At 39.8% G+C, this 57,671-nt stretch carries 56 protein-coding genes and 2 pseudogenes (1 of these 58 running past the window's edge); 18 read left to right on the top strand and 40 right to left on the bottom strand.

Annotated elements, in window-relative coordinates:
- A protein-coding gene (locus AC1DIV_RS17100; RefSeq protein ID WP_323596819.1) for a VOC family protein crosses the window boundary here: on the bottom strand, positions 1-357 show its 5' portion. 24 nt of this gene lie to the left of the window's left edge; only the first 357 of its 381 coding nucleotides appear in the window; the start codon lies at positions 355-357; its stop codon lies off the left edge, out of view.
- Positions 358-1,198: 841 nt separating this feature from the next.
- On the opposite strand from AC1DIV_RS17100, the gene AC1DIV_RS17095 reads away from it, so the two are divergent.
- The 4 genes from AC1DIV_RS17095 (at position 1,199) to AC1DIV_RS17080 (ending at position 3,627) form a co-directional block, all read left to right on the top strand.
- Complete coding sequence (locus AC1DIV_RS17095) at positions 1,199-1,666, top strand: DinB family protein (RefSeq protein ID WP_065421185.1); 468 nt, start codon at positions 1,199-1,201, stop codon at positions 1,664-1,666.
- A gap of 58 nt (positions 1,667-1,724) precedes the next feature.
- Positions 1,725-2,138, top strand: a complete 414-nt coding sequence (locus AC1DIV_RS17090; protein ID WP_264897196.1) for a VOC family protein — start codon at positions 1,725-1,727, stop codon at positions 2,136-2,138.
- 283 nt (positions 2,139-2,421) lie between these two features.
- The gene (locus AC1DIV_RS17085; RefSeq protein WP_340876430.1) at positions 2,422-2,922 is read left to right on the top strand and encodes a VOC family protein; all 501 of its coding nucleotides are present in this window, start codon (positions 2,422-2,424) and stop codon (positions 2,920-2,922) included.
- 153 nt (positions 2,923-3,075) lie between these two features.
- Positions 3,076-3,627 (top strand): DUF402 domain-containing protein, encoded by a 552-nt coding sequence (locus AC1DIV_RS17080; RefSeq protein ID WP_340878522.1) that lies wholly within the window; start codon positions 3,076-3,078, stop codon positions 3,625-3,627.
- 85 nt (positions 3,628-3,712) lie between these two features.
- Here the strand turns inward: AC1DIV_RS17080 and AC1DIV_RS17075 are convergent, their stop codons facing one another.
- Entirely contained in the window at positions 3,713-4,363 is a 651-nt protein-coding gene (locus AC1DIV_RS17075) for a lysozyme family protein (RefSeq protein ID WP_063593530.1), read from the bottom strand.
- A gap of 156 nt (positions 4,364-4,519) precedes the next feature.
- Between AC1DIV_RS17075 and AC1DIV_RS17070 the strand changes: the two genes are divergently transcribed.
- Complete coding sequence (locus AC1DIV_RS17070) at positions 4,520-4,675, top strand: DUF4021 domain-containing protein (RefSeq protein WP_082609346.1); 156 nt, start codon at positions 4,520-4,522, stop codon at positions 4,673-4,675.
- 190 nt (positions 4,676-4,865) lie between these two features.
- Here the strand turns inward: AC1DIV_RS17070 and AC1DIV_RS17065 are convergent, their stop codons facing one another.
- From AC1DIV_RS17065 to AC1DIV_RS17045, 5 genes are all read right to left on the bottom strand, one after another.
- A complete protein-coding gene (locus AC1DIV_RS17065) occupies positions 4,866-5,651 on the bottom strand; it encodes a glucose 1-dehydrogenase (protein ID WP_340876427.1) in 786 nt (261 codons plus the stop codon).
- Between the two features lie 48 nt (positions 5,652-5,699).
- A complete protein-coding gene (locus tag AC1DIV_RS17060) occupies positions 5,700-6,452 on the bottom strand; it encodes an SDR family NAD(P)-dependent oxidoreductase (protein ID WP_340876425.1) in 753 nt (250 codons plus the stop codon).
- Between the two features lie 34 nt (positions 6,453-6,486).
- Entirely contained in the window at positions 6,487-7,275 is a 789-nt protein-coding gene (locus AC1DIV_RS17055; RefSeq protein WP_048686399.1) for an SDR family NAD(P)-dependent oxidoreductase, read from the bottom strand.
- A gap of 113 nt (positions 7,276-7,388) precedes the next feature.
- Positions 7,389-8,039 (bottom strand): GntR family transcriptional regulator, encoded by a 651-nt coding sequence (locus AC1DIV_RS17050; RefSeq protein WP_252270022.1) that lies wholly within the window; start codon positions 8,037-8,039, stop codon positions 7,389-7,391.
- Between the two features lie 160 nt (positions 8,040-8,199).
- Complete coding sequence (locus tag AC1DIV_RS17045) at positions 8,200-8,997, bottom strand: DUF2935 domain-containing protein (protein WP_340876424.1); 798 nt, start codon at positions 8,995-8,997, stop codon at positions 8,200-8,202.
- 332 nt (positions 8,998-9,329) lie between these two features.
- On the opposite strand from AC1DIV_RS17045, the gene AC1DIV_RS17040 reads away from it, so the two are divergent.
- The gene (locus tag AC1DIV_RS17040) at positions 9,330-9,968 is read left to right on the top strand and encodes a formylglycine-generating enzyme family protein (protein ID WP_340878521.1); all 639 of its coding nucleotides are present in this window, start codon (positions 9,330-9,332) and stop codon (positions 9,966-9,968) included.
- A 157-nt stretch (positions 9,969-10,125) separates the two neighbouring features.
- Here the strand turns inward: AC1DIV_RS17040 and AC1DIV_RS17035 are convergent, their stop codons facing one another.
- On the bottom strand, positions 10,126-10,386 hold the full coding sequence (locus AC1DIV_RS17035; RefSeq protein WP_251539486.1) for a hypothetical protein: 261 nt from the start codon (positions 10,384-10,386) through the stop codon (positions 10,126-10,128).
- Between the two features lie 174 nt (positions 10,387-10,560).
- Between AC1DIV_RS17035 and AC1DIV_RS17030 the strand changes: the two genes are divergently transcribed.
- Positions 10,561-11,274, top strand: a complete 714-nt coding sequence (locus AC1DIV_RS17030) for a class I SAM-dependent methyltransferase (protein ID WP_340876422.1) — start codon at positions 10,561-10,563, stop codon at positions 11,272-11,274.
- 104 nt (positions 11,275-11,378) lie between these two features.
- Here the strand turns inward: AC1DIV_RS17030 and AC1DIV_RS17025 are convergent, their stop codons facing one another.
- The gene (locus AC1DIV_RS17025; RefSeq protein ID WP_340876421.1) at positions 11,379-12,005 is read right to left on the bottom strand and encodes a GGDEF domain-containing protein; all 627 of its coding nucleotides are present in this window, start codon (positions 12,003-12,005) and stop codon (positions 11,379-11,381) included.
- A 260-nt stretch (positions 12,006-12,265) separates the two neighbouring features.
- Positions 12,266-14,065: a S9 family peptidase gene (locus tag AC1DIV_RS17020; protein ID WP_340878520.1), complete on the bottom strand. Its 1,800-nt coding sequence runs from the start codon at positions 14,063-14,065 to the stop codon at positions 12,266-12,268.
- Between the two features lie 524 nt (positions 14,066-14,589).
- On the opposite strand from AC1DIV_RS17020, the pseudogene AC1DIV_RS17015 reads away from it, so the two are divergent.
- A pseudogene (locus AC1DIV_RS17015) lies at positions 14,590-15,661 on the top strand (IS1182 family transposase); the annotation flags it as partial.
- Between the two features lie 117 nt (positions 15,662-15,778).
- On the opposite strand, the gene AC1DIV_RS17010 reads toward AC1DIV_RS17015, so the two are convergent.
- The 10 genes from AC1DIV_RS17010 to AC1DIV_RS16965 form a co-directional block, all read right to left on the bottom strand.
- Positions 15,779-16,789, bottom strand: coding sequence for a C40 family peptidase (locus AC1DIV_RS17010; RefSeq protein WP_445670122.1), 1,011 nt, complete (start codon positions 16,787-16,789; stop codon positions 15,779-15,781).
- Positions 16,790-16,805: 16 nt separating this feature from the next.
- Positions 16,806-17,888: a dipeptide epimerase gene (locus AC1DIV_RS17005; protein WP_340876418.1), complete on the bottom strand. Its 1,083-nt coding sequence runs from the start codon at positions 17,886-17,888 to the stop codon at positions 16,806-16,808.
- Positions 17,889-17,903: 15 nt separating this feature from the next.
- Complete coding sequence (locus AC1DIV_RS17000; protein WP_340876417.1) at positions 17,904-19,064, bottom strand: DUF819 family protein; 1,161 nt, start codon at positions 19,062-19,064, stop codon at positions 17,904-17,906.
- Between the two features lie 161 nt (positions 19,065-19,225).
- Positions 19,226-19,543 carry a DUF3870 domain-containing protein gene (locus AC1DIV_RS16995; protein ID WP_034312026.1) on the bottom strand — a complete coding sequence of 106 codons (318 nt, stop codon included), beginning with the start codon at positions 19,541-19,543 and terminating at the stop codon, positions 19,226-19,228.
- 321 nt (positions 19,544-19,864) lie between these two features.
- A complete protein-coding gene (locus tag AC1DIV_RS16990; RefSeq protein ID WP_340876415.1) occupies positions 19,865-20,731 on the bottom strand; it encodes a carbon-nitrogen hydrolase family protein in 867 nt (288 codons plus the stop codon).
- A gap of 52 nt (positions 20,732-20,783) precedes the next feature.
- Positions 20,784-22,268 (bottom strand): sodium:solute symporter family protein, encoded by a 1,485-nt coding sequence (locus AC1DIV_RS16985; protein ID WP_340876414.1) that lies wholly within the window; start codon positions 22,266-22,268, stop codon positions 20,784-20,786.
- On the bottom strand, positions 22,265-22,465 hold the full coding sequence (locus tag AC1DIV_RS16980; RefSeq protein ID WP_053534973.1) for a DUF3311 domain-containing protein: 201 nt from the start codon (positions 22,463-22,465) through the stop codon (positions 22,265-22,267). Before AC1DIV_RS16980 ends, AC1DIV_RS16985 begins: the two co-directional genes overlap by 4 nt.
- A gap of 134 nt (positions 22,466-22,599) precedes the next feature.
- Complete coding sequence (locus AC1DIV_RS16975) at positions 22,600-23,832, bottom strand: Zn-dependent hydrolase (RefSeq protein WP_340876413.1); 1,233 nt, start codon at positions 23,830-23,832, stop codon at positions 22,600-22,602.
- A gap of 102 nt (positions 23,833-23,934) precedes the next feature.
- Positions 23,935-25,554: an amidohydrolase gene (locus tag AC1DIV_RS16970; protein WP_340876412.1), complete on the bottom strand. Its 1,620-nt coding sequence runs from the start codon at positions 25,552-25,554 to the stop codon at positions 23,935-23,937.
- 297 nt (positions 25,555-25,851) lie between these two features.
- Complete coding sequence (locus AC1DIV_RS16965; RefSeq protein WP_340876411.1) at positions 25,852-26,736, bottom strand: hypothetical protein; 885 nt, start codon at positions 26,734-26,736, stop codon at positions 25,852-25,854.
- Positions 26,737-26,925: 189 nt separating this feature from the next.
- Here AC1DIV_RS16965 and AC1DIV_RS16960 point away from each other — a divergent pair, with 189 nt between their 5' ends.
- Positions 26,926-27,657: a hypothetical protein gene (locus AC1DIV_RS16960; RefSeq protein ID WP_340876409.1), complete on the top strand. Its 732-nt coding sequence runs from the start codon at positions 26,926-26,928 to the stop codon at positions 27,655-27,657.
- 97 nt (positions 27,658-27,754) lie between these two features.
- Here the strand turns inward: AC1DIV_RS16960 and AC1DIV_RS16955 are convergent, their stop codons facing one another.
- The 10 genes from AC1DIV_RS16955 to AC1DIV_RS16910 all read right to left on the bottom strand — a co-directional run bounded on the left by AC1DIV_RS16955 (position 27,755) and on the right by AC1DIV_RS16910 (position 40,148).
- Positions 27,755-29,032, bottom strand: coding sequence for an MFS transporter (locus AC1DIV_RS16955; protein WP_340876408.1), 1,278 nt, complete (start codon positions 29,030-29,032; stop codon positions 27,755-27,757).
- Between the two features lie 55 nt (positions 29,033-29,087).
- Positions 29,088-30,563 carry an aldehyde dehydrogenase family protein gene (locus AC1DIV_RS16950; protein WP_340876407.1) on the bottom strand — a complete coding sequence of 492 codons (1,476 nt, stop codon included), beginning with the start codon at positions 30,561-30,563 and terminating at the stop codon, positions 29,088-29,090.
- 55 nt (positions 30,564-30,618) lie between these two features.
- Positions 30,619-31,761: an acyl-CoA dehydrogenase family protein gene (locus tag AC1DIV_RS16945; RefSeq protein WP_340876405.1), complete on the bottom strand. Its 1,143-nt coding sequence runs from the start codon at positions 31,759-31,761 to the stop codon at positions 30,619-30,621.
- Positions 31,762-31,776: 15 nt separating this feature from the next.
- Positions 31,777-32,976, bottom strand: coding sequence for an acyl-CoA dehydrogenase family protein (locus AC1DIV_RS16940; protein ID WP_340876404.1), 1,200 nt, complete (start codon positions 32,974-32,976; stop codon positions 31,777-31,779).
- Positions 32,977-33,014: 38 nt separating this feature from the next.
- Positions 33,015-33,431 carry a Zn-ribbon domain-containing OB-fold protein gene (locus AC1DIV_RS16935; RefSeq protein ID WP_323596782.1) on the bottom strand — a complete coding sequence of 139 codons (417 nt, stop codon included), beginning with the start codon at positions 33,429-33,431 and terminating at the stop codon, positions 33,015-33,017.
- A gap of 11 nt (positions 33,432-33,442) precedes the next feature.
- Positions 33,443-34,606, bottom strand: a complete 1,164-nt coding sequence (locus AC1DIV_RS16930) for a thiolase C-terminal domain-containing protein (protein WP_340876403.1) — start codon at positions 34,604-34,606, stop codon at positions 33,443-33,445.
- 32 nt (positions 34,607-34,638) lie between these two features.
- Positions 34,639-35,055, bottom strand: a complete 417-nt coding sequence (locus AC1DIV_RS16925; RefSeq protein ID WP_340876402.1) for a MaoC/PaaZ C-terminal domain-containing protein — start codon at positions 35,053-35,055, stop codon at positions 34,639-34,641.
- A gap of 60 nt (positions 35,056-35,115) precedes the next feature.
- Positions 35,116-35,580 carry a MaoC family dehydratase N-terminal domain-containing protein gene (locus tag AC1DIV_RS16920; RefSeq protein ID WP_323596779.1) on the bottom strand — a complete coding sequence of 155 codons (465 nt, stop codon included), beginning with the start codon at positions 35,578-35,580 and terminating at the stop codon, positions 35,116-35,118.
- A gap of 7 nt (positions 35,581-35,587) precedes the next feature.
- The gene (locus AC1DIV_RS16915) at positions 35,588-37,771 is read right to left on the bottom strand and encodes an acetate--CoA ligase family protein (protein WP_340876401.1); all 2,184 of its coding nucleotides are present in this window, start codon (positions 37,769-37,771) and stop codon (positions 35,588-35,590) included.
- A 304-nt stretch (positions 37,772-38,075) separates the two neighbouring features.
- Positions 38,076-40,148: a helix-turn-helix domain-containing protein gene (locus AC1DIV_RS16910; RefSeq protein ID WP_340876399.1), complete on the bottom strand. Its 2,073-nt coding sequence runs from the start codon at positions 40,146-40,148 to the stop codon at positions 38,076-38,078.
- Positions 40,149-40,630: 482 nt separating this feature from the next.
- On the opposite strand from AC1DIV_RS16910, the gene rocF reads away from it, so the two are divergent.
- Entirely contained in the window at positions 40,631-41,581 is a 951-nt protein-coding gene (gene rocF, locus AC1DIV_RS16905; protein WP_340876397.1) for an arginase, read from the top strand.
- Positions 41,582-41,949: 368 nt separating this feature from the next.
- Positions 41,950-43,386, top strand: coding sequence for an amino acid permease (locus AC1DIV_RS16900; RefSeq protein WP_477576947.1), 1,437 nt, complete (start codon positions 41,950-41,952; stop codon positions 43,384-43,386).
- Between the two features lie 260 nt (positions 43,387-43,646).
- On the opposite strand, the gene AC1DIV_RS16895 is transcribed toward AC1DIV_RS16900, so the two are convergent.
- The gene (locus AC1DIV_RS16895; RefSeq protein ID WP_157830982.1) at positions 43,647-43,925 is read right to left on the bottom strand and encodes a hypothetical protein; all 279 of its coding nucleotides are present in this window, start codon (positions 43,923-43,925) and stop codon (positions 43,647-43,649) included.
- A gap of 382 nt (positions 43,926-44,307) precedes the next feature.
- On the opposite strand from AC1DIV_RS16895, the gene AC1DIV_RS16890 reads away from it, so the two are divergent.
- Positions 44,308-45,639 (top strand): oligosaccharide flippase family protein, encoded by a 1,332-nt coding sequence (locus tag AC1DIV_RS16890; protein WP_340876396.1) that lies wholly within the window; start codon positions 44,308-44,310, stop codon positions 45,637-45,639.
- A 180-nt stretch (positions 45,640-45,819) separates the two neighbouring features.
- Positions 45,820-46,011, top strand: coding sequence for a DUF3934 family protein (locus tag AC1DIV_RS16885; RefSeq protein WP_202310887.1), 192 nt, complete (start codon positions 45,820-45,822; stop codon positions 46,009-46,011).
- A gap of 215 nt (positions 46,012-46,226) precedes the next feature.
- Here AC1DIV_RS16885 and AC1DIV_RS16880 read toward each other — a convergent pair whose 3' ends face one another.
- Positions 46,227-46,592: a DUF948 domain-containing protein gene (locus tag AC1DIV_RS16880; RefSeq protein WP_048686441.1), complete on the bottom strand. Its 366-nt coding sequence runs from the start codon at positions 46,590-46,592 to the stop codon at positions 46,227-46,229.
- Positions 46,593-46,686: 94 nt separating this feature from the next.
- Positions 46,687-47,076 carry a DUF948 domain-containing protein gene (locus tag AC1DIV_RS16875; RefSeq protein WP_072272964.1) on the bottom strand — a complete coding sequence of 130 codons (390 nt, stop codon included), beginning with the start codon at positions 47,074-47,076 and terminating at the stop codon, positions 46,687-46,689.
- A gap of 169 nt (positions 47,077-47,245) precedes the next feature.
- On the opposite strand from AC1DIV_RS16875, the gene AC1DIV_RS16870 reads away from it, so the two are divergent.
- Positions 47,246-47,575, top strand: coding sequence for a four-helix bundle copper-binding protein (locus AC1DIV_RS16870; RefSeq protein ID WP_340876393.1), 330 nt, complete (start codon positions 47,246-47,248; stop codon positions 47,573-47,575).
- A gap of 211 nt (positions 47,576-47,786) precedes the next feature.
- Entirely contained in the window at positions 47,787-48,098 is a 312-nt protein-coding gene (locus AC1DIV_RS16865) for a hypothetical protein (RefSeq protein WP_034312065.1), read from the top strand.
- A 97-nt stretch (positions 48,099-48,195) separates the two neighbouring features.
- Here AC1DIV_RS16865 and AC1DIV_RS16860 read toward each other — a convergent pair whose 3' ends face one another.
- Both AC1DIV_RS16860 and AC1DIV_RS16855 read right to left on the bottom strand, forming a co-directional pair.
- On the bottom strand, positions 48,196-48,411 hold the full coding sequence (locus AC1DIV_RS16860; RefSeq protein ID WP_340876391.1) for a hypothetical protein: 216 nt from the start codon (positions 48,409-48,411) through the stop codon (positions 48,196-48,198).
- Between the two features lie 76 nt (positions 48,412-48,487).
- Positions 48,488-49,159, bottom strand: a complete 672-nt coding sequence (locus AC1DIV_RS16855; protein ID WP_318292694.1) for a hypothetical protein — start codon at positions 49,157-49,159, stop codon at positions 48,488-48,490.
- 311 nt (positions 49,160-49,470) lie between these two features.
- Here AC1DIV_RS16855 and AC1DIV_RS16850 point away from each other — a divergent pair, with 311 nt between their 5' ends.
- Complete coding sequence (locus tag AC1DIV_RS16850; protein ID WP_340878519.1) at positions 49,471-49,680, top strand: YqaE/Pmp3 family membrane protein; 210 nt, start codon at positions 49,471-49,473, stop codon at positions 49,678-49,680.
- Between the two features lie 60 nt (positions 49,681-49,740).
- On the opposite strand, the gene AC1DIV_RS16845 is transcribed toward AC1DIV_RS16850, so the two are convergent.
- The gene (locus AC1DIV_RS16845; protein ID WP_340876389.1) at positions 49,741-52,311 is read right to left on the bottom strand and encodes a helicase-related protein; all 2,571 of its coding nucleotides are present in this window, start codon (positions 52,309-52,311) and stop codon (positions 49,741-49,743) included.
- A gap of 528 nt (positions 52,312-52,839) precedes the next feature.
- Here AC1DIV_RS16845 and AC1DIV_RS16840 point away from each other — a divergent pair.
- Positions 52,840-53,799 carry a sensor domain-containing diguanylate cyclase gene (locus AC1DIV_RS16840; protein WP_340876388.1) on the top strand — a complete coding sequence of 320 codons (960 nt, stop codon included), beginning with the start codon at positions 52,840-52,842 and terminating at the stop codon, positions 53,797-53,799.
- 277 nt (positions 53,800-54,076) lie between these two features.
- Here AC1DIV_RS16840 and AC1DIV_RS16835 read toward each other — a convergent pair whose 3' ends face one another.
- Both AC1DIV_RS16835 and AC1DIV_RS16830 read right to left on the bottom strand, forming a co-directional pair.
- Positions 54,077-54,256 (bottom strand): hypothetical protein, encoded by a 180-nt coding sequence (locus AC1DIV_RS16835; protein WP_048686455.1) that lies wholly within the window; start codon positions 54,254-54,256, stop codon positions 54,077-54,079.
- Positions 54,257-55,000: a type II toxin-antitoxin system SpoIISA family toxin gene (locus AC1DIV_RS16830; RefSeq protein WP_226990501.1), complete on the bottom strand. Its 744-nt coding sequence runs from the start codon at positions 54,998-55,000 to the stop codon at positions 54,257-54,259.
- 440 nt (positions 55,001-55,440) lie between these two features.
- On the opposite strand from AC1DIV_RS16830, the gene AC1DIV_RS16825 reads away from it, so the two are divergent.
- Positions 55,441-56,355: an MBL fold metallo-hydrolase gene (locus tag AC1DIV_RS16825; RefSeq protein ID WP_445670162.1), complete on the top strand. Its 915-nt coding sequence runs from the start codon at positions 55,441-55,443 to the stop codon at positions 56,353-56,355.
- Between the two features lie 93 nt (positions 56,356-56,448).
- Here AC1DIV_RS16825 and AC1DIV_RS16820 read toward each other — a convergent pair.
- Positions 56,449-57,260, bottom strand: a pseudogene (locus AC1DIV_RS16820) (transposase); the annotation flags it as partial.
- 296 nt (positions 57,261-57,556) lie between these two features.
- On the bottom strand, positions 57,557-57,671 hold a 115-nt coding region (locus AC1DIV_RS16815), incomplete at its 5' end, for an IS3 family transposase (protein WP_477576969.1).

The following is a 57,671-nucleotide window of genomic DNA, read 5'->3' as shown; positions in this document are numbered from 1 at the left end:
GTAATTATCTTCATTATCAGCAAAATTGAAGACTCTTCCAGATGGCATATTTACAAGTTCTCCCACTTTGATATTCTTCTCCGAAAAGTCTTTATATAATTCATCAAGATTATCCGAGTAAAACATTAATGAAGGTGTAGCAAGATTTAATTCAGGCTGCATTTTAGCAATGAATTCCTTATTATGCAGGATGATGCTCGTTTGTGCATCCTTTGTTGGGGCTACTTCAATCCATCTTAGCCCTTGGCCGTTATCTTCTTCAGAAATTTTGCTAAATCCGAATTTTTCCGTCCAAAATTTCAATGACTCATCTTGGTTATTAACATATAACATAATTTGACCGACTTTATTGATCATTGGCTTCTCTCCCTTTCTGCTTGTTCCGTTATTAATTGAATCGTTTATGTATAAGCATCATGCTGGTTGGAAAAATATAACTGATTAAATCGTATAATAAATGAAAGATTTAATCAATATTTATAAAAATTGAATTTTCCCTCTTTTGGGAAGATTTTTGAAAACCAACACAATTGTTTAAGGAAAGCAGATATCTCTTACGAATTTCGCTTAATTGTTTCTTCTACATATTCCAAGAAATCTGTTTGTGCCGGACTCCCTTCCAGATGTTGAGCTACCACAGTCAATGGCACTATAACTCTATCTCTCTTTTTGGAGTAAAGAACCGTCTCCGTTTTAATGCCCCTATTCACTTCATCAAGTGCAGAAGAAAAATGATATACAGAATCATATTCATACCATTTATAATCTTGATATATATTCCTTTTTATAACTTCTCCAATATACGCACCTATCCTTACCACAAAATTATCAAAATGATTCTTTAAAGTTCCCTACCCATTTGAGTAGTGCTTAATCATTTCGTATAAGCATCTATATAACGAATGCTTTCAATAGTAAAAACTAAATTTCTCTTTGTTAGGTTCTCTTGATCCCAATTGTCATCTGACACATCCTGATACATTAATTTCGCAATGCCTTTTTTAATCATTTTTTATTAATATAGTTTTATTTAAGGAACCGAACATATGACATTTCCCCTTTTTACTTTATCTATTGGTTAATGGAATTGCTCCATTGTTTAGTAAAAAAGCTATGCAATCTTTATATTCAGGAATTTGCAGGACTTTTCGATTTTTCACAGAACTTCTATACAGAGTATTGATCAAAGGAGAGTGAAATGGTGGTTCTTTCGAAAGAGGGTTTGTTAAATATATTGGAAGGCAACAGGAGATTGACGTTGCGGGTGGTTGAAGCTTTCCCTGAAAAGGAATTATTCCATTATACACCGGCCGGGAAGCTTCGCCCTTTCGCAGAGATGGTTAAAGAAGTCATGAACATTGAGACTGGATATATGCGTGGAATTGCACTGGGTATTTGGGAGTTTCCAGATTCCTTTGCCGTAATTTCCACCAAAGAAGAACTCGTATCAGCATGCGAAGCAGTAAGGGATGAGACGAGGAAATTGTGGGAGGAAATGACCGAGGAAACGCTTGGAGTGGTTGAAAAAGATCCTTTTTTCGGTCCCTCACAAAGCCACTTTGATAGACTTCAATATGCCCTGGAAAATGAGATCCACCATAGGGGACAGGGTTATATTTATCTTAGAACCCTTGGAATTGAACCACCGGAATTTTTCGTAAGGTAATCATGCATTAAGTAATAAATTGGGCGCAATGTAAAATAAGAAAATAGGAGTGAGATACATGTCAGTTGATGCATATCTTAATTTTAATGGGAATTGTCGACAAGCAGTAGAGTTCTACGCAGAGGTTTTTGGAACGGAACAACCAAATATCATGACCTTTGGGGAAACACCACCTAATCCGGAATTTCCCCTTCCAGAAGAAGCGAGAGATTTAGTCATGCATACAAGGCTTACTATTAATGGTAGTAATATCATGTTTTCAGATACTTTTCCTGGTATGCCTTTTGTAGAAGGAAATAATATCAGCCTTGCATATGTCGGTAATGATGTGGAGGAAATTAAATCGATCTTTAACAAACTAAGTGAAGGCGGCACGGTTGGTCTAGAGCTGCAGGAAACATTCTGGAGTAAAATTTACGGTCAGTTAACCGATAAATTCGGAATCCAATGGCAATTTAACTTCGAAAGCTGAGAAACCAAATTTGGATATAGGACTTTTCACGGTTGAAAAGTTTCTATATCCTTTTGTATTTCCATCACCTTGAGTCAAGGATATCGTAACAAGCAAAGGAAAAAGGGGATTAGTTAAATGATTGGTTGGAATACACAAAACACAACCTAACTATACATCATTATCTTGGTTCATCATAATTGGTGTATAGTAAAAGGGTACTTTCAAGGTATTTAATCTTATCGAATCCATTCTCATTTCCATGATCATATAGCAAGGATCAAAACAAAAGAGGAGAAAAATGATGAAAAACAAAATTCAAAAAATCACAACTAACCTTTGGTTTGATTCACAAGCCGAAGAGGCGGCAAAGTTCTACACATCCATCTTCGAAAATTCTAAGATCGGAACAATCACTAGCTATGGAAATGAAGGAAATCAAATCCATGGAAAGACAGTGGGTTCAGTGATGACCGTGGAATTTGAATTGGAAGGACAAACATTCGTAGCATTAAATGGCGGTCCGCAATTCAAATTCACAGAGGCAATATCATTTATCATCCATTGCGAGGATCAAAAAGAATTGGACTATTATTGGGGGAAACTCTCGGAAGGCGGAGATGAAAAGGCTCAAGTGTGCGGTTGGCTGAAAGATCAATTTGGCGTGTCATGGCAAATCATCCCAGAAAATCTAACCGAGATGGTAAACGACTCCAATCCTGAAAAATCGGAAAGAATGATGAAAGCGCTGCTCCAAATGAAGAAAATTGACATTAAAACTTTAGAGCATGCGTATCAAGGATAAGTTCCAATAAACAACATTCTGGTAGTGAACGATTTTGAAGTAGTTAAAGCCTATTTTCTCGGTACTTGTGAAATTAGGTTTTGATATTTACCAATGTAGAAAAGAAACAAATGGCATAATGATCTAGATGGTTTTTAAGGGAGAAATAGAATGATGGACAAAATATTCACAACTGCACTTCAACGTGGCGATGAAATAATTGAAAGAAAAATCCGCTATGACTCTTTAGTTGTAGAACATACCTGTTTGCTGTTAAACGCACAAAATCAGCATGTCGTGCTTTTTCATGAAATCATGGATGCGTTCACGATGAAAGCGGGTCCTATAGAATTAAACATTAACATTGGAAGTTATACGATTGCTTATTATTGGAAGGACCGCCCTTATAATTTATACATTTGGAGAGATAATGAAGGCAATTATTTAGGTTCCTATTTTAATATTGTAAAAAATACATATATGGCTGATAAGTTGTTATCCTTTGAAGATTTGATCATTGATATCATGGTGCTTCCGGATGGGTCACATTTTATTTTGGACGTGGAAGAGTTACCTGTGCCCTTAGAGCATTTTGAGAGTGGTTCTGTTAAACAAGCCTTAAACTCTTTACTTGATTCCATTGATATCCTTCTTTCACAAATCATTGAGGAATCCGGGAAACTCTATAAACATTACGACCTCCTTACATGGTTGAACAATAAATGACAATGGTTTTGATTCTTTGAACTCCGCAAAAGAGTGGCATTACCATGAAAAAAAGCCTACTTCATTCAGTAGGCTTTTTGTTCCCTCACTCACCATCAGCTTGAGCCGATATACTGTTGCCAAGCTCCTCAATGTTCTTAGATACCTTTGCACTGTATGAGTAGTCACCGTAACAATATGGGTACCGAAAATTATCCTTGTCCCCGCCGCAATCATAGAGCTTGGGGTTCTTTTCGACCTGAAGCATGGAGAACTTCTTCGCAAGCTCTTCATTATGCTTGCCCCCTTCATTCGCCACGAAATCAATATAACCAATTCCCATGTTATATGCTTGAATGATCGTGGCAAAATCCACGCCCTTTTCATTGCCATATTCATTGATCCTCTTAAAATGTTTCACCCCATACTTAATGCTTTCCGTTGGATCTGTGATTGTATTTGGATCAAGACCCGCTGACTCAGATGCCTGCATTGGGTCACCGCCCCGTCCTCGGCTTTCCTGCTGCATCAAAGCAATCAATGTCGAAGTATGCTCCTCAAGTCCGTATTTAGCCAACTCCCCTTGAAGAAGTGAGCTATACTTTTTTACGTTCGCGAAAGAATCAAGCGTATTTACTGATGTGGAAACATTTTCGGAATAGGGGGTTTTCATGATCTCCTTAATGAGCAAAAATGCAAAAACCAGGATAAATATGACAAAAACTTTCTTTGATTTCTTACGTTTCTTCTTCTTCACATTCTCTCTCCGATATCTCTAAGTTAATATATATATATCTTAACAAATAGTAAGACTAATAACTATTTAGAATACCCAATTAATTGTTTTGCAAATGAGATTACCATGCATATTTTATCGAACAATGAGACACCCTATTGGTTGGAGGTGATATGTATGGACAAGAAGAATGAAAAAGAAGAAATCCTTGATGATAAAAAGAAAAAATATAGAAACGAGTTTGGGGCAGATCCGGATGAACAAGAAATGAACGGTCTGTATGGTATGTTGGAAACTGAATATGAAGATAAGCTTCATGATAAAGAAAAGTAACGATTGGCTTCTTAAATGTTTGTTAAGCGCCTTAATATGGCGTTTTTTTTTATGAGTTCCATTACTATTCTAATGGTTCGCATTTCGTTTCATATGTATTGATTTTTAAAGTTTGAATTCATTTGGTCATTAACTAAAAGTATTCGATTAAAAAGGAAGTGACCTAATACTGTCACTCCCTTTATCACGTTTAGTATTGTGAAGATTGTCCGCCATCAATCGGAATGACTGCCCCGTTGATGAACTCCGCTTCCCCTGATAATAGGAAGGCGACTAAACGGCCGACCTCTTCAGGTTTACCAAAGCGTTTCTTAGGATTCACACTGATGAAATCCGCCATTGCTTCTTCCCAATTTTCCCCGCCTATTTGCCTGAATGAACCTTCTACCATTGCCGTTAAGATAACTCCTGGTGCAATGGCATTAATGCTGATTCCATATTGACCATATTCTATGGCAGCTGTTTTCGTTAAGCCTGCAACAGCATGCTTACTCGCAACGTACGCACTTTGGTTAAGCACAGCACGAATTCCACCAACGGAAGCCACGTTCACCACTGCCCCTGATCCTTGTTCTTTCATGATTGGCAGAATGTATTTCATACCATAGAATACACCATTGATATTGATGTCCGTTACTTTGTTGAAAACTTTGCTATCGTATTCAGCCATAGGGGCTTGTTTACCTTCAATACCCGCATTATTATAGAATGCATCGATTCTGCCATACTTGCTGACTGTTTTGTCTACATAGTTCTTTACTGCTTCTTCATCCGATACATCTGCAGTGACCAGAAGCACGTCCGCTTTTGGTGCAATTTCCAAGATTAATTTTTTTGTCACTTCCAAAGATGCATCGTTTAAATCAACTAATGAAAGTTTAGCCCCTTCTTTAGCCAATTCCAATGAGGCTGCTTGTCCTAAGCCTGAGCCTGCCCCAGTAATGATTACAACTTTGCCATCGAATCGTTCGCTCATTTGTCAAAACTCCCTTTTTAAGTTTTCTCGAAAATCCTTTGATTATAATTATCCTTTAAAGCTTAAGAATCCATCATCAACAGGGATGACCTGTCCATTAATGGCGTCCGCTTTTTCAGAGAACAAGAACGTTACAACTTCAGCAACTTTTTCTGGCTGAATCAATTTTTTCCTCATATGAAGCTGAGCCAAACTGTCCAGGAACTCTGGATCTTCACCAATGATCGGCGTTTCGATAAAACCTGGTGCAACGCCGACGACACGAATCCCATATTGCGCAAGTTCAATTGCACCGGATTTAGTCATGGCGATGACTGCAGCTTTTGCGGCATGGTAATTAAAGCTGCCAATTGAAACCATCGTCCCATATATAGAAGCAGTATTAACGATTGTTGCCCCAGTTACACCAAGCTCCACCATCTTCCTTGCTGCATAATACATGCCATAATATACGCCGTGTTGGTCAACATCAACAACTCTGTGGTATGATTCTGGATCCATTTCCAAAAATGGTTTTACTAGCCCAATTCCAGCGTTGTTGAATATGCCGTTGATGGTGCCATGATTGGCAATTGCTGCTTTGACCATCGCTTCCACTTCTTCCGCTTTAGCTACGTCCACTTTCACAAAAGATGCCGTGCCTCCCTTTTGTTGAATAGATTCAGCAGTTTCCTTAGCGGCAACATCATTATAATCAGCCGCTACGACAATAGCTCCCTGTTCAGCTAATTTATATGCCGTTTCCTTACCAATTCCGCTGCCCGCTCCTGTAATTATTATGACTTTTCCTTTTAAACTCATGTATGGGTCCCCCTTTAATAAAGTTTTTTGCTTATCAGATTAAAATGGCCCCTCCGTCGATTACAAGTTCTTGACCAGTAATGTGGCTGGAAAGATCGGATACTAGATACATCATTAGATTTGCGATTTCCTGAGGCTCAGCATACCGGCCATCCGGAGTCGTTGCTTCCAACTGTTTTCTAGCCGTTTCTGCTGCCGCGGAATCACCTTGGCCAAATCCGCTTTCAATCGACCGCATCATAGCCGTGTTGACGACACCTGGGCAGACCGCATTCACCCTGACACCATGTGGAGCAACTTCGACACCAGCTGTTTTCGTCATTCCAAGAACCGCATGTTTACTTGCGCCATACGCCACCATGTTTGGCGTTGCCAGTAAACCCGCTCCAGAAGCTGTATTCACGACTGCCCCGCTTTTTTGTTCAATCATATGGGGCAATACATGTTTTAAGCCCAAGAAAACGCCGCGTACATTTATTGACATCAATTGATCGAAAACCTCAGTAGGATAATCGATAAGAGGCATTATTTTGCCTTCCCACCCGGCATTATTCAAGAAAATATCGATTTTGCCATAGGAATCTATCGTTTTTTGAACATAATTTTTAATGTCGTCTTCCTTTGTAACATCGGCCTTTACGAATTTCGCTTCGCCGCCGTTTTCTTTGATTTTATTTACCGTTAGCAAGCCAGCCTCTTCGGAAAGGTCTACAACAACCACTTTGGCTCCATTTTCTGAAAGTGTAATAGACGCTGCCCGGCCGATACCCCCGCCGCCGCCGGTAACAATTGCTACTTTTTCTGTAAAATCGAATGCTTGCATAATATTCTCCCTTTCTCCCTTTAATCTTGGTGATGATATTCTTGTTTGAATACGATTACATCATAACATTAATTTTGTCGATTGTCGACAATTTAGTTTTAGAGTCAAAGACTCTACATCACTCCACGACTCAAGGCTTCATGAATTTCATTTTTTGCTTTAACGAAATCATCTTCTAGAATGGCCTCAACGGACATTTTTAATCTGTAATGGAAGTTTTCCATCGTTTCCGTATTCCATTGACTTTGGGCAAAAACCATGAGAATATGACTGGCTTCTTCAAAAAACCTTGATAATGCTTTATTATTAGCGATTGAAAAAATATAGCGAAATATCTGTGTTGCCCTTTTCTGATACTCGATTACATTCCTATTTTCACACTCATCTGTTGCACTTTCCAAATGCCTTTGTAATGATTGTTTATATTCTGCGTGCCACTTCCCTTGGGAAAAATCAATGCCCATCTGGATCAGCCCGATCGTAACATCATTATATTCAATGATTTCCTTTTGTGAAAATGGCTTGACGATCGTTCCCCGCCGCGGCATCCTCTCAACAATACCGTCAACCTGCAATAGATAAAGGGCTTCCCGTACGGGGGCACGGCTAGTGTTCAATTCTTTGGAAATGTCTTCTTCGACGATTTTCTCTCCAGCTTCTATTTCACCTTCAATGATTTTTTTTAAAATGTGTTTAGCGATTTGTTGTGGTAACGATTCTCCAAAATAAATGCCATCTGTCAAATTGGAAGAATTTCCAAACATCTTTCAGCACTCCTATACTTCTATAATTAATTTTAGTTCTTCTAGTATAACATAAGGATAGGAATTAACTTCCTTTATAAATCACATCCATTAATGGTAATCAACAAAAAAAAGCACATATAAAGAGCCCATTTAAGAAAGGGCTCCATGAGGTGCTTTTTTATTCGACTAGCCTCGGTTTCGCTGGATCGCAGTTTGGCTTTTCCATGTCTGTCGATTCAGCGAGTTTCGTTAAATAATAACATTCTTCGCGCCACATATGATCGGCCATTAATGGCGAAAGAGTTCCAAGAGCCTGCGCACTGAGGTCAAGCTCCTCCAATTCAAACAGGAAGTGCTGGAAGAATTTAATTTCCAATGTGACGTCCGCATTCATTTTTTCCAATGCTGGGAATGTTGACAGATTGGTTCGTAAAAATCCAGCCATTTCAACAGCTTTTAAATAAAAATCATTAAAATGTTTTTTATATTGCTCACTTTTCTCTTTTAATCTTTTTTCAACATCATCCATATTGGATGATATTGCACCTGCATGTCCTGCTGCATCTAGCAGCCAAAGCAAATGATGATGAAGTTCATGAAAAACCGGCGGCATTTGATTTGCATTGAAATATTTCAATAATCTTAAATATTCTTCTAATTCGTTCACCATATGATTAATGAATGAAGGTGAAAGATGTATCTTAATTTTACCTACCAGATGCTCTTTTATAAGACATAGCTTAAACTCCCGAAATCTTAATGTCTCTTGTTCTGCTGTGGCAGTAAGTTGCGAAATCTCTTCCGAATTGGCTTTACCAAGGAGAGTATCAAAAATTTGAATGAATTCTGAGGCAATTTCAATGTATTCCACTTCGACCGGAGCTAAAGACTCATGAATGAACCTGCCATGGTCTCCTAAGATTTGCAGCCAAAACTGATGCTCGAATCTTGCTGTTTTCTCCAAAAACTCGTTCATTTGCTCTCCCCCATAATTTAAGTATAAGAAACTCACTTATAATTTGTATTCTTAAACCTACAAACATATTAATATAAATTATATGGGGCGTAATCAATCTAAAATTGATTCATTAACCGCATGATTGTACTTCGACCGAGACAAAATCCTGCCACATCCCCAGTGAGTCAAACGTGTTCATCCTTCTCCCAAAACGTTCATTTGTGTTCTAAATTAAATCTCTGGCAGTATAACTAAAAAACCAGTGTTCTTCGAGTGGTGAAATTTGCAAATCAGGTCGATAGGAGGAAGGTAGATTGTTAAAGGAATTAATGAGTTACATTGATTATCCAATGGTGAAAGTTCCAGGGGGAGAAATAGACTTAAGGGACGATAGAATTAAAAGCGAATGGAAAGCTGAAATCAGACCGTTTCTTCTTGCCCGTTATCCTGTTACTGCGGATTTCTACTATACTATTACAAATAAATCACTTAATTCTTTTAATCAGGATTTAAAACCTGTTGTGAATATTTCTTGGTATGATACCATTTCTTTTTGTAATCTACTTTCACAGAAAGCTGGACTGGGAGAGTCTTATTCTATCAATGGTGAAAACATTGTTTGTGATTGGGAATCAAACGGTTTTCGACTTCCTACAGAAGCAGAGTGGCAATATGCATGTAAAGCCGGGACTGCTGGTTATAGGTACGGAGAGCTGAATAACATAGCCTGGTATAAAGGAAATTCAGGGGGCAAAATCCATGAAATAGGAACAAAAGAACCGAACCCATGGGGGCTGCATGATATGCTAGGAAATGTTTGGGAATGGTGCTGGGATATATATGATGAACAAGTGTACGGCACCTATCGTATTTTCCGGGGAGGTAGCTGGGCTGAGGATGCCAGGGGTTGCGGCGCTACATGTCGTCGGCGCAGCCATCCTACATTTTGCATAGACGACCTAGGATTCCGTCTTGCACGGTCTTTTTAACTTCGGCAAACAAGCCAAATTCATTCAAAGCTCACTGCTTTATCTTAGTTGTACTTCCATACATATTTTTTCCGGTTATTTTAGGAATCCACCCAATGGGTACAAAATAAAAAAACCTGATGATTCTTCAGGTTTTTTAATATTTTCATCATTCGCATTACCAGAGAAATGCGAGAAAGACTAAAGATGCAATTGCGCCAAAGGCAAATCCATTTGCGGCACCCCATCCATATCCTGCATTAAAGCCTCCATAACCAAAACCCCCAAGGTTTCCGCCACCGTTAAATGGACGAATATATACACGGTTCGGCGTTACCCGGTGTATGATTCCCCGATGTACGGTTCCTCTGCTTGTACGAATTTCAACCGGTCTTCCAACACCTTGCCTGCATTTATGATAATAATTATGATATCCCATATTACACTCCCCTTGTTAGTCGATTCTACATCGTATGCATTCGGGGACTAGCCTGCATGGTTTAAAAACCCACCATTCCTTTAAAAGTCTTTCCCATATTCCATGTCAATGTTAAATCACTCTTTAAAACCAAAGCATAAAATACATTTATACATTTGCAAAGGAGATAATTCCATGAACCATTCATACCAAGACGCACTAGCCATAATTGGAATCGAAGGGGCACACCCTGGTGGATTTGAACTGACTAAGCAACTCTTAAAAAATGAAAAAATCGATCATACGTCAAAAATCCTTGATGCCGGATGCGGGGCAGGGCAAACCTCAGCTTTCTTGGCAAAAACGTTCCTTTGCCAAGTATCAGCGCTTGATCATCACCCTGAAATGGTGAAACATGCAAAAAAAAGATTTCAACAAGCTAACTTAAGCATCGACCTATATGAGCATTCAATAGAAGAACTGCCTTTTGACGATAATTCTTTTGATTTGATCATAGCCGAATCAACGACTGCATTCACTGATATACAAAAATCACTCAGTGAATTTTACAGGGTCCTCAAACTAAAAGGAATTTTGTTATCCATTGATATGACAGCGGAAACCAGCCTTGATTCTGCCTCAAAAAAGGAAATCATGAACTTTTATCATTTAAGAGAATTATTGATGCAATCCGAATGGTTAAATTTCTTCCGACAAAACGGATTTTCAAATGTAAAAATCTTGAGATCGAGTACCGTCTTAGAGGAATTAATGAATTCTTCAGCTCCAAATAGCCCCCTTCAGCCTTTGAATGAATCTTTGGAACGAGTCATGGACGAACATTACCGCCTCATTTTTTCTTACGGAAACAGCCTCGGTTATAGAGTATACAGAGCTAGTAAAAAGTAATCTCCAGCTTTTGTTTTTATACACGGATTACTGAATATAGCAATTATGAACACAATGAAAAAACCTAGAACAAGTTCAAGGTTTAAAGGAATGATAATATAGTCTTAGGCTATGATCCGTACACAATTTCGGCCATTCTTCTTTGCGGCATATAAGGCTTGGTCGGCCAGTGGCATCAATGTTTGGATGGAATGGCCTCGATCTCCAGCTTCAATTAATGCATGAGTCACACCGAAACTGCAGGTAACGGAAATCTTCTCTCCATTAACCTCTGCAATACTTTCAGAAACCTTTACCCTTATAACATCGGCCAACTCATATGCAGTGGATAAAGCGGTATTCGGCAAACACACGATAAATTCTTCACCACCATAGCGCCCCAATAGATCTCCTTCCCGAATATATTCTTTTGCAGTATTTGCAACAAGCATTATGACCGCATCCCCTGCTTCATGTCCAAAAGTATCATTAACATTTTTAAAATGATCGATATCAAACATGATGATTGAAACACTGCCGCCTTCCCTGCTTAGAGCATCGAATAAAATTTCCGATTTTTTGATGAAAAATGTTCTATTTAGTATTTGGGTTAATCCGTCCAAGCTGGCAAGTTGTTTCAATTTTTCCAGCATGAGCACTCTTTCAGTTACGTCGGCGAAGGTAATGATCTGTCCGATAGGCAGGTTGCTTTTGTTGAACACGGGTGAAAAACCAATATGGTAATGTACCATATCACCATTTATGCTGCATGTAAAATCACTGTCTTGCTTAAGGTCGATTATTTCTCCGTTTAACCAAAAAATACTTTTTTCGTATATTATATAGCACTTTATGACTAGGTGACTAGCGTTTATTCGGGGAATTCTGAATTTTAAATGACTGATTTATATGCCGTATTAGGAAGCTATTGACTAACTCCCAAAACTTAAAAACCCCTGCTTCATCACTTTGAACGTGAGCGGCAGGGGTTCTTCACTTGTAAAAATACGTATTATACCTTCTCTGTTACTGCTGTGAATCGCTTTAAGAAGGAGAGTATTTTTTGATAGACGGCAATTTCATTTTCTTTTTTGGAAAATCCATGTCCTTCATTTTCTAGAAGCATATAATCGACATCTCTTCCTTTATCCTTCAACGCTTGAACGATTTGATCCGATTCCTCTTTGACGACACGGGGATCATTTGCCCCTTGAATGACAAGCATTGGCCTTATCATGGATTCTAGATAGGTAATAGGCGAAAACTCGATTAGTTTTTCTTTATCTTTTTCCGGGTTTCCTACCCATTGGTCCATGACTGGCTTCCAGTCTTCAGGTACAGAATTGATAAATGAGAATAGGTTGGATGGGCCGAAGATATCGACAACCGCCTTAAAATAATCCGCATGTCGCCCGTGCAGCAGAAGGGCCATGTAGCCTCCGAAGCTTCCGCCCATCAAAAGAATGTTGCCTTTTTGTGCATGCCCTTGGTCTATCAGCCAATCAAGGCCGGCTACATTATCAAGTCGCGGTCCATTTCCCCAATCTCCCTCTACCATTTTCATGAATTCCAAACCATAACCAGTAGAACCGCGGAAGTTTGGCGCGAAAATACTGTAACCGTTATTCAGGAAAAATTGAAATGAAGCTCTAAAAAACTTCCGTTCTGCCGCTTGAGGTCCTCCATGAGGCCAAAAAATGACTTCACCATTGTCATTTTCCTTTTTTGCCCTAAAAAATAACGATTCGATCTCCCGGCCATCAAAGGAAGGGTATGTAATGATGTCCGGTTCAACCAATTCATTAGAATCGACGCCAGGAACAGTATATTTAGTTAATGATACCCACTCATCACCTGTATTTTTATAGATATTATGAGGCTTGGTTGCACTCATGCCAAATAAGTAAAGATTGCCTGATGCAGCAACTTCAAGTTTATTAATGACACTGCATGGCACGGGGATATTTCTCCAATTTTCATTTTGCAGATTGATTTCATATAATTGATCCTCTACACCCTTTTGACTGGTTATATATAATAATTGATTCTCTTTACTATAAGTAATGGCAGTAAAACTCTCATTCTTCAATTCTTTAACTTTACAGAATTTGTTTGTTTCAAGGTTGTATGAAGCCAAATAGGTAAAGTCCGAATCATAATCAGTCAATAAATATATCATCGAATCCGAAACAAAAACCCCATCATTCACTGTGTGTTGTTTCTCTGTCGGCGGAGTGAGCAGGATATCTTCGTTCCCTTTTTTTGCATAGAGAAGAGTATATGTATTAGCAAAGTGTTTATAGTAAAGTAAGGTTTCTTCATCAGGGCTGAAGCCAAATAAATAGGTCGCTGCATCTTTCCCCTCCAGTACCAGCCTTTCCTGTCCTGATTCTAAATCCAAACAATAGGAATTTAGAAAGGAAGGATTTCCTCTGGATGTCGTGTAATAGAGCTTTTTACTGTCATTCGATAATTTTGGCATGAAATTACGTGTATTTTCATGATTAACGATTTCCTTCATTGTCCCTCCATTCAAAGGAACTCCGTAAAACTGGGTATTTTCATTACCGTCTTGATCGAAACCAGCAATGATAAACCGGCTCTTCTTATCATATATAAGCCCTTGGCAGCTTTGATCGATGGATGTTAGAGGATAAGGAAAGGAGTTTGGCAAATCCATTCCCCATAAATTATACTTGCCGCTCAAATTGGTACTGAAAACCAGATGTTTTTCATCTGGACTTACAGCAAAATCAGCAATGGAAAACGTTCGTAAAAATTGCTCAACATCAGGTTTTGGAAAAGTGATCATCATTGGCAACCCCTTACTTTTATAATATTAAGAAATGTCTGTAAATAATTATACCATATTTTTCCTCATCATGGAATTCGCAACCTAAGGAAGTAGTGAAGTCAAGTTTCACTCACCAAAAAATGGATAATAATCATCCCTGAATATTTAGTGTCATTTAATCTTAACTAAACACTCTATAGGCCACCGGAACATCTTATTCAAAACGATTCCTCTTTAAAGACATTGGAGCATATTCTGAGAGAAGATCTGTCTACAGTTTTTTTTGCTTGTACAAATTTGGACGTTGATTGGAACGTAGGGCACTCGCTTTTCGCGGGCGGTCGGGGAGCCTCCTCGGCTTTCGCCTGCGGGGTCTCCCCTAGACGCGCTTTTCCCGCAGGAGTCTCGAACACCCGCTCCAATCAACTTTGCTTTAACTTTTAGATAGGACACTTTTGCCTAGGGGCATTTTTGTTTTAAAAGTATTAAAACTTGAGGTGATGAGGATGCTTTCTAAACATGATTCTATTCAGTGAGATCAACTGTTGCCGGCGAACCATTTGGTTCGTAAATGGAGGCTTCCATTGAGTTCACTTTATGACTTGGTGAAAGATATGTATTCAGAGGTAGGACGCTCAAGTATTGATTCAGTTATTTTAGTTAAACTGACATTCGTTCAATTTTCCTTCGGTATTCGTTCCAAGCGTAAAACGATTGAAGAAGCTGAAACCAATATGGCTTACCGTTGGTTCTTAGGCTATGGTTTCCATGATAAAGTACCTCCTACTCCACGTTCGGGGAAAATTATGAGCGACGCTTTAAAGATACAGACCTGTTTGAACATATTTTCTATCGCATCTAAATGACAGTTGCTGATAGAAAGTTAATAAGTGCTGAACACGTTTTCGTCGATTCCACACATGTGAAAGCCAATGCGAATAAGCGCAAATTTGAAAAGAAAATCGTACGTAAAGAAACACGAGCATATCAAGGACTTCTTCAAGATGAAATAAATCAAGATCGTGAAAACCATGGTAAGAAGCCTTTTCCACCAGATAAATTTAATAAGTAAAAAACCGCTACTATGTGAAAGATGAACGAACAAAACAGTTTGCCTATTCATTCCACGCGGCCGCAGACCGCAACGGTTTTGGGAACGATTGTAACACCTGGTAATACACATGACAGTCATATTTTGGAGCCACTTGTTGAGTTAAGTGATTGAGAAAGGTGGAAAAATCGGAAGCAGTTGCCGCAGATGCAGCTTATCAAACACCAGCGATTACAAGCTACCTATTTAACAAAGAAATCACACCTGCTTTACCCTATACACGTCCTCGTACAAAAGAAGGATTCTTTCGCAAACATGACTATGTTTACGATGAACACTTTGATTGTTACCTTTGCCCTTCGGGCAAAACTTTAAAGTACTCAACAACAAATAAAGAGGGCTATCGCGAGTACAAATCGCCAAAACAAATTTGTGCAACATGCTCATTTTTATCACTGTGTACAGAAAGTAAAGACCATCAAAAAGTAGTGACACGGCATATCTGGCAAGCACATGTGGAAGAAGCAGATCATCTGCGTCATCATCAAGAGGTAAAATCTCTTATCCTTTGGTCAAAATTTCAAAGGGAATTTTAAAAGGGGTTCGGAATTTTTTAATTCCAACCCCTTTTGTCTACAAACTGAAGCATAAGAGCACTGGGCTCTTATGCTTTTTAAGCATCAATCGATATATCTTCTTGCTCCGGCATATTCCTCTCCGTATCCCGATGTTTTTATTTCATCTATCCTTACATGTGTTGAGCTGTTAGGTGAATGGATCATTTTGCCGTCACCAATATACATTCCGACATGATGGACCTTTCCTTTCCCTTTATCATGGGCAAAAAATAGTAAGTCACCTGGTTGTAGATTTTCTTTTTCAACCTTTTTGCCATGCTGAGCCTGAATGGAAGAGTCCCTTGGGATCGTTATTCCATTAGCATGGTACATCGTATACGTAAATCCAGAACAGTCAAATCCAAAACCGGACATTCCAGCCCATAGGTAAGGTAGCTCCAAAAAAGCTTTTCCTGATTCAACGATGTCCTTACCGGTTGGGGCTGGTATTTGATTTTCATTTTGATAGACTGACACGTCTTGCTTTTCCATCCATTTTGCCCCATTACCCGGTGTCATCACCTTCACTTTATCTTTTTTCACCTGCAATAGCGGAAGGCGGGTATTGAAGCTGACTTCCATGAATTTGGACCGAGGTTTCGAATCCGAATAAAGCCAGGTCTTTGGGGCATTTACAAGGGCAAATCCTCGTTTAAATTGCTTCTCAAAAGAATGTCCGTCTTTTAATTGTGCCTTTGGCATCCATCCTGGGTAACCAATATCATTGCGGGGTGTAGGTTGATTTGCAACGGCTACTTTCACCCATTCACCCCGTTCTTCAAGAATCGTCACTTTAGAACCATATAAAGCTTGTGTTTCCAGGTTACCTACAAGCCACAGCTTGTCTTCATATTTCATCGAGCCGATCCATTCATTCAAATCAGCGGGATTCGATGCAGAAGGGGCATCGATTTCCCTTAATAATCCCGGCTCAGTCCAAAGAGTGGCCACGTTCACATCAACATAGGCAATTCTCTGCTTCTCCCTGGAACTAGCTTCACTGGGACTGAATACTAAAATACCAAAAGCAAATAAAGATAAAACAAAAACGGTTAACCTTTTCAAATTATTCACCCTTTCGAAATTGTTTTTATTGAGTAAAAGAGGATTTCCTCTTGACTCCCAGTCCAGGTTTATCGGAAATGAGAAGTTGATCTTTCATAAATTGAATGCCTTCAAATGGCTCATTCTTAATCCATAATGGGGCATCTAAATCAATCTTCGTAATATTTGGATGGGCGGTTGCCAGATGAGCTGCGGCCGCTACACTAACGGATGATTCCATCATACTCCCGATCATGCATTCCACCCCGGCTGCTTCTGCCATATCGGCGATTTGGAGTGCACGTCGAATTCCGCCAGTTTTCATTAATTTGATATTAAGGAAATCAACAGCATGTTCATTCAGGAGTCTCATGGCATCACGTGGGGAAAACAAACTTTCATCGGCCATGATCGGCATTTGGACAGAGCGTTTTATTTCTTTCAATCCTTCGATATCATGGGCTTGCACGGGCTGTTCTACCAAATCAACGTTCAGCTTTCTTTCTTCGATTTCATGAATGATGGAAATCGCTTGTTTTGTTGTCCACCCTTGATTTGCGTCAAGCCTGATCATAACCTGTTCGCCAACAGCAGCACGAATGCAGGCAACGCGCTCCACGTCATTCTTCCAATCCTTCCCCAGTTTTATCTTCATCGTAGAGAATCCGCTTTCGATAAGGGTCAGTGCCGCCTTTGCCATTTCTTCAGGTTCATCAACGCTTATTGTCATATCATTTTTCAGGACATTAGATTTACCGCCAAGATATTGATATAATGGGAGCTGCCATCGTTTGCTGACTGCGTCGTACAAAGCGATTTCAACAGCAGCTTTTGCACTTGTGTTACCTACACAGGATCGTTGGATCAGCTGAGACAATGCATTGATATTCTCGATGTTGCGGCCAATTAGATGTGGTGTGATTACTTCTTCAATGACCGTCATGATCCCTTTTGTAGAATCACCTGTGATGGCAACCGTAGGGGCTGCAGCCCCCAAACCTTCCGTTCCATCCTCCAATTTTACGGAAACCATGATGTTTTCAATTTCCATTGCAGTGCGTAATGCAGTCTTGAATGGCTTGATAAGTGGCAAGGTTTCCACTGATACTTGTAAACTTTCAATCTTCATATTAACAACCCTTCCTTAAAAGCTTGAGAGTATATATGATGTAAGAATTCCAAAATAGGTGCCCAGAAGACTGCCAAGTACTGCCATCAATATCCCGACCGGTATTAGCGCCCTGTTGAATGCACCTGCCAATATGGGGGCTGATGCCACGCCCCCTATGTTGGCCAAAGAGGCAACTCCCATTGTAAATAGATCCAACTTAAAGATTTTGGCCAAAATGACCATGATCAATCCATGAAAGAATAGAATCATAAAGCCGGAAATAATATACACAGGTGCTTGAAACAGCTGTGAAAAATCGGCATGGGAAGCAATTAAACCAATGACGATATAAAGCATGACTTTGGAAATTTCCATGGAACCGGCAATACGTCCAACCTTCGTGACAGCCAGAATTAATCCTACGGTCGAAGCGATGATGATCGTCCAAGTGGTTCCATTCACAGCGGCACCGAGTACCGGCAGTCTCTCCCCAATTTTGGTTGCACCTGCTGAAACAATTAAAGCCAGCGCCAAGAAACCGATCAATTCCACGAATCCAAATTCCGTCTTGGCGGTTTCACCCGCTTCAAGCTCGGAAGTCATTTGATCAATGAAAGATGTATCCGCTTTTGTCCAAATATTGAATTTACCAGCAAGAGGCACCAGCCAAAATAAGAACATGACCCAAATGGAATAATTGACTGTATCCATGATCAACGCATAGCCAAAAATATTTTCAGGCACATCGAGTATTCCTTGCAAGATCACCATATTGGCAGAGCCCCCTGTCCAGCTTGCGCTCAAAGCCGAGAATGCCTTCCAAGTTCCTTCCGCATAAAAGCCGTTCATTAAAACGTAATTAAGAGTGAACCCTCCAATAATGCTGAATGAAGCCGCAAAAAAAGTTAAAAGCATCTTTGGTCCAAGCCTGATGATTTTCCGCATATCGCATTGCAAAAGCATAAGCATCAACATGGCAGGCAGCAGGAGCCCCCGTAAGGTGCTATATGCACTTTCGACTGACTCACTATCTGAAAAGACCCCGAATGTTTTCATCAGAGCCGCTCCAATATAAATAAGGACAATACCAGGAACATACTTGAAGAACTTTCCTCCTATCTTTTTTTCCACAACCGCAATCACGGCAGTAAATGCCAATAAAAAGCTGACAAACATCACACCATCTTGAATCATATTCCATACCACCTTAAATTTTATAACATAAGGTAATTTCCATTTTTTTCACACTCATCTATTAATTATTGCATGGCACTAAATAGAAAAATCCAGCTGCCAAAGAGCGCGTACGCACTCTTTAACAGCTGGATTTCAATTGCGACTGACAAAAGAAGCAGCTATAACTTATAAAGTTGCTGATATTTGATGCTGGCATTTCTTAGGGCGACGGTCAGTGCTTTCTGAGATGAACCAAAATACCGTTGCTCAATTTCCGTCTCCAATTCATCGGGCCGAAGAATGGATTTACCAACTAACATGGATTGAATGAAGCGTGATGTAATCGATATCGTGGTCGAGCATTCCGCATCCACTATTTCATGCGTATCACGATCAATGACGAACCCGATGAAAAAGCAGTTGAATTGCTGTGTAATTGGATTATTGGACGGTGCCTTTGATTCGCCAACTATATATACTGTATTCTGTTGAAACATGATTGTTGTGCCTCCTGCCATTACAGACATCATAACAGGTATAAATAGGGTGACTATCTATATTTACAATATGAAATGGTTATATATATTTTAATATATATAGCAAGCATTTGACAATATATTTTGTATATTAAGTCAATTTCCGATTCCTTCGGCCAGAGAATAGATAAGTTCTATAACTAATACACCAATCAAACTGAAAAATCACGAAGAATAACCAGGTATTGTAAAAGAACTCGTTTCAGGGGTCATTTTTTTTTAACCTACCCCCGCACTTTATTGGACCTACATTCGGACGACAATGGTTCGGGATCCAACACATCATTTCATCCCTTCGTATGGCTCATATTTCGCATACATACCTTTTCGGCGATTACGATCCTTGAAGGTGGTTGCTGCACCACTTTTTCGATTCTCATAAAGTTCGTCCATATCCACTGTACCGGTAATGATGGTGTGTTCATTCATTACCGCCTCGGCCACTATTCCATTAGCAGGCCAAGCGCTGTCACAGGGGCTAAGGATACTGGCACGGCCATATCCGTTCGGCAAGGGTGATCCTGGTTCACCAACAGTGGGGCAATGAACAAAATATACCTGATTTTCGATTGCACGCGCATGTGCGCAATGGCGAACTCGCCAAAAACCAGCCTCTGTAAATGTGTATGATGGGCAAAAAATGATGTCGGCCCCGTTCACTGATAATATCCTTGAAATTTCAGGTATCTCCGCTTCATAACATACCGCTATTCCTATCTTAACCGGACCCACGGAATAAACCTCCAGTTCATCACCTTCAGAAGTATGCCAATTCGCTTCAGCAGGAAAGATATGAGTCTTTTTATGCTCAACGACTGATCCGTCTTCATCAAAAATATAAGCAATATTGTAGTATTCATTTTCGCGGCGTTCCAGATGAGTGCCTGCAATGATGACCTGTTTTCTTTTTCTTGAAAGTGACCTGAAAAGATCTTTGTATTGATTGGTATATTCATCGATCCTGATAACGGACGAAGCATCCTGTTCTCCAAAGGCCGCTGATAATCCGATAGTTAACAGTTCAGGAAAAATGATATATTCCGAGTTTTCGGGAACTTGGGTGATCAAGTCTTCTACTTGTTCCTGAAATTCAAGGAAAGTTGACACTTTTTCTACACGAAATTGACAAGCCGTTATTTTAATTTTCACAAAAGCCCTCCCATATCATGTTTTATCAGTTCTTCCAGACTTTTAAATGAAATCAGGATATCTTGTCCAAATCAGTCATTTCGGTCTGTTGCATGGAGATATGTTTAGTCAGGGCACTTACAAGGAATGTTACTAATATATTAATCAACAAAGCTATGACTCCTGTACTGATATCATTAATTACATGTGGGGTATTTGGCAGGAATGTAGCAACCTTCACCTCTGCAATTGTCGCATATAAAACAATCAGGACACCTGCCAATATTCCAGCCATCGCACCATACTTATTGATTATATTGGTTTTTGGCAAACTGAAAAACAAGGACGGGGCCAGTTGCGTAATTAAACTGTAAGACATGATATTCAGGATGGCCAAAGCCTCGCCGCCTGTAACCGTTACAATTAAAGCAATGATTGAGATACCAATAATGATTATCCTTGAGACAATCAATTGATGTGTTTCAGTCGCAGCAGGGACCAGAACTTTGAAAAAACTATTTGTCAGACCTACCGATGCTGCCATTAGCATGACTGAAGCCGGTACTAGTGCCGTCAATAAACCTGCAGCTCCGATAACCCCTATCACCCATGGATCGAATGTTTGAATCGCCAGCCTTAAAAGTGAGAGATCACCATCCGCTCCTTGCAAACCCGGGATTTCCATGATGGCTGTAAATCCAATGAAAAAAACGAACAGCAGCAACAATGTGTATAAGGGTAATGCAATCGCATTTTTGCGAAGGGTCCTTTCCCCATTGGACGATAATACGACCATGAATGTTTGTGGCAGCAAATAAAATCCTAGTGCATTCAGCAAAACGGTGGACACAAACCAGGACTGACTCAATCCCTGATCCGCCAAAACCAACATTTCCGGTTTAGCAGCTTGCACGGACTCGAACATTGGCTGTATGCCTCCGAAGTAATGAACTGGAATGTACATCCCTAAAAAGATGACGACCACCAAAATCATGAAATCTTTCAGTATCGCTGTCCATGCCGAACCATGAATGCCTGAAATCATTACATAGGTAGTTACAACCACAGCACCGATCACACTTGCAGCAACTGGTGAAATTGCTCCGTATGATGCTTCTGAAACAATGATGCCCAATCCTTTGAGCTGTATGACTATGTAAGGAACGAGGGCTAAGCTTCCCAATACAGCAACGATCATCCCCATAGACCTGCTTTTATATTTAGATGCAAAATACTCTGGCTGAGAGATAATGGAATGTCGTTTTGAATATCTCCATATTTTAGGGACGAGCCAATATGATAGGACATAAGCTAAGAAAATATAGGCGGGAACATAATAAGCAGCGGCACCTTTTGAGTATGCCCACCCACTTCCGCCCAGGAATGTAAAAGTTGTATAAATTTCACCTGCTATCAAGAGAAAAATGAAGAATGTACCGAAGCCCCTGCCCCCTACGGCAAATTGCTCCATATCCATATCCTTCCCTTTTCTTGCTTTAATCCCTAAATAAAGTGCTAGAACCAAGAATATGGCAATGATGAACAATGAGATATTCATTCAGATTCACTCCCTTTATTATCAGGATCGAACTTATAGACGATCATTAAGATAATCGATGCCATCACCATCCAAAATGCAACCCAAAATAACAAAAAAGGCATTCCCAATATGTACGGTTCTATTTTATTTGCATAGGGCAATAAACCTAAAAACCCTATAAATGGAACAAAAAGCAATAGCTTAATAGCATCCAAATTATACCCTCCCCCATTTAGGTTCCTTTCAGGATGCATCACCATCAGTCAAGCTGACTTTCATACTGAACTGATGGTTTGATGGCACCCTTCGGTCACTGTTATTTGCTGTATTCAACCAACCATATTTCCGCTTAAGATGACTGGATGGCAAGGACCGTTTCCAATATTACATTGACGCCTTTTTCACAATCTTCCCAAGTAGTAAGTTCCTCTTCGCAATGGCTTTTACCGTTGATGCTTGGGACGAAAACCATGGCAGTAGGTATATAACTAGCTATAAACTGTGCATCATGTCCTGCACCGCTTACCATTCTTTTATAGGGTAGGCCTAGATAATTGGTCGATTGCTCAAGCAAATTGCAAATGGATTTGTCGAACCAAACGGTATCCCTGTCCCACAATTTTTTCGCTTGGATGTCACAGCCGTCTTCTGAACCTGTAGTTATAAGGCTTTTAATGACTTCCTCCACCTTTTCGATGACGTTGGAATCTTTATGTCTTGCCTCTAGCGAAAAAACCACTTTATTAGGGATGACCGTATGGATATTCGGAAACACATTCACTCTGCCCATCGTAAAAACCAAATCGTCATCAAGCATGCCTAGCTTCTGACGAGCCTCCATAATCAAGCTATTCGCAGTGAAGAAAGCATCTTTTCTCATATTCATTGGGGTGGTTCCTGCATGATCGGATTCGCCTGTAACTTCTATCTCATAGCACACCATACCAAGGACACATTCAACGACACCGATCGTGAGAGATTCACGTTCAAGAATGGGCCCTTGTTCAATATGCAACTCTAGAAATGCAGTCGCTTCTTTTAAACGAGACTCTTGATCCCCTGCATATCCAATGGCATTCAAAGCACTTTCGAAAGTGGTTCCTTCACTATCCGTCTTTTGCAGCATGACGGATTTTTCGAATTTACCCGAAAGAACTCCCGAAGACATCATGGAAGGTTCGAATCTGGCCCCCTCTTCGTTCGTAAAATTGACGATCATTACCGGAATTTTAGGCTGGATATTATTATCGACCAGAGTACGCACGACTTCCAAGCCTGCAGCTACACCCAAGATACCATCAAACCGCCCGCCCTTTTTTACGGTATCCATATGGGATCCCATTACAATAGGTGGTTTGTTTTCAAGTCCCGCTAAAGTGGCGTAAATATTCCCCATATCATCAACCTTAATGGTCATACCCAATTCTTTACAGCAAGCGCAAAAATAATCACGGACTAATCGATCTTCGTCGGAAAGGGATAGCCGTGTGACCCCGTTGTTTTCTGTGCGTCCAAAATCAGCAAATTTCTCTAGCGTACGACTCAGCCTCTCACCATTAATTAATAATTTTTGCTTTTTCATAGCGAATATCCCCCTTTTAGATAACCTGCTAAATCCTTTTCGTTCGCTTAAGCCAAAAAAATGCAAGTGAAGGTCTTGTTGTTTTAGAATAGTCACGCTAGATTATATTTCCACCATTGTTTCCCTATGATAAAGAATCTCCCCATTCAAAATCGTAGATTCAACTTTCAAATCCTTGATATTTTGGGAATCCACTTTCAATATACTATCATTCAATACTACTAAATCGGCGAGCTTCCCTGCCTCCAGGCTGCCTTTGACTTCTTCATCGAAACTAGCAAACGCACCATTCCATGTGTATAGTTTAATGGCTTCCAATACGCTAATCGATTGAATCTCACCTATTTCCGTACCAGACCTGCTTGTTCTATTAACAGCAACGTGTATGCCTAATATAGGGTTGTGATCAGTAACGGGAGCATCTGAACCAGCTGCGGCCAAGATGCCATTATCAATAAAATCACGGGCAGCGTACATATGGTTGACCCTATTGCCGTAATGTTCAATATATATATCACCGAATTCATAAGGAAATGGGGGGTTGGGGATTGGGATGACGCCAAGTTCTTTCATCCTCTTTTGTAAATCTGGCGAAGATATTCCAGCATGCTCAATTCTATGTCTATGATCTTTTCTGGGCGATTCATTCAAAGCCTTTTCCACGCAATTTAAATACATCTCTATTGCCCTGTCTCCTTGGGCATGGACTGTGATCTGAAAGCCTCTTTTATGTGCCTGACCTAATACTTGATGGATCTCCTCTTCTTTATAATAAAGAATCCCGGAATAACCAGGATCACTCGTATAAGGCTCACGGGTGGCAATTGTCGGACCGGTACTGCTGCCATCCGTAAACAATTTGGCTGGTCCGATTTTGAATCTTTCGTCCCCCGTTCCGGTTATCACTCCCGAATCTACCATTTTATTCACAAATTCATGAGAATTATTCAATGAACCGACCATCGCATAGATACGGACACGAATGTCCTTATTTTTTATGGCCTGCTGCATTAAACGGAAACTGTCAGGACCATGAGCACCAGCTTCATGAATGCTTGTAATGCCTGCTTCAATGAAATGTCCCGATGCTATTTTGACCGCCTTCAACAGTTCACTTTCTGAATAGCTTGCTCTGTCGGCCATTATCATATTTGCTGTTTCAATGAGTTTTCCTGTAAGCCTCCCCGCTCCATCCTTTTCAATGATCCCACCAGTTGGATTCTCTGAGTTTTCATCAATTCTAGCAATCTCAAGCGCCCTGCTATTCACCACGCTTATATGGCTGCATGTGCGATTCACGATAATGGGATGGTCTGTTGAAATAGCATCCAATTCCGCTATTGTTGGATAACGTTTTTCTTTCACTGCGGTCTCATTGAAGCCCCAAGCCCGAATCCACTCACCTTTAGGGATCGTCGAAGCTTTCTTCTTCAGATCGATTAACAAATCTTCTATAGATTTGATATGTTCAGCTTTACAGCTCACTGCCAATTGATTGACACCATACAAGATAAGATGAATATGAGAATCTATAAACCCGGGAAGTAAGGACTTTCCCTGCAAATCAATCACATTTGTTTCTTCTCCGATAAATACCTTGATTTCCTGATTCGTTCCGACTGCCGAGATACGGTCACCGTTAATTGCCAGGGCTTCCGCGACTTCATTTTTTTGATTTACGGTTATGACTTCGCCGTTTATGAACACGATATCAGCTTTCAACCAACACACCCCTTCCTTTTTGTTTCACCCTCAGTTCTGCCACCTCTTCCTTTGCTGTCCCCGCCGCCACTTATCGGAATATTCTGTTTTCAACAGATTCATTATATCCACACCAGATTGTGAAATCATTAGACAAATAGTTAAAAATATCATCGTTTTTTTATACCTTTTATATAATTATGTCTTATTTCCCATGGTTTGCTGGCACCAGCCCCCTCTATTCCTAAGGGGACTATAACCAATCAAAAAAGGATAGATTCAGCTGCTTATTTGCTTATCTATCCCGCCATTATTCAATTACAACCGATTGTTTCTCCCGATAATGCCAATGGTCAAATACTGTTTGTTAGCTTTAAAATCCCATGTCCAGTATCGAAGGCTTAATTCACTTTTTTCCACTTTTTCAATAAACGTTTTTACCCCTATCAAGGCTGCCCCATATCCCACGTTCGAGGCCAATGCAAAGATGGCATTCAGCCCTTCGTTAATGGTATCCATATACTCAGGTTCGATTTTTAAGATATCAGTCCATGTAATACAGAATCCATTTTGCTTGGAACATTTATAAATAGAGTGATTCACTGTACGAACGATTTCATCCCTTACATCCAAAATTCCATTCTTCATCTCTTCTGCATCTTCTTTCCGATAGTGGTTTACATGATCGGAAAGAAGCTCCATGGCCCAATTATAAAATAGTTGAGTATAAATGGCGGAAGTTGCCACGATATCAAAATCATTATAATAATTAGCAAAAACACGTTCAGAAAGCTGACCTAACCGATTCTCGGTATCCTTTAAATACCGAATAATTCCCTTTGCCGTTTCACCACGATTCAGCATGGAAGATAGGTGGTGATCAAAATCCACTTTATCGAGGCCTGTTACATCAATTTCAATAAGTTGAATTTTCTCCCGGGTCCGTTCAGGCAAATTTGCCGTACCCTTTTCCATACTTTCCATATCTATATCAAATAAATATATGGAGTTGCATTTAGTTGCCAGATACTCTATATCCAAATCATCGCAATTGCCTGCTCCGACGATAGCCACTTTATCTACGAACGCTTTTTTCGAAAAAACGGCATCGAATAAACCTGTAACTTGTATACGATGCTGTTTCCACTGCAACTTTCTGTATTCATCCCGATTAAGGTTCATTTTTCTTTGATAGGTTTCCAAGTCAATCTCTCCCTTTAGGGTACTAAGGATTTTATTGTAACAAAGTATCCCGATCTTTTGGAGGGCAGGTAATTAAGATTTCGCACTGGGGAAAAGATAGGCTCAATTTCCATAGTAAAATGAGTGATAAAGATGTTAGAATAATATGGGAATTATTTTAAAGTAGCAGTGATTACAGGAGGGTGTTCCTTGAGCAAAACAAAGAAGATTTTACTTACTTTATTAGGTGTTTTTTCAATCATCTTGGTCGGTGTGGTAATCCTATTGTTTTCATTCACACAGAGCATGAAAGCAGATCCTGATGAAGAAAAGAAAATCCGGGATCAAGCTGAAAGATATTTAAAGGAAAATTTTGATGAAGGAACCGAAATATATGATGTCCTATATGACAATATGGGAAACCGGGGCTATTTTGAATACGCAGCTAAAGTGAAACATAAAAAATATGGTACGCATTTTCTCGTTTTCTTTAATGATGAAACAGGGGAAATGGAGGATACATTTATTTCTGATAAATGGCAAGATGATGCAGAGAAAGAAATTAGGCCATATGTTGAAAAAGAACTGGGTGACGTGTTGATTTCCAAGGAAATGGAAGATATTGCAGAAAGCGAAGATTGGGAGGAGATTCAAGAAGAAATAGGCGATTATAATCAATTACTCTTGGTCTTTAATGAGGAGATCGGTAAAGAAATGAAGATTGATCCGAATAAACCAGCCAGCTATAAAGATTACGAAGTTTCCCCAACCATTCGGATTACCCTTTCACGTAAGAAACAGGATGCAGATGAAGACCGCTTTACCGCAGTTATCAATGCCCTAAAAAAAGATAGAGTCCTTAAACACGGAAATATGATTGTAGAATATATTAGTACCAATGGTGTGCCACTTGAAGATGACGAATGGCATAAAAAGTTTTAAACCATCATATAGTTTAACAGGAAGGTAAAGAGCAGTCGCTCTTTACCTTTTTTGTATATGGGAAACAAATCCTTCAAAAGCACTTTCCTCTAGTAAACTATCCAATTTTTTTGTCCGAAATATTCTTGATTCTTCTGATCGTCTTTTTTTTCATGCTATTTGCCGCTAGTACACAAACCATACTGAAGATGAATAAACAAAGGAAAAAAATCCATGCTGCACGGTAGCTTTCTGTCAAATCATAGATTACACCCGAAACGATCACACCCAATGAGCCTGCCGCCACAAAAAAAACTTGCACAATGCCAAAAATGGAGCCAAAGTCTTTCTTTCCAAAGATATCATTTGTCATGAAGGGAGGCCCTAGTGTCGATATTACAATGCTAAAGCCAAAGGCGATGGCGAATAGGAATGCGAATGCCTGTGTCTTCGCTAACAATAGTGCTGCCATTGCCATCGTCATGCAAACACCTACATAAATGGCACCGCCTGCCGTACCGAACTTATCCAATATAGCTCCTAAAATCAATTTCCCTACCGTATTTGCCAAAGAGAGGATACCAAAAATGGTTCCAGCAAAGATGGCTGGATGCCCTATATCGATCAGGTATGCCGGGATATGCATTTGCACCCCGCCTGCAACTAATGCAAAACAAACGATTCCCAGAACGAAAATCCAAAACATTGCTGTCTTCTTGGCTTCCCCCATCATTAAGCCATTCTGTTCAGATTCCCCAGTAGTTTCGGCCATTTCCATTTTGTCAGAACCTAGTGGAACGAGCCCCTTTTCTGCGGGACTTTTCTTTGCAAAAAGAAGAACCAAGGGTAATGTTAAAGCAATTATCAGTATCCCTGCTATTACGTAGGCTGTTCTCCAACCATAATTTGAGATTAAGTTTGTAATGATCGGACTGAGTGCTGCTGCCCCTATTCCCGATCCGGCAAATGCCAAACCCATGGCTTTTCCTTTTTTCTCATAAAACCAATTGGTTAACATGATTGATATGGGAATATTGGAAAAGCCTGCAACACAAATGCCAATTAAAAAGCCTATGATACAAAAATATACAGCTGAGTTGGCAAGCGAGTATGACATGAATCCTGCTCCGGCCATTACTACGCAAATTGACATGATCAACTTCATATTCCCTTTAGCGAGTAATTTACCCATGATAGGAGAAGCAACAGCCACGCCAAGGCCCGCAACGGAAAGTGCAATGGAAAAAGTGGTTCTGCTTATTCCTAAATCCTCTGTAACCGGAACCATGAACAAACTGTGCAAGGAATTTATTATCGAAAATCCGGCGAACATTATGAAAAAGCCACACAACACAACATACCACCCATAGAAAATCCCTTTAGAATCTTGTGCCAATTACAGAACCCCCAGTCCATATTCACAGTGAATTCCCTGCCTATTTTATGAGAACTCATCCTATTTCCATATAACAGGTCTTCTCACGGGTATATTCAAGAATGGAATCCGTTCCGAATCCACTATTTTTTTGGCCTCCGAATGGGAGTTCAGGTCCCACCCTGCGAAACAAGTTCACCCATACATTCCCCGATTCCAGTTTGCGGACCATCCGGTGTGCCCGATTCAAATTCGAGGTCCATACTCCAGCTCCTAAACCAAAATCACTGTCATTAGCTATGGTGATGGCTTCCTCTTCCGTATCAAAGGGGATAACGGTCGCTACCGGACCGAAGATTTCTTCTTGACAGATACGGAGAGAATTACTATTGACCTTGATCAATGTTGGCTCAACCCAATAGCCATCGGCTAATTTAGGTTCATCAGGTAATAGGCTGACACCTCCATGACGGCCACCGATGATGATTTCCCCTCCTTCCTTTTGACCTAAATCTATATAGGAGAGGATTTTTTCATATTGAGCAACGTTAGCGATCGGTCCCATTGAAGTGGCTGGATTCATCGGATCACCCAGTTGAATTTGATGTTCTATCACTTCTTTCATCCTATTAATCATTTCATCGAATATGGACCTTTGAATTAGAATCCTCGATCCGCCTACACATAGTTGTCCTGCGTTACCGCTAAATATCCCAAAGCTTGTCACCCCTTGCGCTGCTTTTTCAAGGTTTGCATCCGCAAAGACTATGTTTGGCGATTTCCCGCCCAGTTCCAAAATCATTGGCTTAGGATTACGTGCAGTCGATTGAGCTATGGCCCTTGCCGTTCCTCCAGAACCGGTCAGACTGATTTTGTTCACATCTGGATGGCTTACTAGAGTATCCCCCACTTCCGCTCCAGTTCCTGATACAACATTCAGGATACCTGGCGGGAGGATTTCATTAATCAGGTCTCCGTATCGCAATGAAGCGACAGAAGCCAATTCAGATGGTTTGATAATGACAGCATTTCCTGCCGCAATCGCATAAGCCGCTTTAATGGTAAAAGTGAAAAGCGGTGAGTTCCATGGAAGGATTCCTACAACTACCCCTAGAGGTTCCCTCAAAGAATAACCCACGCTTGAAGGTCCCAATTGGACCGTATCTCCCTTACTTCCAATAGCTGTAGCCCCTGCTGCATCATACCAAAGGCTTGCTAAGCTGGGAATGAGGCCGTGACTCGTTTCCCTGATCACCCAACCATTGTCTCTTGATTCCAACTCAGCTAGCTCTTCACCATGCTTTACGACCTTGTCACCTATTTTCCTCAGGTAAACTGCCCTTTCCATAGCTGGCCTCGAAGACCAATCGGCAAAAGCGCTTCGGGCTGCTTCCACCGCCGCTTCAGCATCTTGGACCATACTGCAAGGAATGGTTGCCCAAACCCTGCCTGTCGACGGATCGTAACTCTCAATCCTCTTCCCGGAAGAAGCGGGAACCAGATCGCCATTTATCATATTCTGGTACTCTTTCACTTTATATGAAATTTCCAACCTTCATCTCCACCCTTCGGCTTTGTTAAACATGATTGTAACCCTTTCTGCTTTTTTACCAACCTAATGCCGTAGCGGCCTGTTTGTAATATTGTTCCGTGCTTCCTAAATAATTCTCATAGAACCTTGCACGCTTAACAAAAAGGTGACAATCCATTTCTTCTGTAAACCCTATTCCTCCATGAATCTGAATATTGTCTGACGAAATACGTACGAATGCTTTCGTGGCAAATATTCGTGCACAAGATATGGCTTGAACTCGATCTTCTGCACCGCTTTCCAATGCCCAGTTAGCATAATAAGCTAAAGATCTGGCGGTTTCGAGATCCATTTTCATATCGACGATCCTATGTTTAATCGCTTGGAATCTTCCTATGGGCTGACCAAACTGTTCACGGATCTTCGCATACTCTGCAGACATCTCCACCACTTTCTCCATACACCCGATTATTAATGCCGAGAGAGCGGCATTGAAAGAGAGTAACCCTTCTTGGATGGCATCCCACCCTTGATGCATCGATCCAAGTATTTGATCCATTGGAATTTCGACATCATTGAAAGCCAATGCTGCCAAATGTCGGGTTTCATCAATGTTTTTCTGGCTTTCAATCGTCACATTCGTTTCATTTCGATCGACGATAAGAAGTGTGATCCCTTCATTTCGTTTACCTTTGCCTGTGCGGACTAATACGATATAATGATCAGCCAACTCCGCATCGGGAACCATTGATTTCACTCCGCTCAATATCAACCGACCGTTTAGGGATTTTGCCTCCAAGTTAATACCAGAAGGACCGTAACTTCCACCTTGTTCTAACCAAGCTAGCGAGAATGTTTTTATACCGGCCGAAATTTCGGCTAAATACCTATCTTTTTGTCCTTCCGTACCGAATTTCTCTATTAATGGCACAGCTAATGCATTCGTTTCTAAGTATAAACCCGGCAATAAAGAACGGCCGGTTTCTTCCAGTACAGGTATCAAATCAAGGGGACCTAAACCCATTCCCCCGTGACCTTCAGATATATTAATACTTGTACACCCTAAATCGGCAAGCCCGGATAATATGGCCCTTAGAGATCCAGTTTCACCCTCTATGTATGCACGGGCCGTTTTTGTTTGCCCAGCACCATCTAAATATTTCCGGACATATCCACGAAACATTTCTTGTTCTTGATTTAAAGAAAAATCCACGTTCATTCCCCCCTTTTCATCTTAACGTCCCATATCTTTCGGTAAACCTAAAATCCTTTCCCCTATCGTATTCTTTTGTATTTCGCTCGTTCCGCCTCCAATTGTTTGTCCAAAAGAATAAAGGTAATTATCCTGCCAATATGAGTTGGACGTGATTGCATCTTCTTTCCACAGAATACCCTTATGTCCCTGTAAAGAAATAGATTGGGACAACAGCACTTTAGTAAGTTCACTTACCATCAATTTATCCATCGAACCTTCTGCTCCTGGATGACCATTTTTTAATGTCTTAGTTAAATTACGATAATAGTTCAAAAGTGAACCGCGCGAGCGAGTATATAAATCTACCATTGTATGACGAACAAGCGGATTGTCCATCAATGGCTCATCATCTTCCTTCAATTCTTTAGCTAAGGCTACAAGTTCATTAAATTGTTGCTCCAATGTAAAAACTTGCGCCCCGATTCCCGTTCTTTCATGCATGAGCAATGCAATCGTAACTTTCCAGCCCTCATCCACTTCCCCAACTATTTCAGCATCGTATGCAATCGCATCATTCAGATAGACTTCATTAAAATCATGCTGACCATCCATTTGAATGATGGGCCTTGTTTCCACCCCCGGCTGATTCATATCCAATAGGAAAACCGTTATCCCTTTATGCTTTTTATCAAAACGATTCGTCCGAGCCAGTAAAAAGCATCGATCAGCTAAGTGGCCAAAGCTTGTCCAAACCTTCTGACCATTAATGATCCACCGATCTCCTTCCTTTACGGCGCTTGTTTGAATGGCGGATAAATCGGATCCAGCATTCGGTTCGGAATATCCTTGACACCATACTTCCTCTCCTGTGAGAATTTTTTGGATATATTTTGCTTTTTGTTCGTCCGTTCCAATCTGCATTAGAGTGGGTCCCACCATATGGATGCCTACATAATTCACAAGCGCCGGAGCTTTTACTCTTACCATTTCCTGTTGATAAACTATTTCCTCCATCAACGTCGCTTCTCGTCCGCCGTATTTTTTTGGCCAGGCAATCGCGGCCCAGCCACCTTCATATAATTTCCTTTGCCAATTCCTGAGGAAAACGGCATACTCCCCTCCTTCATCTTTTGAAACATTACTGGTTCCTTCAAGCCAACCTTCAGGTAAATTTCCTTCAAGCCACGCTCTCAATTCAAGACGGAATTCTTCTTCCTTGGTTGTAAATGAAAAATCCATAGATTAGTTTCCTCCTTTAATGCTTGCAAATTACACTTCTATGACTGAATCCATTGCGGCAGTGACCGTTCATCCGTAATTTCCTTCCAAACCATCTTAACTGGCATACCCATTTCAATAGCTTCTGGTGAACAATGCAGAATATTTCCGATTAACTTGACCTGGGGCAGAGTATCTAATTCGACTATGGCAATTACAAGCGGTAAATCATCCTGGAATCCAGGTAAGAAGGGCCGATAGGAAACGATATATGAATAGACTTTACCGTTAATATCGCTGCCTTGGCTTTCCCAGCTAAGTTCCGAACTGCCACATTTTGCACAGCTCGGACCGGGAGGGTGTGAATATTGATGGCAGCAATTGCATTTTTGAAGAATCAGTTCATGACGATCTGCACCATCCCAATATGGACTATTATCCTGTGTTTTTAGCGGAATAGGTTTTTGGTATTCCATTTTGTTCCCTCCTAATTTCTTAAAATCATGGCACCGGCCATATCCGGTCCAGCCCAGCCAGTACAAATTCCGATTTCACAATTTTCCACTTGCCGATCGGTTCCTTTGTATTCGTGACGAACTTGACGAACGATTTCCAATACGTTATTCATTCCATGTGTATATCCTTCCGATAGCATTCCTCCTGCTGTATTCGAAGGTAATTTCCCGCCGATCCGCAAGTTTCCTTCGGCTACAAAGTCACCGACCTCTCCGCGCGGTGCAAATCCATAAGCCTCCAACTGCCGAAGTACAACCCAGCTATAACAGTCATATATGGATGCAACGTCAATATCTTCAGGTTTTACTCCAGCCATTTTATATACTTCAGGCGCGACATAGTCAGCAGCCACTTCGGTTAAATCATTCCAATAATGTGCATGGGACACACACTGCCTAGCAGATAAACCCATGATGTATACCGGTCTGGACTTGCATCCTTTCGCACGTTCTGCTGAAGTGACAATGATTGCATTGGCTTCATCTGATTCCAGGCAGAAATCATGTTTTTTAAATGGATAGCTTAAATAGGGCGTTTTAAGATATTCCTCCATCGTTAATGGTTTACCATAAAAGTATGCTTTAGGATTCCTTTGAGCATGTTCGTAAAAAGCTAAACAGACATGCCCAAGATGTTCCTCTGTCAGCCCGGTTTCATGCATATGTCGCGTCGCAAAAAGTCCGAACCACTGAGCCGGACTGCCAGCACCGTAAGGAATGATGAAGCTTCCGCCTTCTATGGCTGTTTGAAGCATATTCACATCCCAGCCGCCTCCGCCCATCCGTACGCCTGAGCGTCCATTCATGGAACGATAAATCAACACCGTATTCAATTGACCTGATTCGATTAATCCAACAGCGTCAGCTATCAGCATTTCGGTACTGCTTCCCCCGCCCAAAATATCCTTTACATATTTGGGACGGACCCCTAAATATGTTGCTAATTGATGAGATGTACAAGAATCGTTTTCCGAATAGCTCATGAACCCATCAATATCTTTCGCTTGAAGCCCAGCATCATTCAATGCTGCCCGAGCAGCGTCCAACGCCAAATGTAACGGGGTTGTACCGGAATTCTTAGAACGCTCACTTTCCCCTACACCGACAATGGCATAGCGATTTTTAATGCTTTCCATACAAAAGCCTCCTTTTTAATAAATTGAAACCCTTATTGAACCCGTAAAACCACTTCACCTGAACCCACAACTTGCTCTGGTTCCTTCTCAGCAATTAGATCCAGTCTTACAAAGCGTTGACCTCCTTCTTCATATAAATCTTTCACGAAAGCAGAACATGTGAGTCGATCTCCTGGTACGGTTACGGCACCGACCCTCATTTTAAAGTTTGCCGGCACAGCATGATCACCAGCCAGTTTCATTACATATTCACCAAGAAACCCCATTACCAGCATTCCATGAGCAATCACACCATTCATGCCAATCTCCTGTGCGAATGCATCATCTGTATGCAATGGATTGAAATCTCCTGAAGCACCGGCATATTTAACAAGTTGCACCTTGGTTACTGGTGGCTTGATGAAAGGTTCAAGTCTTTGCCCCTCATGTAAACTTTCATAGTTCAACATCCCTGATTCCTCCTGTTTTCAGTTTGCTAGAATTTGATAATGATACTTTAATACCATTAATCATCGGGATGTTTTTTCAGACAGGAGCCTAATGGGCCGATAAATGATATTTGTTCGGCTTATGACGACCATTTCACCTGACTCATCTTTCATTTCTGTATCAAGTATCAAGAACTGCATCTTTCCATTTCTTCCTTCCCGTTCGTATACATTTGATACTTTCATCTGACAATGCAACCTATCACCGGGCCTAATGGGGCGGGAATAAATAAACTCCTGTTCACCATGCAGCATTCTCTTTTGTTCGAGGCCCAAGTCAAGGCTTTCGCCGCTATCCTGACCAATGGCAATCGGGAAGGTTGGTGGTGCAATAATGCCACCATATGAAGTTTTCGCAGCAAATTCTTCATCCACATATAAGGGATTAATATCACCAATTGCCTCAGCAAATTGCCTGATATGCCTTTTTTCGACTTCAAATATAAATTCAGCTCCCGTTAATCCTTTCAAATGATCAAGTTCCATATGCACTCTACCCCCTAATAACGGTATTATCAGTTACATTATTTTTCACAACAATCATGGCATCAGCAGCTTTTATTCCGTTTTCATATACCAGCAAAGGATTAATGTCCAATTCGTCAATGGAATGTTTATAATCTGTAACTATAGCGGAAACCTTTAATAACACATCAATGATGGCTTCGATATCAACCGGTGCTTTCCCCCGTGCTCCCAATAAAATGTCCTTGCCCTTGATTTCTTCAATCATTTCAAGTGCATCTTGCCTTGACAATGGAGCAATTCTAAACGATATATCTTTGTAGATCTCAACGAATATTCCCCCTAGACCAAACATGATAACCGGTCCAAATACAGGATCATCACTTGCACCAACAATGATTTCCACTCCATCAGGCAACATTTCCTGAACGGAAATGCCGTATATAGTAGCATCAGGTTTATAATCTAGTGCATTCCGCTTAATATCTGTGAAAGCTTTCCTGACTTCAAGATCAGTCCTTACATTCAATCGAATGGCATCCGCTTCCGTCTTATGCGGGATATCCGGTGAATCGACCTTTAACACAACCGGATAACCGATACTGTTAGCGAATTGTACTGCATCGTTTTCATTTTCAGCTATTACACGCTTCGTGGTAGCAATCCGGTATCGTTCCAAAACCATACTAGCTTCGGATTCACTTAATGCAGTACCGGGCTTCAGCATGTCTTGTAAGCTTTGTTTCTCAATTTTCTTAGTAATAATGGAAGCTTGATTTTCTAGATTCTTCCGATAAAATTCACTGTATTCAACCAGTTTCGCCAGCCCTCTTATCGGATTAAGGTTCCCGGGGATCACCGGTATGCCATTTTTCACGAGCTCAGCGGTACCAAGCGGAAGTGTCATGCCGTCTAATGGAAAAGTAGTAATGAATACAAATTTATCTGAGCATGTACAAATTTCAATGAACTCTTGAAGCAAAGGGTGTTCGGCAGTCCAATTAAAGGGAAACTCAGTAAAAATGATGTTATCGACATCCGGATCTTCTACAAGTGCTCTCAATGGTGCAAGAAATAACTCAGGATTGGAAACTGATGCGGCCGCTGTTAAATCCACAGGGTTGGAAGCGCTTGCATATTCGGGTATATTACGTTTGATTTCTGTTATTGTCTTTGAGCTCAGTGGGTTGATGGTAAGTCCGTATGATTCACAGCGATCCGCTTCATTTATTCCCCTCCCGCCTGAACTGGTGATAATAACCGTATTGCGTCCATTTGGAAGCTTCTTTGATAGGAATAGCTTTGAAAAAGATATGATATCTTCATAATCGTCGGCCCTTACGATGCCAACTTGCTTAAAAAAGGCATCATATACTTGATCCGATCCCGCAAGTGAACCTGTATGTGAAGCTGCAGCTCTGCTTCCGGCCTTGCTCCTCCCGGTTTTCATGACAATTATGGGTTTATTTCTATCCAATGCCTCTTTTGCCAGGCTTCGTAATTTTTCCGGGTTTTTTGCACCTTCCAAGTAGCCGCTTATCACACTTGTTTTTGAATCATGAATCATATATTCAATGACATCCGAGAATTCAGTTTCCATTTCATTTCCAACACTCACGAAATAATTGAAACTCAATCCATTCTGAGCTGCTGCCATATAAGTCAAAACACCAAACGCACCGCTTTGGGAAACATATCCTACCCCTCTTTGGTCATTTATTGGCACTGATTGAATGGCAGGGGAAAAAGTGCCAATCAAGCCATTCGACAAATTCACTAATCCAACACAATTGGGACCCACTATCCGTATTCCATTCTTTCTTGCAATATCTGTTAACAATTTCTGTTGCTTGATGCCTTCTTTTCCTGTTTCAGAAAAACCCGCAGCAAAAATGATGGCTGCTTTCACTTTCTTTCGTGCACAATCCTCTAATCCTTGCTGGACCTGATTCGCCCCAAGGCAAAAAATGGCTAAATCAATTTCATTCGGAACATCTGACAAAGATTCATAGCACTTAATCCCTTCAATCTCTTTTGCATTACGGTTGATTGGGTAAATCTCCCCATTAAAATGACCATCCAAAAGGGCTTTGACCTGTAAATTCCCAATTTTGTATTCACTCTTGGAGGCACCTAGGATTGCAATGGACCTTGGATTGAATAACGGCTCAAGAGTTTCATGAGAATTGTTTGAATGTTTATTTTCTATCATGAATCTTCCCCCCTACTTAAAAAAAGATATCTTTGAATCAATCTTACATGGAGGGGTTTAATAATCTTGAAATTCATAGTTTGTTAAATTCATTTAAAACATTAGGCAGTTAATTATTTTTTATAGACTAAATTTCACTTAGGCAGCAGGGTCAAAAGAATAGAATGAAAAATATGTGTTCTGGATGACCCCGACTTCATACAGCAATAGCCCCGACATTGGAACAAGATAAACGCCAATGCTTTTTATGTATATGGCAACACAAATAAACCCTATTCCTTAATTAGGAATAGGGTTTATTTGTTCAAGATCCATTAATATGTTGCTGTTTTTCTAGCCATTTCTTCATTTTCGTTTGAATTTTAGTGGATGGAATTTTCATCCCCCGCTCTATGTTACTGACGTATGGGGCTGATATCTCCAGTTCTTCTGCTAATTGATATAAGGAAAGGTTGAGTTTTTTTCTTGTGATTCTTATTTGCTCACCAATATGTTCACTGCTCTTCAGGCCACCAGGGGCTTGCTTTGCAAGCCGATTGCCAGTGTGAGACTTTTGTTTTTTTTCTATAGATCGATATTGCTCCTTTATGATATCAGGCGGTTCTATTAATATCATCGAATTCAGCCAAATACTGGCCCAGCCTTTATAATCGGCTATGGATTCATCCCACTTTTCATAATGCCAAGATGCAATTACTCCATCATTCTGTAGAACATCCAAAGCTTTCTCGAAACGTTCCCTAGTACGAGATGGTGTACGGTCATTTAATTTTTCACCGATCGATTCCAATAAGGTACTCGTTTTATTCGGCTGTAAAAAGTCTCCTTTCCTTGCTTGGGTCCTCCATCGCCAGCTTAAATATCTTGTAAGCCTTTTTTCCCAAAGTTGCTTATATGGATTATATTGAAGTGCCTTTATTGAAAGAAGGGCAACTTGCCTTGCAGAACCATTAAGATATTTAGCAAAAACATTATCAATCGTGTACGTTATTTTTTTCCTGCCTGCTTCCTCAGATATATCATATTCCACACCAGCATAATCTTTAAAGATAAACGTCCTTCCTTGTAGCTTTGTCTGAACAGGCTTACCATTTTCATAGATGGTAGCTTTGTTAATGTTAATCCAGATGCTTTGTATATTTTTAAGCGATTTCAAAATTTGTTCACGCTGTTTAGCTTCGTAACCACCCCGACGTCCGAACCCACCAAGTTTTGGCTTCAATCCTCTTATTGAAAGGAGGTCATTTAAATAAATCTCCACTGTTTCCTCATTATGAGCAGCCTTTGACAGGAAAAGGCTGCAAAGAGCATCAAAAACATCCACATCCACATCAGATAAAGAGTGGACTCGGTTCCAAGCTTCTTTTACATTCGTCTGCTCAAAGGTTTTTTGATCTTCTCCAAAAGGGAGCATTTGTATGAAACCTTCCGTATTCCCCTTTAATATTGGTGTTGCCGGCCAAGGGATGTTTCCAATGATTTCGAATTTTTTTTTATAAATAGCTTCTCTAACCGACTGATATGGGGGACTATTCATTACAAGTAAATGATCTTTGATGGCAAAGCTGAAAGCAAAGTCCCTCATCGTGGATAATAATAAATCTGATGTTTGAAAATCCCTCTTAAAACATAGCAGGTTTTCTATCTTTTCGATCGTATTGTTTTCGATATTAAATTCATTCATGATCTTTTCGATCCACTCTTTAATATATTCATTAACGATATCTGTTACTTTCGATAAAAATGGAGTGTTTTCAGTAAAATGTTTAGTTAGATGATGGTAAAATAATTTATTTAATGCTTCTTCCTCAAGTCTTTCCATTTCTTTAAAGCCTTTTGATAAGGCTATTTCTTCAAGGACCCATTCTTTGACTAGCAGTCTAAACCAGCTATAAAATTCCTCCCAAACCGATTTCTCAGCCAAAAAGGTTTCATTCTTTAATTTTTTTTCCATTTGATAAATGGAGTCTTCCAATAACTGTTTATCTTTTAAAATAGCATGACTTTTTGTAGTAACCCTTTCATATTCACTTAATAGATGAAATACGACATGTTGGGCAATATGTGATAATGTTTCATTTCTCGCCGTTAACCTCAGCTTGGCAAATAGCTCTTCGTTCTCTTTATATGCATGTTCCCAAATAACAAAACTTTTATTATTCATTCCATCTTTAAAAGTTAGAAACCCTTTCGCCCCTTTTAACTTGTGTGTTTTGAATTTATTATTGAGATCATGGTATTGATTGTTTTGCTCATATATGCAAAGAACCAAAAAATTATTTATTTTGTTTGACCAGCGGTTTGATAAATACTTAAGGCTCTCATTCCTTTGGTTCGGTTCCATTCTTACGCTATATCCATCATTGCAATTCAACATGAATACCTCCCAGTTCAAACTGCTGCAAAATACAAAGTACTCAGTGTGTTAGATGAAAAAAAGTCGCGAAAAAATTTTATGTTACTAAATATTTTAAATCTTTTTTATATATTCCATATAAAAATGAAAAATCCTTCCATGCATTTAAGGTGAAACCGCTACTTTTTATGAATAAATGTAACTAGTAAAATATATTCAATATCTTCAGAATCTTCCTTCGGCCACCGATTCCGATTGGTAACGCTATCACTTCCATTCCTGGAATAAAAATCTTAACAATCTCAGATTTCAAAGGATTTCAGCCAATTCCCTTCATACCCCGCATGGTACTATATCCTATTCATAAATAATCAATAATAGGAATTTTACCCCAGGACTTTTACCCTTTTTTCAATCGTATAAATATTCAAAAAAATGTCGAGTTGAGTCATCTATCCTTTTACCCTTATACTAGGGTAGAAAAATCGAAGGAGGAATTACATATGAAAAAGGAAATTTCAATCATTGGTGTGCCAATGGATCTTGGTCAAACTAGAAGAGGAGTAGATATGGGGCCAAGTGCCATCAGATATGCAGGATTAAGTGAAAGACTTGAAAACATTGGCTATACTGTCCGTGATGAAGGTGATATTAAAGTAGAAATACAGGAAAGAGCACAAAGTGATAGTGACACAAATTTAAAGAATCTGCAGGATGTAGCAGAAGGTAATGAAAAATTGAGTCAAAAAGTGGATGAAGTCATCCAAGCAAATCGTTTTCCTTTAGTTTTAGGGGGAGATCACAGCATTGCTATCGGGACATTAGCAGGTTTAGCGAAGCATACTGAAAACTTAGGGGTAATATGGTATGATGCACATGGAGATTTAAATACTGCCGAAACTTCCCCATCAGGAAACATACACGGTATGTCCCTAGCCGTAAGTTTGGGTCTTGGCCACCCTGCACTGACAAACATCGGCGGATATTCTCCTAAAGTCAAACCAGAGAACATTGTCATCATTGGTGCCCGTTCTTTAGACCAAGGTGAGAAAGAGTTAATCAGGGAAAAAGGAATTAAAGTCTATACGATGCATGAGATTGATAGAATGGGTATGACAAAAGTGATGGAAGAATCGATCGCCTATCTGAAAGAACGTACGGACCTTGTACATTTATCACTTGATCTTGATGGTCTTGATCCAGATGATGCACCTGGGGTCGGTACGCCTGTAATGGGAGGCATTAGCTACCGTGAAAGCCATCTTGCCATGGAAATGCTGGCTGAAGCTAATATCATTACATCGGCAGAGTTTGTTGAGATAAACCCAATATTGGACGAGCATAATAAAACGGCTGAAGTTGCTGTCGCATTAATGGGCTCATTACTTGGGGAAAAATTACTTTATGGAGCGGAAGAACATATCACTCCTGATTTATTGGCTCAAATTAAATAATCGGACACTTTGTTTTTGATAGAAAGATAGAGAGTTCTTTAAAGTGATACTCCATAGGAAAAAGCCCATACTTCATTTATGAGCTTCTTCCTCCATTGGCGGATGATCGATTTGAATCAATTTACATCCCTAGTTTCCTGACGTTTGGCTTCCTTTTCTTTAATAAGCGGCGCTTTCGAAATTAATTCTGCATAGGTACCTATGTATATTGACTCATGCTTATTTAATGCAGAAGTAATCTCCTTTCGGAGGGAATTCGACATCATCTAAGAATCAGATTCTAAGCTATTAGACTTGTGAAAACAAAAATTCCCTAATAACGTCCATAAATGAAACCGTTTGCACCCATCAGGTAAAGGAGTTTTTCAATGAAAACAGCAGAAAATCAACCAAATGAATTAAAACGGAGCATGAAAGCAAGACATTTATTTATGATTTCAATAGGGGGATGTATTGGTACGGGCTTTTTCATCGGTTCGGGCTATACCATTCATGAAGCAGGAGCTTTCGGCGCTATCCTCTCTTACATAGTCGGCGGCTTCATCATGTATTTAACGATGCTTTGTCTAGGTGAACTATCCGTTGCGATGCMTGTTTCCGGTTCGTTTCAGACATATGCGACAAAGTTCATCGGTCCTGGCACCGGGTTTGCCATTGGATGGCTCTACTGGTTAGGCTGGGCAGTTACAGTTGCCTTGGAGTTTCTGGCGGCAGGTCAGCTTATGCAAAGATGGTTCCCTGAATCACCCGTTTGGATGTGGTGTGCAATCTTTGCTTTTCTCATCTTTTCACTAAACGCCTTATCAGCAAAGGCATTTGGCGAATCGGAATTTGTTTTTTCTAGCATAAAAGTATTGGCCATCATTCTGTTCATCATCGTTGGCGGTGCTGCTATGTTTGGTTTGATTGATATGAAAGGTGGACAAGAGACTCCATTTTTCTCAAACTTTTTCGCTGAGGGTCTTTTCCCTAATGGGATATCGGCCCTGCTAATCACCATGATTACAGTGAACTTTTCCTTCCAGGGCACAGAGTTAATCGGAATTGCCGCTGGAGAAAGTGAAAACCCGGAAAAGGTCATACCAAAATCCATCAAACAAACGGTGTGGAGAACCCTTTTCTTCTTTGTTCTTTCGGTCACTGTACTTTCGGCGATGATTCCAAGGGAAAAAGCAGGTATCTCAGAAAGTCCATTCGTTGTTGTACTAGATAGCATCGGAGTTCCGTATGCAGCTGACATCATGAACTTCATCATTCTTACAGCACTATTGTCAGTGGCGAACTCCGGCCTTTATGCTGCCACACGTATGCTCTACTCCCTTTCAAGGGAAGGTATGGCAAGTCCGAAGCTCGGTTTGGTGAATAAGAGAGGAATTCCACTTAATGCCCTGCTCATCACCCTGGCGATTGCCGGTTTGTCTTTACTTTCTAGTGTAGTAGCTGCAGACACAATATTTGTCTTTCTTCTCTCCCTTGCAGGATTAGGTGCACAAATTGGCTGGATTGCCATATCTGCTAGTCTTCTTGCTTTTAGAAGATCATATACCCGCCAAGGTGGAAAGATAGAAAATCTGAAATTCAAAGTTCCGCTATACCCATTCATCCCCATTCTTGCTTTAGTAACAAACTGCATCGTCATGATCAGTTTAGCATTTGTTCCTGAGCAGCGAATGGCCCTGTATTGCGGGGGAGCATTCTTCCTTGGATGTTATGCGGTTTATCACTTTAGAGTGAAGAAAAACAAGACCATAGAAACGCCTAAGCAGGAAGTTGAATTAAATGCCGGTAAAAAAATGGTCATTTAATCCAGAACGCTGCGAAGTATAGTAAGTGGTGAAAAGCGATCTTTACAATCCATCAAGATTGCTTTTCAAAGAAGAAATACCCTGGATGTTTACACACCCAGGGTATTTCTTTTATTTAGTCACCATTCCTGCCAGCTACCCAATGGTAAACCGCTTTCCAGCTTTTTTAGTTCCCCTAACTACCCCTGTATATAAATAGGAAGTTAAATTTCCAATTCCATCTGGGCAATAAAAACAAATATCAAAACAAAAAAATCATCTTAATCGATGATTTTATATTGTGCAAATTCCTTTAATTTAGGCAGGATTGGCTCTAAAATTTCCTTGGCTATGTAATCGGTGTCCAATCCAATGAAGCGTTCACTTTCCATGTCGACCGATCTCGCATTTTCCGGGTCATCACAAAAAATAAACGATATGATTCCGTTCTCTTCCGTCATATCTACATATTTAAATGTAATGTCATGTTTCGTAAGACAACTTTCAAACGCAATGCACAATTCATCTATATTTGATTGACTAATAGATGTGAATTTCATATTGATCATCCCCTCTGCTAAAGGATAGCAAAATATAGCATGAATTTCAAAGCGAAATTCGTGTCCCATTCTTATGTTCTTCTGACACTTTCGACCAAAGGAACCATGGCAACAAAAAAGCCTCGTTTGGAATATCACCATATGAAGCCTTTTGATGAATGTCATGACTAATGATTTGCCCATTAGAAATGAATGTAACCAAATCGATTTCATTCCATTTCCCGAGCTTACCCTGATTTAATTTTTTATCTTTCAACAGCGATTAATAAGGATTGCCATTGGCATAATCGCATTTTGTATCGCCGTGATCTGCAGTTCCTCATGAATATTCCATGGCATGTCTCATATCTTTATACAAACACCTTGTTAGGAGTGGACCAACATGAAATCTTTTTATAAAGGAACGCTCATCTTGATTGTCGCAGCGTTTTTTGGTGAATGTATCGAATTTTTAGTGAACATGCTCCTAGCCAGGGAATTACACGAAGAGGGCATGGGGCTTTATATGTCCATATTGCCAATTTTCTTTTTGATATATGTGATCGCCAGCCTTGAATTACATATTTCCATCTCGAAATTCGTTGCGGAAAATAAACAGGCCATGCATTATAATCTTATCATTCATGCACTTAAGATGGCTGCAGTCGTCGTATTGGTAATGTGTGTAGTCATGCCTTTCATACTTTCCTTCTCATCCATAATGGACAAATTCCATCCCTATATTAAATGGCTGCTCATCACATTGATCCCAATAGTTGCCTTTTCGTCGATTGCAAGAGGCTATTTCATGGGTGTCCAGCAAATGGGGAAGATCGCCTTTTCCAACTTTTTAAAAGATATCATTCAATTCGGTTTGCTTTTCCTCATCTTTAACTTATTTCATTTTAACCAGGAAAAGTCATTATTGATGGCCTTTTTTGTTTTGATTGGCAGTGAGTTCCTCGTTTTTCTTTACTTGATCAACCTTTTGATTCTTCAAATGCGGATCATGAGGCGCGGTACGAACTCACGGACAACCGGTAAACATGCACGGCAAAAGTTATTGGCGGTTTCTCTGCCCACCATGGGGTTAAGGATCTTTCATGCGATAACAAATGCCATCCAACCTTTTTTGATCCACACTGCCCTTCTCTCGGCAGGATTCGGTGCGGTAGTGGCTACAGAGCATTTTGGGATGCTTACTGGAGTTGCAATGACGATCGGCTTCTTTCCAGCCTTTATCGCGCATTCTTTAATGATCATGCTCATTCCGAATGTTTCGAATGCTTACAAAAGGCAGGATAAAGAAAAATTGAGGGTTTTATTGCAAAAATCGATGTCTTTCACCGTATTGTATGGAGTTCCGGCCGTGATTTTCATTTATTTCTTTGCGGAACCTTTGACCTCCCTCTTTTTTTCTTCGACATCTGCCGCATACTATTTAAAATTATTATGTCCTTACTTCCTTTTTCATTTTTTTGTCATTCCCATGCAAGCCTATCTCATCGGCCTGGGTTTAGTGAAAGATGCTTTCATCCATACGGTATGGTCCCATATTGTTGCCTTTTTAATGATGTATATCCTAGGGTCTCAGGCTTCTCTTAATATGGGAGGAATCATTTTAGGAATGAACACTGGTGCGGTATTATTAACCTTCCTGCACTACTTGACCATTTGCAAAAAAATCGGCATAAGCATCTTACTGACGAAATCAAGATCGATATCGATAAAGTGAAGCCAAAAGCAAGTTCTGCACGGCAAAAACCTTGCTGTTATTGGTTTATAAAGATTTAGATTAAAAATATTGAGCCTTTCCCTGTACATATCCCCTTCGTTACTGTATATTTCAACATACTTGGGTAATAATCAAGTAAAATGGTTTAAACTAACCATACAATAGTAATGGAGTGATTTCATGAGTAAAGCTAAGGCTAAGAGCGGGACGGGTAAAGGTACGGGCACTGGAACGGGCAAGAAGGGCTGGAATCGTTGGAAAACAAGTGCCAACAAGAAAAAAAGCGCCAAACCATATGTTAGTAAAGGCGTCAAGCATTCCAGTGATTCAAAAACATCCGGTCAATCTACAGGTGACAAGACAGAAAAATAATTGCTTGTCCTACAATCCATACAAAACATACAAAATTTATGTTTGTTCCATATTCTCATACAGGGTGTTAAGAGATCTGTATGAGAGAAATGGGTCTTATAGATATAAACCACTGGCGATATCCATATGAGGCATAAGAGTACGGCCATTATACATACCATCAAAAAAGACACTCCAAAACCGGGCAGTGTCTTTCATTTTTATTTTTTTCTTTTTTATCTAATTTGGCTTTTGGGTTTGATAGCATTGATTTTTTTCGGGGAAAACTCTGTACGGAAGCCGTTAGTGGCTTTTTTAACAGAGTTTGTAACTGAATGTATCGCTTCACCAACATCCTGTGCAGAATCCAATAATGGTTCAACCGTTTTCATTTTAGTTTTTACATCGTCGGTGATTTCATTTGCAGTTTGCAATAGTTGTTTCGATTCGCCGGACAAATCGTGGATGGCATTTCGCACCTCAGCCAATGTTTGATTGGCTTCCCCTATCGTGACCATTCCCTTTTGAAGTGTACTTATTAAAAATACGACCAACCAAATGAAGGCTAAAGCGATTGCAGCCACGCTATATTGAATAATCAAGATAAAGCTCCCCCTCTGAATTAAATAGTAGAAACGATTATTTTAATAGGTTAGTGAATCCCGGGGTGCCTGTTTTTAAAGATAAATGATGATTCTATTTGAGTTTTATTTGAACCCCCCCACCTTTAGTTCGAGTTGAAGGAGCTGACGGTGTGGATAAATCCTTAGGTCGGCTTTCCAAACTGGCTTCTTTCATGGAATTGGTTACATTATGAATCATTTCCCCAACATCTTGAGCGGATTCTAGCAATGGATCTACATTTTCCATCTTCCCTTTTACATCCGCTGTGATTTGATTGGCAGAGTGGATCAGTTGTTTGGACTCTTGCGTCAATCCATGTACAGCATTTCTTACCTCTTCCAGTGTCTTATTTGTTTCTTCCAGCGTTCCCATTCCTTTACGCAGTGTCTGGTTGACATTATATATCAAATACACGACGGCTCCGGAGACACTGGCAACACTTAATTTAATGAACATTTTCATATATCCACTCCTTTCATTTAAATTTATGCATTGTCCCTTTCATTCATTCCCTATAGTCCATTACTTGTCCGATCAGTTTTAAAGAACCATTTACCTTTTCCCAATAGAAGTTTAAAGGATAGTTTAATGGATAATAGTAAGGGAAAACCATATTAGGAGGAGATTGTTCATGTCACATGAAAATTATTCATCTGTTATCCAAACTTTAAATGATTGTATCACCGCGTGTAATCATTGTTACGACGCATGCTTAAAAGAAGAACATGTAAACATGATGGTGGAATGCATTCGCTTGGATCGGGAATGTGCGGATATTTGCTCTTTTTTAGCACAGGCGATAGGGAGAGGAACCCTGTTTATTTCAGAGTTGGCTGAAGTTTGTGTCAAGATTTGTGAAAGCTGCGGAAATGAATGCAAAAAACACGATCATGAACATTGTCAAAAATGTGCCGAGGCTTGTTTGAGATGCGCAGAAGAATGCAGAAAATTAGTCGCTTGATGTAAGGAATAGCATTAGCTATTCCTTTTATTATCCTTTCCCCTTACCAACCGACTACTTTTTGAACCTATTAAAGGATGATGATATTTTTTATATATTCTAGCGAGGTATTTGTTGAAATTTATATACCAAGAATTTTTCAAAAATACGAAAAACAGCTATTGAAAACCGCCCTTTTTAGGCACACTAGTACTAAAAACAGGAGGATATTATGACACCTCGGAATGTTCCTGCTAAAGATGATTTAGAAGTGAAAGATACCCCCGCTTCACCTGATAAGGAAAGTGAAGCAGCTAAACTCAATCGATTATTAGGTGCGGTCATGCGATATTTATCAGATGATGAGCAAGAAGAAATAGATATAGAGTATCTTCTCGAAAACACCGAAGGGCTGCGGGATTGGTGGAGTGAATATAGGGAGCTTGACCGAAAACGGGTCGAAGAGGAAATTAAAAATTCCCTAACGGATCTATCCCTTGAAGAACTTGAAAACATCCGTGAACAAATCCGTACAAAGGCATAAAAAAAATCCCTGCATAGGGATTTCAGTTTGTAGATGGTGTTCTACCTAAAATATATAATAAGACTAGATTATCCTTCATGTTTTTTTACTGTAATCCTTATTGGATTGAACAAATTTGCGACACTCCTGCCGATTTACTGGCTAGCCGGACACCGCAGCCGCTTTGATGTGGCTTGGCAGACAATAGGCGGAAAGGGAATGGATTTCCGAAATCAACTGAAACGTTTTGTAAATAAAAAACGGCAGTCAAACTCGCTTTTTTTTCGAGCTTGTCGTCTGAAATCCCTGCATTGCGATAAACCAGATCATGCATGATTTTTTTTCATACTCAAAGACATTTTTTGAATTTAACAATCATTCCGTTCATCCGGCACCATACATCCTAGGATTCAAACGCCACTCAAGGAACTTAGTTCTAGTTGATGTATCATGGAATCAACTAATGCATGCAATGGATTTAAAACTGTCTGTCCTGTCTGAAGTTCATATCTCCTTGCCGCTTCGACCATTGATAGTTGAGCTACAGACAGCCGTCTATTTTCGTTTTTAAACTGGGATAGGCAATTCATGATTTCCTGATTATATCTTTCTCCCAATCCCTGCATAATGAATTCAAAGGCATCGTCGATAATGATGACTTCAAAATCCACAGTCCCATATTTTTCAGCATGTGCAGTTAAACGTTTGACTGTTCCTTCAACAGTGGCAGGGTTCGTGAATAATATCATTTGCGGCTGCTGCAATTGGCAAATTTGCTCAAAATATGGTTCATCGATTTTAATGATGGGCATGGGTAAAGATAGTTGTTCTTCGTTTAATAAAGCAATATAGTTTGTACAGGTTATCAGGATGGCATCCACTTTACATTCGGCAATCCATTCGACCTGTTGTTTAACCTTTTTTTGAGCATCCGAATAATTAAAATTTTCATCCGTTGACACCCGCTGCATTAATCCCGGATCTACAAAATGAAGCCATTCAATATCGAATTTCGAGAATGCGGTTTCTATGTATTCTATATTTGTATAGTGTGCATGCAAACAGCCTATCTTTTTTTTCATAAATCTCCCGCTTTCGTCAGTTAGTATTCTGATTATTCTAACACAAAAAACCGCGACACATTGACCGATGTCAGCAAAAACGATGATTAACCATGTCCCTCCTGTTATATCGGGGTAAAAAGACTGCTTCTTTGAGCCAGATTGCTCAGTAGGTATGAATCGGGCTATTGAGCATATATTTATCAAGGCGATTACTAGAGGAATCATCAGGAAAATGGAACATCAGTAATCAAATTGCTGTTCAGTAAAGTAACCATTAAGAGAAACAAACCGAAGTCAGATAAAAATCATTATATTGGAGAGTGTTCACCATTCTTTACTTAATTGCGATTATTTTCCCTCCATTAGCCGTATTATTGGCCGGTAAACCCATTCAGGCTGTGCTTAATTTGGTCCTCACACTATTTTTTTATGTCCCTGGATTAATTCATGCAATCTTAGTGGTGCATGACAAGAAAGCGGATAAACGAATGAAGCAGCAAGCAGCACTTATTGTTAAATCGAAACGAACGACTAAGTGATTTATGCAAACACCAATAACCCGAATGCAATTTATTCGGGTTATTATCAAAAGAATTCGTTTAATTGAATCTGTGCGTTTTTCTAATCCCTCTATGATAACAAGCGTCACATATTTGAAAACGTGAGTCATCAGGAAGCCTTTTTCCACAGCGCTTGCATTTTTTTTGATAATTCAACATTTCATCTTTTAACTGATCATGAACGCCATCACTGATTTCTTCACGGATACGCTCCCAATAAACAGCTTCCGTACGCTTACCCATCCGATATAAAAATAATAGATGAAGACCTATCGCTTTATAAGATAGCTCCAATTCCTCAAGATTTCTTGTCTTGATGATCGGTTCAGGAAGGTCACTGTTCTCGGCAATCGCTTCGACCGTTTCCAGCCACTGTCTGATCAGACTTGGTTCTTTTGCCGAAAAAGGAATATGCAGGAAACCATATAAATCCATTAAAGAAAAACGAGCTTCGATTTCTGTATCCCGTATTAGTTCGTAAAGCTCCCTTTCTTCCGATAGCGAAGCCTTTTTCGTGCCTTTAGGAGGCTCAAACCTCTCCCACATTTCGAAAAATGTCCCTAGGTTTCGGTAATATTTTTGAAAACGTTCAAATACAGCAGAGGTTGGGGCGATAGTGAAGGTTTGAACTGGCTCATCTACCTGTTCCAGCAACTTATTCATGATTTTGATTTCTGCTGTAAATGCAACCTTCCCCGTGTCATAAATCCCTTTCCTACCCGCTCGGCCTGCGATTTGCTTGATTTCTTGAGAAGTCAATCTTCTTCTTCGTGTCCCGTCGAATTTTTCATTTTCAAGAAAGACGATGCGGCGTATTGGCAAATTCAATCCCATTCCAATCGCATCGGTGGCAACGACAACTGAGGTTTCACCGCGATTGAATAATTCTATTTGCCGTTTTCTATTTTCAGGAGGCATACTGCCGTATATCATGCTGACATTATGTCCACTCTCTTTAAGCCTGGATGCTGTTTCCAGTACCTGCCTTCTAGAAAAACAAATGAGGGCATCCCCTTTTTTGGTATACTTCAGTCCAAACTCCCTTTGTTCCACCTCAAGCGGTATTTCCCGTCTGTATTCGTGAAGTTCTAAGTCGGCTTCATTCAGAAGGTTCAGAAGCATCTTTTTGATATTATTGCTCCCGATTATGTGTACTTCTTTCGCATTAGCTTGTGTAATTGCCCTAAACCAAGAAAAGCCTCGATCTTTATCGGCAATCATTTGGGCTTCATCTATGACAATTACTTCATGGTAGTCTTTTTCATGAAACATTTCAACGGTACTGGAGACATGTTTAGCACCTTCAATAGCCTTTTCTTCTTCACCGGTTTTTAATGAGCAAGGTACACCATCCGCATTTAATTTATCAAACACTTCAAGTGCAAGCAGTCTAAGTGGAGCCAGGTACATACCGCTTTCCGCTTGTTTCATTTTTTCCAGGGCCTTATGCGTCTTCCCTGTATTGGTCTCACCGATATGCAAAACATATCTAACTTTTTTTCCTAATGATGGAGTATAGGCCTTACCGATGATGTCATCGATCATCCTTTGCTCTTCTGCCCGCTTCCTGGCTTCTTCTGCCAATACCTCAGCTTTTCTTCTTTCTCTGTTCTCCACGTCTTTTTCAAATATTTCTTCGTGCAATATTTCATTAAAAGGAATTCCTTCAAGCTTCAGTAAATCAGAAAGGTATTCTTCCTGAAGCTCATCAAAACAGGACTGAGACAAATCGGCCAATTCATCGCTTAGTATACCTTGAAGGGTATCAACCGTAAGCCTTTCCCCATATGACTCTAAAAAATCATGATGCAGTGCGGCAGATAGATGGTTCAAGTATTTGTCAGGGGCTAATTTCATTATGAAATCCGAAACTAACCTTTCATACCTGTAGTAGTAATTTTCATATTCATAACGGTTCCGGCCCCAACCGATTAACGAGTGGATATCGCCTGTCAGCTCTTCGAAAAAGTCAGTGACCATTAGGTATTCGGCAGCTTGAAAGCCGCCCTCTTCAACCAATTGTTCTTCAAGCAAGTACGGATCGACATATTGGAATTTCGGCTTATTCTTAAGATCTTTTGCCAAAATACCGGCAATATAATACCTGACATGTAAATATAAAAGAAGTGAGTTATTTTCGAAAAATGAATTGGCCTCTTCTTGCAGCCTTGCGCGTATTTTCCAACGCTGCTTGGCAAGCCGCTGTTCTTCTTGCCGCCTAAAGTATTTCTCCCTTGCATTTTTATATCTCTTCTCCCAATCCTCTTGATTGTCGGCAAAGGTTTTTTTAATCCACGTTAAGCCATCAAATGGGCGATACTTCTTTAATTCGTTCCGGAACATGCTATTGATCAGCTTATGATCTGAACCTTCCGTTACAAATCCCCTTTCGCTTAAAAAAGCCTTTTTTTCCTTTCTAGGCACATCATTTGATGCTTTATTTATCCAAACATTAATCCAAATTTTCTCAATAAAAGTCGTCCTGTCTGAAATATATGCTGAATAAGAAGGCATTGTCTCTTGATTCTCTAAATAAAAATCAATATCCTGGATGATTTTTTCTTTTGTATTCTCTATAGCAATAGGATATATACTTTCTAATTTTCCCATAGTGATCCCCTTTTGAATTATCCAATATGTACTTTATTACTTCCTTTTATCCTCCCCAAATTTTTGTTTAAAATGAGCTTGGTACATTCGTTTTATCATTTAAATTCATGAGCTCCGTTAACATGAGAGGATGCAAAAATGCCAGGTTGCTTTACTCTCTAGGTAAATATCATAAATATGCCAAATATGCACATAAAGTTACTCTAACCTTTTCATTTACAGTATAATGCTATAAATACTGATCAGAATTTATGGATTATGAAGAGATACCCAGCCTTGGCCAGAATCGTTTTATAATCAGGCAAATTTAATGATAATAAAAAAAAGCCGAAAATAAAGTAAAGGTCCATTTTTCAACTTTCTTGATACATGATTCATCCATAATACAATTCCAACCCCTTAATTGAGTTTAGAGTAAATCCGGGCAACTGTCACGATATTCAGATTACGCTTTTGTTTCTTTGCTTTGAATATAAGAAATATCACCAGAAAACCTAAAAAGAATATAGACAAAAAAGGAGCCTGAGAATGATTCAGCAAGATATCAACTATTATAAAAATTTTGATTCCATCGCCAAAGAAGTATTAGCACTATTAGCTCAAACCATTGAGGTCAATACATTTTTCCTTTCTATAGTGACTCCCATCCAGAGTTTCATGATCAAGTCCTTCAATAGAAATGCAAAGTTGATTTGTGAAGGTGACTTCCTTCCTTATAATATGGCTTATAGTAAATTAGTTGTTGAGAATGGCTTGGAACCACTCGTTATCCCGAATTTGGGGAAACATGAATTGACTAGTGGCCACCCTGCAACGAGGTTTATCGGGAATGGGTGTTTTATGGGAGCTCCCCTAATGAATGAGGATGAAATCATTGGGACATTATGTGCATTCGACATTAATCCTCATGTTTTTAAAGAATATGACCTAACCCTCATTAAGTCTATGGCAGCTTTGATTAGTCATGCCATCAATCTTGAAAAGGGGATTATCAGGGATCCTTTATCAGGCCTTTATAATCGGAACTTCATTTATAACTATTTTGATTATCATCAAGATAAAACGAACGATGAAATGGCCCTTCTTTACATCGATCTTGACCATTTAAAATTTTTCAATGATTCCTTTGGACATGATACTGGTGACGAAGTCATTAAAAAGGCTGCCGAATGTTTTTTGCAAACCGTCCCCGAAGGCAGTCAGGTGGCTCGAATCGGTGGTGATGAATTCATTGTATTATTAAATCCTTCGCATTGTGAGGATTTAATGAAAAGCACTCAGCAAAACGCTGAATTATTATTGAACAGTTTATCCACCATGCCCATTACCATTAATGGAAATGATCATTTTGTATCAGCTAGCATAGGGATTAGCTTTTATCCTCATCATGGTACGGAAATGGACTCACTTTTGAAAAAAGCGGACCGTTCCATGTATATGGCCAAAGAGTCTGGACGGAAAAATATTCAATACTTCCACCCTGAGTGATCATGTAAAAAATAAAAAAACCAGTCTCCTTAGGAGACTGGCTTTCTTTCACCTTAAAAAAATCCAACGTTTCGCTTTAAGCCTTTGCAAAAGCTTGAGCAGGTCGGCATTTGCCTTATGTATCCGTTTCTCGGATGGTGAAGCGGAGGGGACCGGGATGTTAACTCTCTCGGGCTTTTTGTTCATATTCTGAAAGACCCTTCCTATTCTTTGATTATGAATAGTATATGCGGGTTAACCATTAAATATCATAAGGAAAGGAAAAACCCCTTCCTTCTTATAAAACATTTTTTAACCGGCTGAAACGTGCAGCTTTTTCTTTTTGTTTCAGGATAATGCGTTCGTTCTGTTTCATCACTTTTTTAGTGTGGGGACTTAAACCTACATCGGGTATTTTAACCTGTGGTTTGATTACGGTAACTGACACGTCGTTGCCGGCTTTATCATAAATGCTCATTTATCCTTCACCACCTGGTTTTTGTTTTATGACCATATCGAACATCATGATTAATAATGCTATCAATAAACAATCGACTTCTGAAACGAAGCTTTCTGATTTAACGTCAAGGATATAGGGTTCCATCAAAATACTAACAGGCTGCAAAGCCATTTTTTCTTCATCATTATAATACGTATCTTCTCTTTCCAATGTAGCACGAATGGTACTGCCATTCAAGTTCGGAAGCCCATTTATCACCGACTGCTTGTCCTGTTCGGTTTTGAAAGGAAGGATTTTCACGTTCATCCCTTCCTTTGCTGCATATGCTTGAAGGAGAATGCTCAAATAAGCCAAGTATTCCTTATTCGTTTGATAATACTCAGGTATTCCTTCTTTCTTTAGGAGATGAAACATATTCTTGACCTTTTCCCTATTATCCGTTAATAGTTTATCACTTTCCGCAACGGCTTTTGTTGCATAGGATAGCTCGTTATCGCCAATCTTCGATATATACATGCTCAAGAACACAAACATATCAATCAGGATGAATACGATAGCCATGATCAAGAAATTTTTCCACTCATTAAAAATGCTCATCGGATAGAAATTCCAATAAATCAGTGCTCCCAGTATAAAAATGATATACCAGGTTTTTCGAATCGCTTCAATCCTTTTACTAACCTTGTCTTTATATTTCCAAGAAAGAATGACATAGGCTAATAGAGCAATAAATACTACCCATACAAAGACTCTGAAAAACATTAACAATCGATTTATCACCCTACCCTTCAGCTGCTACATTCCTTATCTCGTCCTCTATATTATTCATTATATATACCTCTATTCCCTGCCTGAGACGGGTGAAACTTAAACATTTGCCATAAGAAAAAACTCTCCACCCAATGTGATTTACAGTTTATGAATCCTATCTTTATCATTTATCTTGTGGCACATCATAGTAAATAACCGTATAAATTCTGTGATATGATATGTATTAATAAAAGCGATGATTACTATTGGAGGAAGCTATCATGATGAAAATTATTAAGATCCTCATTTCTACTTTTATACTCTTGTTACTTTTCCTTAACCTCTATCCTCCGCTTGGAAGACGGACTAACAAAGAAAAAGTAAGAAGTTTCACTACTAAAGAGAATTTTGCCAAAGGGAAATTCCAAAATCAGATTCCTGCCAGTCAAGCGATGAGTCTTAAACATACTGGTTCCATTTTACGTGATTTCCTAAAACCTAATCCAAAGAGAAGACCCGACAGTCATATTGTAATTGGAACAAAAGAACCCGCTTCTAAGAATTCCAATAAAATCACCTGGTTTGGTCATTCTGCATTCATGTTGGAGTTAGATGGGAAAACCATTTTAGTGGATCCCATGTTTGGCAAAGCACCCACTCCCTTTCCATGGTTCGGGAACAAGCGCTTTAGCGGGGAGCTGCCTTTTGATATCGATGTGCTTCCTCCTATCGATGCCGTCCTGCTCTCACATGATCACTACGATCATTTGGATTATTTCTCGATAAAGAAGTTAAAAGATAAGGTCAGTCAGTTCATTGTCCCACTCGGTGTCGGTGGACATCTAGAAAGATGGGGCGTTAAACAAGAACTGATTCAGGAACATAATTGGTGGGATGAAGCTTCATTCAAGGACTTGCAATTTATTTGTACGCCTGCAAGGCATTTTTCTGGTAGAAGTTTAGGCGATGGCAATACGACACTTTGGTGTTCTTGGATAATTAAAGGAAAACAAGAAAAGGTATATTTCAGCGGCGATAGTGGTTATGGCAGCCATTTTAAAGAAATCGGCGAAAAATACGGTCCTTTTGATTTAACCTTAATGGAATGCGGCCAATATGATGAACGTTGGTCAACCATCCATATGCTTCCGGAAGAAACTGTTCAAGCACACATCGATGTACAAGGAAAACGGATGATCCCCATTCATTGGGCAGGTTTCACATTGTCTTTTCATGACTGGACAGATCCGATAGAACGGGTAACAAAAGCGGCCAATGACCTTGGTGTCCAGGTCTGCACCCCTCAAATAGGCGAACCGGTAGTGCTTGGTTCGAAGGATTTCCCTCAAACAAGATGGTGGAAATGAAAAAAGGGGTTCGGAATTAAAAAATTCCTAACCCCTTTTAAAATTCCCTTGAAATTTTGACCAATGGATAAGAGATTTGGGCTCTTCGAGCCACTATGTTAAGCCATTCCATGTCCAAGTGGCCATCTTCTTTAAATTAATGGCAGCGAAAGTAAGCATCGCTTGCATCGACAATTTTTTAAGTCCCCTTAAAGTAGTCCAACGCATACCATGCTTTTCTTTTGCATCTGCGAATACACGCTCAATCGTTTTTTTGCGTTTCGCATATATAGGTTTTACATCTTGATGATGACGCAGATGATCTGCTTCTTCCACATATGCTTGCCAGATATGCCGTGTCACTACTTTTAGTCTTTGCTTTCTGTACACCGTGATAAAAATGAGTATGTTGTACAAATTTGTTTTGGCGATTTGTACTCGCGATAGCCCTCTTTATTGCTGTTGAGTACTTTAAAGTTTCTCCCGAAGGGCAAAGGTAACAATCAAAGTGTTCATCGTAAACATAGTCATGTTTGCGAAAGAATCCTTCTTTTGTACGAGGACGTGTATAGGGTAAAGCAGGTGTGATTTCTTTGTTAAATAGGTAGCTTGTAATCGCTGGTGTTTTATAAGCTGCATCTTCGGCAACTGCTTCTGGTTACCTTTCTCAATCACTTGCTCAACAAGTGGCTCCAAAATATGACTGTCATGTGTATTACCAGGTGTTACAATCGTTGCCCATAGATAACCGTTGCGGTCTGCGGCCGCGTGGAATGAATAGGCAAACTGTTTGTTTGTTCATCTTTCACATAGTATCCCCTCTCAGGATCCGTAGTACTCTCTTTAATTGCTCTGGTTTCTTCCCTATCAAATTTATCTGGTGGAAAAGGCTTCTTTCCATGGTTTTCACGACCTTGATTGATTTCATCTTAAAGACGTCCTTGATATGCTCGTGTGCGAATAAGCGCAAATTTGAAAAGAAAATCGTACGCAAAGAAAAATTTTAAACATAGTTGATTGGAACGGAAGGTACGAGACTCCTGCGGGAAAAGCGCGTCTAGGGGAGACCCCGCAGGCGAAAGCCGAGGAGGCTCCCTGACCGCCCGCGGAAAGCGAGTGCCCTACGTTCCAATCAACGTCCAAATTTATACAAGCCAAAAAAACTGTAGACAAACTTGATTTTCATAGAGTTGATCTGACCCAATAAAGTTAGACATATAATTTAAGCAGCTTCTAAGACCTGAGTTCGGTATTCTATCGGACTCAGGTCTTTTAATTTTACCTTCATTCGTTTGTGGTTATAGTAATGAATATAATCATCTAATTCCTTTTCAAAA

It is taken from the genome of Peribacillus sp. 05N428 (genome assembly GCF_056397085.1).
Note: the sequence above shows the minus strand (reverse complement) of the source record. Positions and strands in the feature narration are given on the sequence as shown.

Bases quoted from the DNA above. Each gene is read 5' to 3' on its own strand.
- AC1DIV_RS17035 (WP_251539486.1), bottom strand. From the start codon at position 10,386: ATGGGATATCATAATTATTATCATAAATGCAGGCAAGGTGTTGGAAGA.
- AC1DIV_RS16975 (WP_340876413.1), bottom strand. From the start codon at position 23,832: ATGAAAAAGCAAAAATTATTAATTAATGGTGAGAGGCTGAGTCGTACG.
- AC1DIV_RS16845 (WP_340876389.1), bottom strand. From the start codon at position 52,311: ATGGGAAAATTAGAAAGTATATATCCTATTGCTATAGAGAATACAAAA.
- AC1DIV_RS17040 (WP_340878521.1), top strand. From the start codon at position 9,330: ATGGTGAAAGTTCCAGGGGGAGAAATAGACTTAAGGGACGATAGAATT.
- AC1DIV_RS16945 (WP_340876405.1), bottom strand. From the start codon at position 31,761: ATGAACGTGGATTTTTCTTTAAATCAAGAACAAGAAATGTTTCGTGGA.
- AC1DIV_RS16825 (WP_445670162.1), top strand. From the start codon at position 55,441: ATGAGTCTTAAACATACTGGTTCCATTTTACGTGATTTCCTAAAACCT.
- AC1DIV_RS17090 (WP_264897196.1), top strand. From the start codon at position 1,725: ATGTCAGTTGATGCATATCTTAATTTTAATGGGAATTGTCGACAAGCA.
- AC1DIV_RS16920 (WP_323596779.1), bottom strand. From the start codon at position 35,580: ATGGAACTTGATCATTTGAAAGGATTAACGGGAGCTGAATTTATATTT.
- AC1DIV_RS16875 (WP_072272964.1), bottom strand. From the start codon at position 47,076: ATGAAAATGTTCATTAAATTAAGTGTTGCCAGTGTCTCCGGAGCCGTC.
- AC1DIV_RS16985 (WP_340876414.1), bottom strand. From the start codon at position 22,268: ATGAATATCTCATTGTTCATCATTGCCATATTCTTGGTTCTAGCACTT.
- AC1DIV_RS16910 (WP_340876399.1), bottom strand. From the start codon at position 40,148: ATGTTGAATTGCAATGATGGATATAGCGTAAGAATGGAACCGAACCAA.
- AC1DIV_RS17060 (WP_340876425.1), bottom strand. From the start codon at position 6,452: ATGAGTTTAAAAGGAAAAGTCATAATAATTACAGGAGCGGGCAGCGGA.
- AC1DIV_RS16830 (WP_226990501.1), bottom strand. From the start codon at position 55,000: ATGTTTTTCAGAGTCTTTGTATGGGTAGTATTTATTGCTCTATTAGCC.
- AC1DIV_RS17070 (WP_082609346.1), top strand. From the start codon at position 4,520: ATGGACAAGAAGAATGAAAAAGAAGAAATCCTTGATGATAAAAAGAAA.
- AC1DIV_RS17050 (WP_252270022.1), bottom strand. From the start codon at position 8,039: ATGTTTGGAAATTCTTCCAATTTGACAGATGGCATTTATTTTGGAGAA.
- AC1DIV_RS16915 (WP_340876401.1), bottom strand. From the start codon at position 37,771: ATGATAGAAAATAAACATTCAAACAATTCTCATGAAACTCTTGAGCCG.
- AC1DIV_RS16935 (WP_323596782.1), bottom strand. From the start codon at position 33,431: ATGGAATACCAAAAACCTATTCCGCTAAAAACACAGGATAATAGTCCA.
- AC1DIV_RS16835 (WP_048686455.1), bottom strand. From the start codon at position 54,256: ATGAGCATTTATGATAAAGCCGGCAACGACGTGTCAGTTACCGTAATC.
- AC1DIV_RS16885 (WP_202310887.1), top strand. From the start codon at position 45,820: ATGAGTAAAGCTAAGGCTAAGAGCGGGACGGGTAAAGGTACGGGCACT.
- AC1DIV_RS16940 (WP_340876404.1), bottom strand. From the start codon at position 32,976: ATGGATTTTTCATTTACAACCAAGGAAGAAGAATTCCGTCTTGAATTG.
- AC1DIV_RS16890 (WP_340876396.1), top strand. From the start codon at position 44,308: ATGAAATCTTTTTATAAAGGAACGCTCATCTTGATTGTCGCAGCGTTT.
- AC1DIV_RS17080 (WP_340878522.1), top strand. From the start codon at position 3,076: ATGGACAAAATATTCACAACTGCACTTCAACGTGGCGATGAAATAATT.
- AC1DIV_RS17025 (WP_340876421.1), bottom strand. From the start codon at position 12,005: ATGGTACATTACCATATTGGTTTTTCACCCGTGTTCAACAAAAGCAAC.
- AC1DIV_RS16860 (WP_340876391.1), bottom strand. From the start codon at position 48,411: ATGCATGATCTGGTTTATCGCAATGCAGGGATTTCAGACGACAAGCTC.
- AC1DIV_RS17055 (WP_048686399.1), bottom strand. From the start codon at position 7,275: ATGCAAGCATTCGATTTTACAGAAAAAGTAGCAATTGTTACCGGCGGC.
- AC1DIV_RS17000 (WP_340876417.1), bottom strand. From the start codon at position 19,064: ATGATTCAAGATGGTGTGATGTTTGTCAGCTTTTTATTGGCATTTACT.
- AC1DIV_RS16925 (WP_340876402.1), bottom strand. From the start codon at position 35,055: ATGTTGAACTATGAAAGTTTACATGAGGGGCAAAGACTTGAACCTTTC.
- AC1DIV_RS17030 (WP_340876422.1), top strand. From the start codon at position 10,561: ATGAACCATTCATACCAAGACGCACTAGCCATAATTGGAATCGAAGGG.
- AC1DIV_RS17085 (WP_340876430.1), top strand. From the start codon at position 2,422: ATGAAAAACAAAATTCAAAAAATCACAACTAACCTTTGGTTTGATTCA.
- AC1DIV_RS16870 (WP_340876393.1), top strand. From the start codon at position 47,246: ATGTCACATGAAAATTATTCATCTGTTATCCAAACTTTAAATGATTGT.
- AC1DIV_RS17005 (WP_340876418.1), bottom strand. From the start codon at position 17,888: ATGAAGATTGAAAGTTTACAAGTATCAGTGGAAACCTTGCCACTTATC.
- rocF (WP_340876397.1), top strand. From the start codon at position 40,631: ATGAAAAAGGAAATTTCAATCATTGGTGTGCCAATGGATCTTGGTCAA.
- AC1DIV_RS17065 (WP_340876427.1), bottom strand. From the start codon at position 5,651: ATGAGCGAACGATTCGATGGCAAAGTTGTAATCATTACTGGGGCAGGC.
- AC1DIV_RS16895 (WP_157830982.1), bottom strand. From the start codon at position 43,925: ATGAAATTCACATCTATTAGTCAATCAAATATAGATGAATTGTGCATT.
- AC1DIV_RS16840 (WP_340876388.1), top strand. From the start codon at position 52,840: ATGATTCAGCAAGATATCAACTATTATAAAAATTTTGATTCCATCGCC.
- AC1DIV_RS16995 (WP_034312026.1), bottom strand. From the start codon at position 19,543: ATGTTTCAACAGAATACAGTATATATAGTTGGCGAATCAAAGGCACCG.
- AC1DIV_RS17020 (WP_340878520.1), bottom strand. From the start codon at position 14,065: ATGATCACTTTTCCAAAACCTGATGTTGAGCAATTTTTACGAACGTTT.
- AC1DIV_RS16855 (WP_318292694.1), bottom strand. From the start codon at position 49,159: ATGAAAAAAAAGATAGGCTGTTTGCATGCACACTATACAAATATAGAA.
- AC1DIV_RS17045 (WP_340876424.1), bottom strand. From the start codon at position 8,997: ATGAACGAGTTTTTGGAGAAAACAGCAAGATTCGAGCATCAGTTTTGG.
- AC1DIV_RS17095 (WP_065421185.1), top strand. From the start codon at position 1,199: ATGGTGGTTCTTTCGAAAGAGGGTTTGTTAAATATATTGGAAGGCAAC.
- AC1DIV_RS16930 (WP_340876403.1), bottom strand. From the start codon at position 34,606: ATGGAAAGCATTAAAAATCGCTATGCCATTGTCGGTGTAGGGGAAAGT.
- AC1DIV_RS16865 (WP_034312065.1), top strand. From the start codon at position 47,787: ATGACACCTCGGAATGTTCCTGCTAAAGATGATTTAGAAGTGAAAGAT.